The 56,277-nt window shown below is 65.1% G+C and carries 52 protein-coding genes and 4 pseudogenes; 26 read left to right on the plus strand and 30 right to left on the minus strand.

The features are described from left to right. The coding region (locus ABIB45_RS12130) for a LysR family transcriptional regulator (protein ID WP_354216238.1) at positions 1-176 on the minus strand (176 nt) is incomplete at its 3' end. Between the two features lie 86 nt (positions 177-262). Here ABIB45_RS12130 and ABIB45_RS12135 point away from each other — a divergent pair. Then, positions 263-901: a YeiH family protein gene (locus ABIB45_RS12135; RefSeq protein WP_354216110.1), complete on the plus strand. Its 639-nt coding sequence runs from the start codon at positions 263-265 to the stop codon at positions 899-901. A gap of 335 nt (positions 902-1,236) precedes the next feature. Here ABIB45_RS12135 and cynR read toward each other — a convergent pair whose 3' ends face one another. Beyond that, a complete protein-coding gene (gene cynR, locus ABIB45_RS12140) occupies positions 1,237-2,109 on the minus strand; it encodes a transcriptional regulator CynR (RefSeq protein WP_354216111.1) in 873 nt (290 codons plus the stop codon). Positions 2,110-2,224: 115 nt separating this feature from the next. Between cynR and ABIB45_RS12145 the strand changes: the two genes are divergently transcribed. Together ABIB45_RS12145 and cynS are read left to right on the plus strand one after the other, a co-directional pair. Next, positions 2,225-2,884 (plus strand): carbonic anhydrase, encoded by a 660-nt coding sequence (locus tag ABIB45_RS12145; RefSeq protein WP_354216112.1) that lies wholly within the window; start codon positions 2,225-2,227, stop codon positions 2,882-2,884. Positions 2,885-2,918: 34 nt separating this feature from the next. Further along, positions 2,919-3,389: a cyanase gene (gene cynS / locus ABIB45_RS12150; protein ID WP_354216113.1), complete on the plus strand. Its 471-nt coding sequence runs from the start codon at positions 2,919-2,921 to the stop codon at positions 3,387-3,389. Between the two features lie 1,488 nt (positions 3,390-4,877). Here cynS and ABIB45_RS12155 read toward each other — a convergent pair. Both ABIB45_RS12155 and ABIB45_RS12160 read right to left on the minus strand, forming a co-directional pair. Then, the gene (locus ABIB45_RS12155; protein ID WP_354216114.1) at positions 4,878-5,624 is read right to left on the minus strand and encodes a FadR/GntR family transcriptional regulator; all 747 of its coding nucleotides are present in this window, start codon (positions 5,622-5,624) and stop codon (positions 4,878-4,880) included. Positions 5,625-5,694: 70 nt separating this feature from the next. After that, positions 5,695-7,434 (minus strand): L-lactate permease, encoded by a 1,740-nt coding sequence (locus ABIB45_RS12160; protein WP_354216115.1) that lies wholly within the window; start codon positions 7,432-7,434, stop codon positions 5,695-5,697. 187 nt (positions 7,435-7,621) lie between these two features. Here ABIB45_RS12160 and ABIB45_RS12165 point away from each other — a divergent pair, with 187 nt between their 5' ends. Genes ABIB45_RS12165 through ABIB45_RS12175 form a run of 3 tightly spaced genes read left to right on the plus strand, consistent with a single transcriptional unit; the run spans position 7,622 to position 10,574 of the window. Beyond that, positions 7,622-8,425 (plus strand): (Fe-S)-binding protein, encoded by an 804-nt coding sequence (locus ABIB45_RS12165; protein ID WP_354216116.1) that lies wholly within the window; start codon positions 7,622-7,624, stop codon positions 8,423-8,425. After that, complete coding sequence (locus ABIB45_RS12170; protein ID WP_354216117.1) at positions 8,422-9,945, plus strand: LutB/LldF family L-lactate oxidation iron-sulfur protein; 1,524 nt, start codon at positions 8,422-8,424, stop codon at positions 9,943-9,945. Before ABIB45_RS12165 ends, ABIB45_RS12170 begins: the two co-directional genes overlap by 4 nt. Continuing rightward, positions 9,942-10,574 (plus strand): LutC/YkgG family protein, encoded by a 633-nt coding sequence (locus ABIB45_RS12175; protein ID WP_354216118.1) that lies wholly within the window; start codon positions 9,942-9,944, stop codon positions 10,572-10,574. Before ABIB45_RS12170 ends, ABIB45_RS12175 begins: the two co-directional genes overlap by 4 nt. Positions 10,575-10,816: 242 nt before the next feature. Here the strand turns inward: ABIB45_RS12175 and ABIB45_RS12180 are convergent. The 3 genes and pseudogenes from ABIB45_RS12180 to ABIB45_RS12190 form a co-directional block, all read right to left on the minus strand. Continuing rightward, positions 10,817-11,731 (minus strand): annotated as a pseudogene (locus ABIB45_RS12180) (FAD-dependent oxidoreductase); the annotation flags it as partial. 43 nt (positions 11,732-11,774) lie between these two features. Then, positions 11,775-12,197 carry an arsenate reductase ArsC gene (locus tag ABIB45_RS12185; RefSeq protein WP_354216119.1) on the minus strand — a complete coding sequence of 141 codons (423 nt, stop codon included), beginning with the start codon at positions 12,195-12,197 and terminating at the stop codon, positions 11,775-11,777. 48 nt (positions 12,198-12,245) lie between these two features. Further along, a complete protein-coding gene (locus ABIB45_RS12190) occupies positions 12,246-12,920 on the minus strand; it encodes an arsenate reductase/protein-tyrosine-phosphatase family protein (RefSeq protein ID WP_354216120.1) in 675 nt (224 codons plus the stop codon). A gap of 45 nt (positions 12,921-12,965) precedes the next feature. Between ABIB45_RS12190 and ABIB45_RS12195 the strand changes: the two genes are divergently transcribed. Continuing rightward, positions 12,966-13,706 (plus strand): aquaporin, encoded by a 741-nt coding sequence (locus ABIB45_RS12195; RefSeq protein ID WP_354216121.1) that lies wholly within the window; start codon positions 12,966-12,968, stop codon positions 13,704-13,706. A gap of 152 nt (positions 13,707-13,858) precedes the next feature. Next, a complete protein-coding gene (gene nhaA, locus ABIB45_RS12200; RefSeq protein WP_354216122.1) occupies positions 13,859-15,199 on the plus strand; it encodes a Na+/H+ antiporter NhaA in 1,341 nt (446 codons plus the stop codon). Positions 15,200-15,203: 4 nt separating this feature from the next. Here the strand turns inward: nhaA and ABIB45_RS12205 are convergent, their stop codons facing one another. Then, positions 15,204-15,542, minus strand: a complete 339-nt coding sequence (locus ABIB45_RS12205) for a cupin domain-containing protein (RefSeq protein WP_354216123.1) — start codon at positions 15,540-15,542, stop codon at positions 15,204-15,206. Positions 15,543-15,637: 95 nt separating this feature from the next. Here ABIB45_RS12205 and ABIB45_RS12210 point away from each other — a divergent pair, with 95 nt between their 5' ends. After that, complete coding sequence (locus tag ABIB45_RS12210; RefSeq protein WP_354216124.1) at positions 15,638-16,450, plus strand: alpha/beta fold hydrolase; 813 nt, start codon at positions 15,638-15,640, stop codon at positions 16,448-16,450. A 15-nt stretch (positions 16,451-16,465) separates the two neighbouring features. Here the strand turns inward: ABIB45_RS12210 and ABIB45_RS12215 are convergent, their stop codons facing one another. The 9 genes from ABIB45_RS12215 to ABIB45_RS12255 all read right to left on the minus strand — a co-directional run bounded on the left by ABIB45_RS12215 (position 16,466) and on the right by ABIB45_RS12255 (position 22,903). After that, the gene (locus tag ABIB45_RS12215; RefSeq protein ID WP_354216125.1) at positions 16,466-16,786 is read right to left on the minus strand and encodes a GYD domain-containing protein; all 321 of its coding nucleotides are present in this window, start codon (positions 16,784-16,786) and stop codon (positions 16,466-16,468) included. A gap of 200 nt (positions 16,787-16,986) precedes the next feature. Continuing rightward, positions 16,987-18,198 carry a formaldehyde dehydrogenase, glutathione-independent gene (gene fdhA / locus ABIB45_RS12220; RefSeq protein WP_354216126.1) on the minus strand — a complete coding sequence of 404 codons (1,212 nt, stop codon included), beginning with the start codon at positions 18,196-18,198 and terminating at the stop codon, positions 16,987-16,989. 232 nt (positions 18,199-18,430) lie between these two features. Further along, entirely contained in the window at positions 18,431-18,850 is a 420-nt protein-coding gene (locus ABIB45_RS12225) for a copper chaperone (RefSeq protein WP_354216127.1), read from the minus strand. Between the two features lie 59 nt (positions 18,851-18,909). Next, positions 18,910-19,422, minus strand: a complete 513-nt coding sequence (locus ABIB45_RS12230; RefSeq protein ID WP_354216239.1) for a DUF1326 domain-containing protein — start codon at positions 19,420-19,422, stop codon at positions 18,910-18,912. Further along, on the minus strand, positions 19,419-20,405 hold the full coding sequence (locus ABIB45_RS12235) for a 2-hydroxyacid dehydrogenase (protein ID WP_354216128.1): 987 nt from the start codon (positions 20,403-20,405) through the stop codon (positions 19,419-19,421). Before ABIB45_RS12235 ends, ABIB45_RS12230 begins: the two co-directional genes overlap by 4 nt. 399 nt (positions 20,406-20,804) lie before the next feature. Continuing rightward, on the minus strand, positions 20,805-21,467 hold the full coding sequence (locus ABIB45_RS12240; RefSeq protein WP_354216129.1) for a hypothetical protein: 663 nt from the start codon (positions 21,465-21,467) through the stop codon (positions 20,805-20,807). Positions 21,468-21,592: 125 nt separating this feature from the next. Continuing rightward, positions 21,593-22,093, minus strand: coding sequence for a mycothiol transferase (locus tag ABIB45_RS12245; RefSeq protein WP_354216130.1), 501 nt, complete (start codon positions 22,091-22,093; stop codon positions 21,593-21,595). A gap of 95 nt (positions 22,094-22,188) precedes the next feature. After that, positions 22,189-22,344: a hypothetical protein gene (locus ABIB45_RS12250; RefSeq protein ID WP_354216131.1), complete on the minus strand. Its 156-nt coding sequence runs from the start codon at positions 22,342-22,344 to the stop codon at positions 22,189-22,191. Between the two features lie 178 nt (positions 22,345-22,522). Next, the gene (locus ABIB45_RS12255; RefSeq protein WP_354216240.1) at positions 22,523-22,903 is read right to left on the minus strand and encodes a VOC family protein; all 381 of its coding nucleotides are present in this window, start codon (positions 22,901-22,903) and stop codon (positions 22,523-22,525) included. Between the two features lie 411 nt (positions 22,904-23,314). Between ABIB45_RS12255 and ABIB45_RS12260 the strand changes: the two are divergent. The 3 genes and pseudogenes from ABIB45_RS12260 to ABIB45_RS12270 form a co-directional block, all read left to right on the plus strand. Further along, positions 23,315-23,651, plus strand: a pseudogene (locus ABIB45_RS12260) (dioxygenase family protein); the annotation flags it as partial. Beyond that, positions 23,648-23,965 carry a hypothetical protein gene (locus ABIB45_RS12265; RefSeq protein WP_354216132.1) on the plus strand — a complete coding sequence of 106 codons (318 nt, stop codon included), beginning with the start codon at positions 23,648-23,650 and terminating at the stop codon, positions 23,963-23,965. The pseudogene ABIB45_RS12260 and the gene ABIB45_RS12265, both read left to right, overlap by 4 nt. Positions 23,966-24,046: 81 nt before the next feature. Then, positions 24,047-24,544 carry a DinB family protein gene (locus ABIB45_RS12270; RefSeq protein WP_354216133.1) on the plus strand — a complete coding sequence of 166 codons (498 nt, stop codon included), beginning with the start codon at positions 24,047-24,049 and terminating at the stop codon, positions 24,542-24,544. A 151-nt stretch (positions 24,545-24,695) separates the two neighbouring features. Here ABIB45_RS12270 and ABIB45_RS12275 read toward each other — a convergent pair whose 3' ends face one another. Both ABIB45_RS12275 and ABIB45_RS12280 read right to left on the minus strand, forming a co-directional pair. Continuing rightward, positions 24,696-26,075, minus strand: coding sequence for an MFS transporter (locus tag ABIB45_RS12275; RefSeq protein WP_354216134.1), 1,380 nt, complete (start codon positions 26,073-26,075; stop codon positions 24,696-24,698). A gap of 60 nt (positions 26,076-26,135) precedes the next feature. After that, on the minus strand, positions 26,136-26,432 hold the full coding sequence (locus tag ABIB45_RS12280; RefSeq protein ID WP_354216135.1) for a GNAT family N-acetyltransferase: 297 nt from the start codon (positions 26,430-26,432) through the stop codon (positions 26,136-26,138). Between the two features lie 224 nt (positions 26,433-26,656). On the opposite strand from ABIB45_RS12280, the gene ABIB45_RS12285 reads away from it, so the two are divergent. Beyond that, positions 26,657-27,631 carry an aldo/keto reductase gene (locus ABIB45_RS12285; RefSeq protein WP_354216136.1) on the plus strand — a complete coding sequence of 325 codons (975 nt, stop codon included), beginning with the start codon at positions 26,657-26,659 and terminating at the stop codon, positions 27,629-27,631. A gap of 55 nt (positions 27,632-27,686) precedes the next feature. Next, the gene (locus ABIB45_RS12290; protein WP_354216137.1) at positions 27,687-28,031 is read left to right on the plus strand and encodes a DUF6457 domain-containing protein; all 345 of its coding nucleotides are present in this window, start codon (positions 27,687-27,689) and stop codon (positions 28,029-28,031) included. A gap of 18 nt (positions 28,032-28,049) precedes the next feature. Here the strand turns inward: ABIB45_RS12290 and ABIB45_RS12295 are convergent, their stop codons facing one another. Next, the gene (locus ABIB45_RS12295) at positions 28,050-30,377 is read right to left on the minus strand and encodes an FdhF/YdeP family oxidoreductase (RefSeq protein ID WP_354216138.1); all 2,328 of its coding nucleotides are present in this window, start codon (positions 30,375-30,377) and stop codon (positions 28,050-28,052) included. A 232-nt stretch (positions 30,378-30,609) separates the two neighbouring features. Here ABIB45_RS12295 and ABIB45_RS12300 point away from each other — a divergent pair. From ABIB45_RS12300 to ABIB45_RS12315, 4 genes and pseudogenes are all read left to right on the plus strand, one after another. Beyond that, a pseudogene (locus ABIB45_RS12300) lies at positions 30,610-32,153 on the plus strand (RecQ family ATP-dependent DNA helicase). Positions 32,154-32,190: 37 nt separating this feature from the next. Continuing rightward, a complete protein-coding gene (locus ABIB45_RS12305) occupies positions 32,191-33,390 on the plus strand; it encodes a TerC family protein (RefSeq protein ID WP_354216139.1) in 1,200 nt (399 codons plus the stop codon). 161 nt (positions 33,391-33,551) lie between these two features. Next, positions 33,552-37,235: a TM0106 family RecB-like putative nuclease gene (locus ABIB45_RS12310; protein ID WP_354216241.1), complete on the plus strand. Its 3,684-nt coding sequence runs from the start codon at positions 33,552-33,554 to the stop codon at positions 37,233-37,235. 9 nt (positions 37,236-37,244) lie between these two features. Continuing rightward, a complete protein-coding gene (locus ABIB45_RS12315) occupies positions 37,245-38,480 on the plus strand; it encodes an MFS transporter (protein ID WP_354216140.1) in 1,236 nt (411 codons plus the stop codon). On the opposite strand, the gene ABIB45_RS12320 is transcribed toward ABIB45_RS12315, so the two are convergent. From ABIB45_RS12320 to ABIB45_RS12335, 4 genes are all read right to left on the minus strand, one after another. Continuing rightward, a complete protein-coding gene (locus tag ABIB45_RS12320; RefSeq protein WP_354216141.1) occupies positions 38,467-38,763 on the minus strand; it encodes an acylphosphatase in 297 nt (98 codons plus the stop codon). The two genes, ABIB45_RS12315 and ABIB45_RS12320, sit on opposite strands and share 14 nt — an antisense overlap. 5 nt (positions 38,764-38,768) lie before the next feature. After that, positions 38,769-39,314: a YceI family protein gene (locus ABIB45_RS12325; RefSeq protein ID WP_354216142.1), complete on the minus strand. Its 546-nt coding sequence runs from the start codon at positions 39,312-39,314 to the stop codon at positions 38,769-38,771. 144 nt (positions 39,315-39,458) lie between these two features. After that, positions 39,459-40,385, minus strand: a complete 927-nt coding sequence (locus tag ABIB45_RS12330; RefSeq protein WP_354216144.1) for a pullulanase X25 domain-containing protein — start codon at positions 40,383-40,385, stop codon at positions 39,459-39,461. Positions 40,386-40,624: 239 nt separating this feature from the next. Beyond that, positions 40,625-41,641: an adenosine deaminase gene (locus ABIB45_RS12335; RefSeq protein ID WP_354216242.1), complete on the minus strand. Its 1,017-nt coding sequence runs from the start codon at positions 41,639-41,641 to the stop codon at positions 40,625-40,627. Between the two features lie 81 nt (positions 41,642-41,722). On the opposite strand from ABIB45_RS12335, the gene ABIB45_RS12340 reads away from it, so the two are divergent. After that, positions 41,723-44,341 carry an excinuclease ABC subunit UvrA gene (locus ABIB45_RS12340; RefSeq protein ID WP_354216146.1) on the plus strand — a complete coding sequence of 873 codons (2,619 nt, stop codon included), beginning with the start codon at positions 41,723-41,725 and terminating at the stop codon, positions 44,339-44,341. 207 nt (positions 44,342-44,548) lie between these two features. On the opposite strand, the gene ABIB45_RS12345 is transcribed toward ABIB45_RS12340, so the two are convergent. Continuing rightward, on the minus strand, positions 44,549-44,776 hold the full coding sequence (locus ABIB45_RS12345; protein ID WP_354216250.1) for a hypothetical protein: 228 nt from the start codon (positions 44,774-44,776) through the stop codon (positions 44,549-44,551). Positions 44,777-45,086: 310 nt separating this feature from the next. Further along, the gene (locus tag ABIB45_RS12355; RefSeq protein ID WP_354216147.1) at positions 45,087-45,677 is read right to left on the minus strand and encodes a hypothetical protein; all 591 of its coding nucleotides are present in this window, start codon (positions 45,675-45,677) and stop codon (positions 45,087-45,089) included. 166 nt (positions 45,678-45,843) lie between these two features. Here ABIB45_RS12355 and ABIB45_RS12360 point away from each other — a divergent pair, with 166 nt between their 5' ends. From ABIB45_RS12360 to ABIB45_RS12385, 6 genes and pseudogenes are all read left to right on the plus strand, one after another. Beyond that, positions 45,844-46,755, plus strand: a complete 912-nt coding sequence (locus ABIB45_RS12360; RefSeq protein WP_354216148.1) for an MSMEG_6728 family protein — start codon at positions 45,844-45,846, stop codon at positions 46,753-46,755. 133 nt (positions 46,756-46,888) lie between these two features. After that, the gene (locus ABIB45_RS12365; protein ID WP_354216149.1) at positions 46,889-47,797 is read left to right on the plus strand and encodes a nuclease-related domain-containing protein; all 909 of its coding nucleotides are present in this window, start codon (positions 46,889-46,891) and stop codon (positions 47,795-47,797) included. Between the two features lie 50 nt (positions 47,798-47,847). Next, positions 47,848-48,708 (plus strand): SDR family oxidoreductase, encoded by an 861-nt coding sequence (locus ABIB45_RS12370; RefSeq protein ID WP_354216150.1) that lies wholly within the window; start codon positions 47,848-47,850, stop codon positions 48,706-48,708. 55 nt (positions 48,709-48,763) lie between these two features. Next, entirely contained in the window at positions 48,764-49,147 is a 384-nt protein-coding gene (locus tag ABIB45_RS12375) for a DUF1622 domain-containing protein (protein WP_354216151.1), read from the plus strand. A 23-nt stretch (positions 49,148-49,170) separates the two neighbouring features. Next, positions 49,171-49,406 (plus strand): annotated as a pseudogene (locus tag ABIB45_RS12380) (HNH endonuclease signature motif containing protein); the annotation flags it as partial. A gap of 240 nt (positions 49,407-49,646) precedes the next feature. Then, on the plus strand, positions 49,647-50,321 hold the full coding sequence (locus ABIB45_RS12385; RefSeq protein ID WP_354216152.1) for a YqjF family protein: 675 nt from the start codon (positions 49,647-49,649) through the stop codon (positions 50,319-50,321). Positions 50,322-50,364: 43 nt separating this feature from the next. Here the strand turns inward: ABIB45_RS12385 and ABIB45_RS12390 are convergent, their stop codons facing one another. Continuing rightward, positions 50,365-52,821, minus strand: coding sequence for a Tex family protein (locus ABIB45_RS12390; RefSeq protein ID WP_354216153.1), 2,457 nt, complete (start codon positions 52,819-52,821; stop codon positions 50,365-50,367). A 142-nt stretch (positions 52,822-52,963) separates the two neighbouring features. Here ABIB45_RS12390 and ABIB45_RS12395 point away from each other — a divergent pair, with 142 nt between their 5' ends. Next, the gene (locus tag ABIB45_RS12395; protein ID WP_354216244.1) at positions 52,964-53,260 is read left to right on the plus strand and encodes a hypothetical protein; all 297 of its coding nucleotides are present in this window, start codon (positions 52,964-52,966) and stop codon (positions 53,258-53,260) included. A 205-nt stretch (positions 53,261-53,465) separates the two neighbouring features. On the opposite strand, the gene ABIB45_RS12400 is transcribed toward ABIB45_RS12395, so the two are convergent. The 3 genes from ABIB45_RS12400 to ABIB45_RS12410 all read right to left on the minus strand — a co-directional run bounded on the left by ABIB45_RS12400 (position 53,466) and on the right by ABIB45_RS12410 (position 56,227). After that, the gene (locus ABIB45_RS12400) at positions 53,466-54,539 is read right to left on the minus strand and encodes an alkene reductase (protein ID WP_354216154.1); all 1,074 of its coding nucleotides are present in this window, start codon (positions 54,537-54,539) and stop codon (positions 53,466-53,468) included. Positions 54,540-54,644: 105 nt separating this feature from the next. Next, entirely contained in the window at positions 54,645-55,277 is a 633-nt protein-coding gene (locus tag ABIB45_RS12405; RefSeq protein WP_354216155.1) for a PKD domain-containing protein, read from the minus strand. A gap of 287 nt (positions 55,278-55,564) precedes the next feature. Then, a complete protein-coding gene (locus tag ABIB45_RS12410) occupies positions 55,565-56,227 on the minus strand; it encodes a DUF6318 family protein (RefSeq protein ID WP_354216156.1) in 663 nt (220 codons plus the stop codon). Positions 56,228-56,277: the final 50 nt, after the last annotated feature.

Genomic DNA, 56,277 nt, shown 5'->3' on the forward strand with positions numbered 1-56,277 from the left:
GGGGATCCGATCTGTGCCTCCAGTGCCCTCATCCGTGAGGACACCCCCTGCTGGGACAGTCCAAGCAGGGCAGCGGCGGCCGACAGGCTTCCCAGGTCCTGGACGGTGACGAGCATTTCCAATGCCGACAATTCCGGCATTCGCGGGCTCAGCACGGCCGGTCCTCCCTCATTCATGTCACCCGCAGACACAAGCGGGACTTGTAACCCCACAAGTGTATGCCCCCTACTGCCTGGACTGCGTGAACGCGAGGATGGGAGTCATGCACACCCCCACCGGCACAGAAACCGCACGCAGCCCTCATCCCGGAACGGGAAGACTTCACCGCCTGCGTTCGGGGACTGCAGCCAGGACCCCGGGACTGGCCCTGGCCGTGGCGATCGCTGTAGTTGCAACGGTGATCGGTCGTTTCGTTCCCCTGGTGGGCGGCCCGGTCAGCGCCATCGTCATCGGCGTGGCACTGGCCGCGCTGATCAAACCCCGAGACCGGCTACGACCAGGCATCAACACGGCAGGCAAGTTCATCCTGCAGTTCTCCGTCGTCGTCCTCGGTTCCCAACTGTCCCTGTCCCAGATCGCCCAGGTCGGCCTGGAATCCCTGCCCGTCATGCTCGGCACCCTGATGGCTTGCCTCTTTGCGGCCTACCTGCTGGGCCGCTGGCTCGGAATCGTCGGGGACCTGCGCACCCTCATCGGCGTCGGCACCGGCATCTGTGGCGCCTCCGCCATCGCCGCAGTCACCCCGGTGATCGGCGCCGTCAGCGTTGACGTTGCCTACGCGATCTCCACAATCTTCCTATTCAACATCGCCGCCGTCCTGGCCTTCCCCCTTATCGGTCATCTGCTGGCCCGCGCGATGGCGGTCAGTTTTCGACATGCAAGGGGTGGTCTCAACCATTGATCCTCTGCTGAGATGTTCCCCTAGACAAGCGTCCTTTGGACCGCATCTCGTGCGCCGGGGATTTGGCTGCGTGAAGCCTCAACGGCCATGGCGACAACGGCCAGGAATCCCATGCACATGTACATGAAGCGCAAGAACTTTATCGTCGGTAGCTCGTCAAAGGTGAAGCCTTCCGCCGCTACTTCCTCCTCTCTTTGTACACGCGGGAACAGCCTGTGCGGCGCCGTTGACCTCCCTGAAGACGCAGAGGCCGAACAGGAAGATCGAGAGTCCGAGGGCGCACCGGATGGCGGCGGCCTCGGATGTGCAGACCGAGTCAGAGATAGCCCAGGCGATTAGCTCCACGTCGATGCGAGCTCGGTGAAGGCCTGGCTGGCTGCGTTCACGTAAGCGCCTTTCCTCCTGAGCAGGGCTGCCGTGCGGGGTGGGATGGGCGGTGACAGGTCAATGAGGTGCAGTTTGGGCTGTTCGCGGGTGATGGCTTCGGGCAGCACGGTGGCGAGTTGGCCGCGGCGGATGATTTCGACGATCGCGCTGATGGAGTCGGCCTCGATCGCGATGCGGGGGTCAATGCCGTGGTCCCGGAAGTGCTGGTCGATGTGGCGCCGGGTTGCAAAGTCGCTACTGAGGAGTACAAGCCTCTCTTGTTCGAGCTCCAGCAGGCCCGTGGGTGTCTGCGTGCCGGCGCGGGGGTGGTTGTTGCCGACGACCAGGCCAAGGGTTTCGACGAACAATGCCTGGGTCTCGATCTCGGACGAACGTGCCTGGGCGAAAGCGATGCCGAGATCGAGGGTGTCCGCGGCCAGTGCGGCCTCGATGCGGTCCTGGGTCATCTCCCGCACGCTCAACGTGATGCCTGGATAGAGGGTGCTGAATCGTTCGACCAGCGGACCGATCAGGTAAGCGGTGAACGTGGGCGTCATCGCCAGCCGGAGCGATCCACGGCTTAGATCCTGCACGTCGTGGATGGCCCGGGTTCCGGCGTCAAGCTCCCGCAGGGCGCGGCGGGCATAGCGCAGGTAGGTCTCGCCGGCGTCGGTCAGCCGCACGGTCCGCCCGGACCTGTCCAGGAGTTGGACGTGCAGCGAGATCTCCAGTTGCTTGATCTGTTGGGACAGCGTGGGTTGGGACACATGCAGCGCCTCGGCAGCGCGGGTGAAGTTCTGGTGTTCCGCGACCGCGGTCAGGTAACGAAGGTGGCGTAGCATCACGACTCTCCAACTATAGGAAATACTTATTGACCTCATTGCAAACGAGTCTTGGACACTATAGATAGTTTCCGTCATCCTTGAGTTATCCCCCAAAACATCAAGGAGACGGCCCATGCAAGACATCATCGACGGCTTTCTGAAATTTCAACGGGAAGCCTTTCCGAAACGCTCTGGACTCTTCAAGGAGCTGGCTACCGCCCAGAACCCCGGGGCACTGTTCATTGCCTGCTCGGACAGCCGGGTCGTGCCGGAGTTGCTGACCCAGCGGGAACCGGGCGATTTGTTCGTGATCCGCAACGCCGGCAACATCGTGCCGGCCTACGGCCCGGAGCCCGGCGGTGTCTCCGCGACAGTCGAGTACGCTGTCGCCGTCCTGGGCGTCACGGACATCATCATCTGTGGCCATTCCGACTGCGGAGCGATGACAGCCATCTCCTCCAACACGAACCTGGACCACCTGCCTGCCGTGGCCAGCTGGCTTGCCTATGCTGACGCGGCGAAGGTCGTCAACGCCGCCCGCACCCACGGGTCCGCCCAGGAGCGGCTGGAGGCCATGGTCCGCGGGAACGTCATCGCCCAGCTGACCAACATCAGGACCCATCCCTCCGTCTCCCTGGCCCTGGACCAGAACCAGCTGAACCTCCACGGCTGGGTCTACGACATCGAAACGGGCACCATCGACACCCTCGACGGCGCCACAGGCCTCTTTGTCCCACTCGCGGACAACCCCCAGACCAGTGCCACGCCGGCCACAGCCGGCCTGGCCGCCTAACCACCCGATAACACCCAAGGAAAAGGAAAACACCATGATTCATTCCCAGAACGCCCAGGCTCCGCGCGAGGAACTGACCGCCGCCATCATCGATGCCAAGATGCGCAAGAACCTCTCCTGGCAGGAACTGACCGACGGCACTGGTCTGAGCCTGGCCTTCGTCACCGCCGCCCTGCTCGGCCAGCATCCCTTGCCGGAAACCGCTGCGGAAATCGTCGCCGAGCGGCTGGATCTGGGCGAGGACGCCTCCATGCTGCTGCAGACCATCCCGCTGCGCGGCAGCATCCCCGGCGGCATCCCAACCGACCCCACCATCTACCGTTTCTACGAAATGCTCCAGGTCTACGGATCCACCCTGAAAGCCCTGGTGCACGAACAGTTCGGTGACGGCATCATCAGTGCCATCAACTTCAAGCTGGACATCAAGAAAGTTGAAGACCCCGACGGCGGTTCACGTGCCGTGATCACCCTCGACGGCAAATACCTGCCCACCAAACCGTTCTGATCTCCACCGTGGCTGTGTTCTCGGAATGAGGACACAGCCACGGCTTCGCCCGAACTTACCTCCCAGCCCAGGAACATCATGGACTTCGTTCAACGCACCATCGATATCGCCCGTGCCAATGTCGAGAAAGTTGGGCGACCCTTCGCGACCGTCATTGCCCGCGACGAGGAAATTATCGCCGAGAGCCCCAATCGGGTGTCCCAGACGAACGACCCACCGCGCACGCCGAGATCCTCGCGATCCGCGAGGCCTGAACCCGGCTCGGTACCGAGCACCTGACCGGGTGCAAGATCTACGTGCTTGCCCATCCCTCCCCGATGTGCCTCGGCTCGCTGTACTACTGCAGCCCCGAGAAGGTCGTCTTCCTCACCCAGCGCGTCGACTACGAACCGCACTAGGTCGATGACCCAAGTACTTCGAACTGGCCACCTTCTGCCAGAACGGCAAGTTCTGAGGACAAGGATTTTTTCCCAAGCCTCTTGCCAGCTGCTGCCTGATGGCCGCCGTTGCCGGCTGGGGTTGGTGACGGCACCAGCTTCTGCCGCTGAGTTGATCTGTTCAGAACGTATGCGAAAAGCAGGGTGCTGGCGAGGACGCCCAGCGCGATTCCCAACGGGGCGCGGAAAGGCTCCGCTGCGTTGGCCAGGACAGCAATAATCACCCCCGCAATAACCGCACACAGGCCAGCTATTCGAAGTGATATCCGGCTGATGCTGAACGTGAACAAATACCCGCTGGCGTCCGACGAAACCGCATGTTCGTTGATTTGCCGAGAATAGCCCCGCGAGCGCTGATTGAACATCCCCTGGGTGGACAGTGGGGGCTGCGGCAGTCGCGGCCCTGGTGATGGGCGCCCAGACCAGCTCTGGGCGCCAGACATTTTTCCTGTCGTGGCGGTTCGGTTACCGACTGCAACCTTGTCCCCCCTCCCCTGCGCTGAATGCATCGGACATATCCGCAGTAATTTTGTTTTGGGCCGCGCCGGGCCGGCGGCCTGGGCCTTTCGTAGCATTGCAATGGGGCTTTGGCCGATGGGCCAGCCACGTCCGCAATCGTCACATGCCCACATTCCGGGGCAAGGATGGCGCGCTGTCCCGTGGCACAGCGGACACGTCTTCTTCAACTTGGTCACGGGAAGGAGCCTAAGCGCCGGGTCCGACATTATCTGCCCGGCTGAGACGGGAACCGACCTGCGTCGGCTCGGCCGGAGTGGGGTCCAGACATCACCCACCGGACCGGCGAGTAGGGGGGCCAAAGCTGTTCAGGAGTACCGCTGTGATGGTCGGGATAGTGGGAGGGCCCATGAGTCCTGCCAGAACCATAAAGGCCGGGATCCGGATCGGCGTCGAGGCCTTCGGAGAGCGTTGCGCTAACGGGAGTGGGGATAGCACCGGGACGCGGCGCCGCAGTCGTGTGCGTTCGGGTCGCCGGTTCAGTGGTAGTGAACGAAGGAACCTGCTCGTGCAGGTCCCTTCGTTGGGCTTCAGTTTAGTGCGCGGCTTCGGTGGAGGTCGCTTCCTGTGCCTTCTGATGGAACCACTCGATGTGCTCTTGCAGGAGTCGGGCCGCGAGTTCTCCGTCGTGTGACTGGACGGCGTCGAAGATGCCGTGGTGCTGGGTTCGAAGAGTGGACATGACGTCGGGCCACGCTTCCATGGCGTCCATAGCACCTTTGACGTAGCTGACGATGGCGCCGCTGAGGGATTCCATCATGGTGGCGACTACGGCGTTCCCGGCAAGCGAACTCAGTGCTACGTGGAATCTGGCGTCCAGTTCATGGAACGTCGCCCGGCTGATGGCGGGGTTGTCCATGGCGTGCAGCAGTTGGGCTGCCTGCTCCAGATCTTCGTCCCCTCCCGTACGGGCGGCACTGACCCGGGCAGTCCAGGTTTCGAGCAGGATGCGGGTCTGGACTATGTCTGCGACCGGCAGTCGGTTAGTGGCAACGTGGAGCCGCAGCGCCGACGACAGGCCCGCGGAGGGATCAGAAACAATGATGGCGCCGGAGGTGGGGCCGGACCCGACGGAACTGCGCAGTATTCCCATGGCATCCAGCACCCGGATGGCCTCCCGCACTGATGCCCGGGAGATGCCGTAGGTTTCGGCGAGTGTTCGTTCGCCCGGGAGGCGGTCCCCTACTTTGATTTTGCCCGAGCGCAGGTCCGCTTCAATATCCTTCAGGAGCGCGTCATGGGTACGACGGCGGGGTGTTGCTCCTGCTTCGGCAGATATCATGGGCGGTTCCTTACGGGCGGGGCGTGTGCGGGCCGTCTGCCCGCACACGCCGTACTAACCTGGCGGGACGCTAGGGTAGCATCCAGCCGAGGATGGATGTGGACTGGAGGTAGGAGAGGGTGCAAAGCACCAGCAACAGCGCCACGCTCCACCCGACTACTTTACGCAGGATCACCGATTCCTTGCCTTCAAGGTTGACCGCAGACGCGGCGATGGCCAGGTTCTGCGGGCTGATCAGCTTACCGACGACGCCCCCGGACGTGTTTCCGGCCACGAGAAGGTTTGGATCGATTCCTGCTTTCAGGCCGGCGGTCTGCTGCAGCTTGGCGAACAGCGCGTTAGCGGAGGTGTCGGAACCGGTGACGGCGGTGCCGATCCAGCCCAGGACGGGTGAGAGGAACGCGAAGAAGGTGCCCGTGCCGGCTAGCCAGGTGCCGATGGAGACCGTCTGCCCGGAAAAGTTCATCACGTAGGCCAGGGCGAGGACGGTAAGGATGGTCAGTCCTGCCCACCGCATCCGGTAGATGGTGCGGCCGATCTCCTTCACCGCGTTACCTACTGTGAGCGGGTAGCTGCCGCTGTCGTTGTACTTCGAATACACGCAGGCGACGATCAGGCCCGTGATCAGCAGCAGGGTGCCGGGGGTGGAGAGCCACTGGAAGGAGTAGACGGTGGAGGAGACAGGCTTGCCTTCGGCGTTGACCAGGGCGTCGTGCAGGATTGGCCAGGGGATCTTGACGTCAGTCGAGGCAAGGAACGCAGGGACATCCACGCCCAGTTTCCACAGCTTGGCAATACCGAACACGACGATCACCAGGAAGTACGGGAACAGGGCGAGCCAGGTGCGGGTCCGGGTCAGACGGTCCGATGCGGTATCGGTGATGGTGACCGTGGTTGCCCCGTGTGAGCCGCCGCCTGCGGTGGCGGCTGCCGCCTTCGCAGCCGACTCGGAGGCGACGCCGAGACGTTCCCGTGCAGCGACGCTGCCCTTGGGCGTCCAGACGTGGAAGAACAGCACTGCTGCGCCGAGGCCGACGAGGGAGGCGACGATGTCGGTGAGCTCGTAGGAGAAGTAGTTCGAGCAGAGGTGCTGTGCGATGGCGAAGGAGAAGCCGATAACGAGCGCGGCGGGCCAGCAGTCTTTCAGGCCTTTGCGGCCGTCGAGGATGAAGAGCAGGATCAGCGGCACGATGGTGGCCAGTAGCGGCGCCTGGCGGCCGACAACAGAAGCAATGTCAGTGGCGTGCAGTCCGGTGAGCCCTGCCGCGGTCGTGATCGGGATGGCCATGGCGCCGAAGGCGACCGGGGCGGTGTTGGCTACCAGCGCGGCCCCCGCGGCGCGCAGCGGCGGCAGGCCGAGTGCGAGCAGCATGGTGGCGGTGATCGCGACGGGTGCGCCGAACCCAGCCAAGGCCTCAAGCAGGCCACCGAAGCAGAAGGCGACGAGGACCGCCTGCAGGCGGATGTCGCCTTTGCCGATCACGTCAAAGACGCGGCGGAGATCTTCGAACCGGCCGCTGAGGACCGTGACCTGATACAGCCACACGGCCATGATGACAATCCACAGCACCGGGAAGGCACCGAAAACCCCGCCCTGGGTTGCGGACAGGAGTGCAAGGCCGGCAGGCATCTGGAAGGCGAGGATTCCGACCAAGAGGGCTACCAGGAGTGCGAAGGCGCCGGCGACATGCGCTCTGGTCTTGACCACGGCGAGGAGGATAAAGAAGGTCAGCAGCGGCAGCAGGGCGACGATGGCCGACCAGGCGACGCTGTTGAGCACCGGGTCGGTGCTGGGGGTGAAGTGTTCCACGGAGTTCCTCCACGGTGAGGGGTGACAGGGAAGTTGTGGTCGGACCTCTGTGGTCGGACCACCAGAGTGTAGCGCAATTTTTCCGGACGTGTGAGCCCCTTCACTTTCGTCCAATGGGTTGTCAGTGGCGGGCGTCACGTGATTTACTATGGTCAGACCACAAACCCCTGAGCCCCGAAAGGCTGCCATGCGAATCGCTTTGTTCGCTACGTGCATCGTGGATGCGATGTACCCCGCCACGGCGCGGGCTACCGTGAAGATCTTGGAGCGGTTGGGACACGAAGTCGCGTTCCCGTCCGGTCAGGCCTGCTGCGGGCAGATGCATGTCAACAGCGGCTACCTCAAGGAAGCCCTTCCCGTTATCGCCAACCACGTCGCCGCTTTTGATACGGAGGACTACGACGTCGCTGTCGCGCCGTCCGGGTCTTGCGTGGCATCGGTGAAGCACCAGCACCCGATGGTCGCCCGCGCCTGCGGGGACGCGGATCTGGAGGCCCGCGCGACCGCCGTCGGCGCCAAAATCTATGAACTTTCCGAACTGCTCGTGGACGTTCTCAGGGTTACCGACGCCGGCGCCCAGCTCGGCTCCTACTTCCCGCACCGGGTGACCTACCACCCCAGTTGCCACGGCATGCGCCTGCTCAGGCTCGGTGACCGGCAGTCCCGGCTGCTGCGCAGCGTCCAGGGAATTGACATGGCGGAACTGCCGGAAGCGGACCAGTGCTGCGGTTTCGGCGGGACATTCTCGATGAAGAACGCCGATGTCTCGTCCGCCATGCTTGAGGACAAGACAGCCAACATCACGGCAACCGGTGCGAGCCTGTGCGCTGGCGGAGACGCCTCCTGCCTCATGCACATCGGCGGCGGCCTCTCCCGCCAGGGCAGCGACGTCACCACCCTGCACCTGGCGGAAATCCTCGCAAGCACTATGGAAGAACCCGCGTCTGTCACCGGCGAAGTTCTCGTTTCCACCGGAAAGCCAACACGATGAGCACCTTCCTTGGCATGCCATCACTTCCCGTCTATGGCACGGGCAACCTGCACGCCTCCGAGCCATTCCCGAAGGCCGCGCACCGGGAGCTCGGCAACGCCCAACTCCGGGCCAACCTCGGCCATGCCACGCACACCATCCGCGACAAGCGGATCCAGGTGGTCTCGGAACTGCCGGACTGGGAGCAGCTGCGCGACGCCGGGTCCGCCATCAAAGAATCCGTGATGGCCCGGCTGCCCGAACTCCTCGAACAGTTCGAAGCGAATTTCACAGCCCGCGGCGGGGTTATCCACTGGGCCCGCGATGCGGACGAGGCAAACGCCATCGTCGCGGACCTGATCCGGGAAACCGGGGAAACCGAAGCGGTCAAGATCAAGTCCATGGCCACTCAGGAAATCGGGCTCAACGAATACCTCGAAGAGCAGGGCATCGCGGCGTTCGAGACCGACCTGGCCGAGCTGATCGTCCAGCTGGACCACGACAAGCCCAGCCACATCCTCGTCCCCGCCATCCACAAGAACCGCACCCAGGTCAGGGACATCTTCCTGCGCGAAATGGAAGGCGTGGACCCGGACCTGACCAACGAACCGGCACGCCTCGCCGGCGCCGCCCGGGCCCACCTGCGCCGGAAATTCCTCACCGCCAAGGTCGCCGTCTCCGGCGCCAACTTCGCCATCGCCGACTCCGGTACCCTCGCCGTCGTCGAATCCGAAGGTAACGGCCGCATGTGCCTGACCCTGCCCGAGACACTGATCACCGTAATGGGCGTCGAGAAGCTCCTGCCCACCTGGCAGGACCTCGAAGTGTTCATGCAGTTGCTGCCCCGATCCTCCACCGGGGAAAGGATGAACCCTTACACCTCGCTCTGGACCGGCGTCACCGAAGGCGACGGACCCCAGAACGTTCACCTGGTGCTGCTGGACAACGGGCGCAGTGCCGCCCTGGCCGATGAAATGGGACGCTCCGCCCTTCACTGCATCCGGTGCAGCGCCTGCATGAACGTCTGCCCCGTTTATGAGCGCACCGGCGGCCACGCCTACGGCTCCACCTATCCCGGGCCGATCGGGGCGATCCTGTCCCCGCTGATGACAGGCATCCAGGCTGCGGAGAACAACTCTTTGCCCTACGCCTCCTCACTGTGCGGGGCCTGCTACGACGCGTGCCCAGTCAAGATCAACATCCCGGACATCCTGGTGCACCTGCGCAGCGTCGACGTGGACAGCAAACGCGGAAAGAAAAAGCTCCCCAGCCAAATGGACGTCGGCATGAACGCCGCCTCCTGGGCGCTGTCCTCTGGCAAACGCCTCGGCCTGCTCGAAAAAGGACTGCCGCTGGGCCGCCTGGCCGCCGGCCCCGACAAGAAAATCACCAAACTGCCCGGCATCGCCGCCGGCTGGACCCAAAGCCGCGACATCCCGGCGCCGCCCACGCAGTCCTTCCGCGACTGGTGGAAAAAGGACCACCGGGCCCCGGACACCGACGCAGCACCCGCAGCCCACAACCAGGAAGACCAGCCATGAGCGCCCGCGAAGAGATCCTTGAGCGGATCCGCACCGCCCTGAAAGACAACCCCCAGGCCCCGGTGATTCCCCGCGAATACAGGGCCGCATCCCAGCTGGACGAAGCTGAACTGATCGAGCTGCTGGTGGACCGCCTGATCGACTACAAAGCACAGGTCTCCATCGTGGACGCTCAAAACGTGCCGGCACGGATCGCGGAACTCCTCGCAGGGGCCGGCAGTTACGTCGTACCCGCAGGGCTGGACGCCGGCTGGCTCATCGGATTTGAACTCGAACATGACAGCCGGCGCCGCCTGGATTCAGCCACTGGCCCGCTGAGCGTTGCCGAGCTCGACGGTATCGACGCCGTCGTGACAGGCAGCGCCGTCGCGGTCGCAGAGACGGGGACCATCATCTTGGACGCCAGCCCCAACCAGGGCCGCCGTGCGATTACCCTCGTCCCGGACCATCACATCTGCGTCGTGAAAGCCGCCGACATCGCCGGAATCCTGCCCGAGGCGCTGCGCCGGATCGACGGCACCAGCCCGCTGACCATGATCAGCGGTCCCAGTGCCACCAGCGACATAGAACTCGAACGCGTTGAGGGAGTCCACGGCCCCCGCAAACTCGACGTCATCATCGCCCGCTGATCCGTGGTGGATTCCACGGACTCCGGGTCCAGGCCGGTCCAGGGTTTTGTGCCGGAATAGTAGACGGTGACGGACTCCCCGGCAAGTTCCCGCATGAGACCGGCGGCCAGTTGGAACTTGCCGCCGTTCTTGCTGCAGACGAACAGGACACCAGGGATCTTGCTGTTTCCGTTCATGCGCAGGTGCCCTCTTTCTGTTCAGATACCGGCAGTGAGTCAACCCGTTTCGTGATGCGTTCGTGGATCTGGGCGGAACCCGATACAGGGGACCACGACGTCGGCGTCCAGAGTTCGTCCGTCGGCGGCTTTAGCGCTCACTTGACTGTCCAGCGTCTTGAGCGAGGAGATGCCGAAGCCGGTGTGCAATTCGACGGTCCCGGCCTCCACGAGGCGGCGGAGCCGGGATCCGAGCTGGCCGCGGGCAGGCAGGCCGTCGAGGTCGCCGCCCCCAAAGACCTTGTCGGCGGAAGGCCCGCGCACGGCCCAGCGAATGGTGGTTCCGGGCGGTTGATCAGGGTGTTCGCTGCCGAATGCCCGGCTCCGACCACCAGGACGCGGCGGCCCGCGAAGGACGCCCGGTCACGTCCTCTGACGTCCGGCAGGGGCGATGAGATCCGGCCGGCGGCGGCGTCCTCACCGATGGCGGGCAGGCCTGACGTGCCCAGCGGGTTTGCGCGTGGACCAGGTGCCGGACGCGTCCACGACGGCGGCAGCTGTGTGGTCGCGGACCTCACCGCCGTTGTGCTCAACGCGGACGGTGAACGGCGTGTTCTCGCGGTTGCGCGTATGGGTCTTGTCCATGCCGGCGCGGGTCACCGCCAGGACCCGGGCACCGGAATGCAGCCGGGTCCTGATCGCCGGAAGTGCGGCCAGGGGTGCCAGGTAGTTGTCAATGAGTTCCCCGCCGTAGGGCAGTGCCGTCAGGCGCGGCGTCTCCCAGCCGGCAGCCTCCAGCAAACGCGCGGCGGCGGCGTCGTGGTTTAACCGCCACGGTGAGAACAGCCTGATGTGGCGCCACTGCTCAATGGCGGATCCTGCCGTCGGGCCTGCCTCAAAGATCAGCGGCTCGAGGCCGCGTTCGAGCAGGTGCGCCGCGGCGGCCAGTCCGACGGGCCCGGCGCCGACGACTGCGACGGGAAGGTTCCTCGCTGAATCCATGCTGTCCTCTGTTTCATCCATTGGTGCGGCGGTTCGCGTTGGCTTACCTGGCGGCATGAATCAGGGAATCGATCAGACCCTCGATACGGGTCCTGATCTCGTTGCGGATGGGGCGCACTGCGTCCACGCCATGGCCGGCCGGGTCCTCCAGGACCCAGTCCTCGTAGCGTTTGCCGGGGAAATACGGGCACTCGTCGCCGCAGCCCATGGTGATGACGACGTCGGACTCTTTGACTGCCTCGGTGGTGAGGACTTTGGGGATCGCGGCGGACATGTCGATTCCGAGCTCTGCCATGGCCTCGACGGCGGCTGGGTTGACCTTGTCGGCGGGCTGGGAACCGGCGGAGCGGACCTCGATTTCGCCCTGCCCCAGCGTGGTGAGGAAGGCGGCGGCCATCTGGGAGCGTCCAGCGTTGTGGACGCAGACGAACAGGACGGAAGGCTTCTTGGCGGTATCGGTGCTCACGGGTTTTTCCTGGAATCAGTCGGGTGCAGGATCGGTCTTAGCGCGGAATCACGCTGCGCGCATACGGGGGGCAAGGTCACCGATGCGGGCGGCAATGTCGGTAAAGGCGCCCTCAAAGGCTTCCTCCGTATTCAGCCGCAGCGGATCCGGGACGGACCAGTGGATGCCTTTGAGTCCGGGAAGTTCCTCGTGGGCGTTATCGCAGACGGTGACCACAAAGTCCTCAGCGTGCGCCGCCGGGTCCAGCAGGAGCGGGCGGAGTTCAGCGAGGTTGACGCCGTGGCGGCGGGCGACGTCGATCGCCCCCTGGGCGATGCGCTCCGCAGGATGGGTCCCCGCCGATGTCGAGGGGATGCCGCTGGCCTGCATCCAGAGGGCGGCCGCCAGTTGCGACCGCGCACTGTTGCGGGTGCAGACGAACAGCACGCGGCGCGCCGCGTGCTCACGCCCGGGGGCCAGCCCTTCCAGCGCACCGCCGGCGAGCCGGACATAGCTGCGCCGCTTATCGGCCTCGGACCGGTGGCGGATCGCCAACCCCGCCCCTTCCAGCGTCCGCAGATGGTGGGACAGCAGATTCGAGGACATCCCCAGCTCCGCCTGGAGCTCCGTGGGGGAAAGGTCTCCCACGGTCAGCAGGTCCACAATGCGGAGGCGCGCTGGATCCGCCAGGGCTGCATGTTTTGCGACCCGCGCCTGAAAGCGGTCAACTGGCTCAGTTTTCATTGGTTCAATTTTGACTGAGTTAATTTCTTGGGTCAAGCTGGTGCCATGACTTCCCACCACCCGCCGTTGTGGCGCCGCGCCCTCGCCGAACTGCTCGGCACCGGCTTGCTCGTGTCCATCGTCGTCGGCTCCGGAATCGCGGCGGAGCGGCTCTCCCCCGGCGACTTCGGCCTGCAGCTGCTGCAGAACAGCACCGCAACGGTCCTGGGCCTGACCGTGCTGATCCTCGTATTCGGCCCCGTCAGCGGCGCGCACCTCAACCCCGCGGTCTCCCTTGTGGACTGGGTCCTGGGCCGGCACAGCGGGACCGGGCTGACCCTTCCGCAACTGGGCACCTACGTGGTGGCGCAGACCGTGGGTGCGATCAGCGGCAGCCTGCTCGCGAACGCCATGTTTGACGTGGGAACCTCCATCTCGACCAAAGACCGGGCATCCTCGGGGCACCTGCTGGGCGAGGTGGTGGCTACCGCAGGGCTCGTCCTGCTGATATTCGCCCTGGCCGCCACCAAACGGGGCGCCCTCGCCGCACCGGCAGCCGGTGCCTACATCGGAGCCGCATATTGGTTCACTTCGTCGTCGTCGTTCGCAAACCCGGCCGTGACCGTGGGCCGCGCCTTCAGCGACACGGCGGCGGGCATCGCACCCGCTTCGGTTCCCGGGTTCGTCGCAGCGCAGCTGATCGGTGCGGCTGTGGCCCTGGGCCTGCTCCTGGTGCTGTTCCCCTCCGCAGCGCGCACTGCGGACGACGCCGTTCTTCCGCATTCCCTGGAAAGGACCGGCGCCTAAGCTCGTCCCCGGCGTCCGGGACGGCGGCGCCGGAATCCTCACCACTCTGTAACCTCTCATGGCGTCCGGGTGAGGCGGGTAGACTCGTCGGAGGTGAGCCGGGAAGTCTGGTCGGCACGTTATTTGTCGACTCATTGTTTAGGACACCTTTTATGAACAAGAACCCATCCGTTCCGCCGCGCAAATCAGTCCTGGGACGGGGAAGCTATGGCGAAACGCTCCGCATCGGCGAGATCCTGCGGAAGGAAACCGTTGGCGGCATATTGCTGGTGGCCGCGGCCGTCATGGCCCTGATCTGGGCAAATTCCCCGCTTTCCCCCAGCTACTTCGCGTTGCGCGACCTTCGCATCGGCTACGAACCGTGGCACCTGGAACTCAGCCTGGGAGCCTGGGCTGCCGACGGACTGCTGGCGATCTTCTTCTTCCTCGTGGGGCTGGAACTTAAACGTGAGTTCGTAGCCGGAGATCTTCGGCAATTCAGCAAATCCGTGGTGCCCATCGCCGCGGCAGCCGGGGGCGTGGCAGTCCCGGCAGCCATTTATGCGCTCATCAATCTTGCCAGCCCAGAGACCCTGCGGGGCTGGGCCATCCCGACGGCAACCGATATCGCTTTTGCCGTGGCCGTGCTGGCGATCATCGGCTCGCACCTGCCCAGCGCGCTCCGGATCTTCCTGCTGACATTGGCTGTGGTGGATGACCTCCTGGCCATCGGCATCATCGCAGTGTTCTATTCCGGCGACCTGCACGCCGAATTCCTGCTCCTGGCCCTGATTCCGCTCGCTGCGTACACTTTCCTGGCCCAGAAGTACCGCCGCTTCTTCGGCACGAAGGTGGCGGCTGCCTGGGTGATCCTCCTTCCCCTGGGGGTGATCACCTGGGCCCTGGTGCACGCCTCCGGTATCCATGCCACGGTGGCCGGAGTGCTGCTGGGGTTCGCCATCCCGGTGATCAGGTCCAAGGCAAGCGGCGGACCCTCGGCTGGTCCCGGGCTCTCAGAGATTTTCGAACACCGGTTCCGGCCCATTTCCGCCGGCATTGCAGTCCCGGTGTTTGCTTTCTTCTCCGCCGGCGTGGCGGTAGGCGGCTGGGACGGTCTCATCTCGGCCGTGACGGACCCTGTGGCCATCGGTGTGGTTGTGGCGCTGGTGCTCGGTAAACCGGCCGGAATCCTCGGCACCACCTGGCTCCTCACCAAGGCCACCAGAGCATCCCTGGACCGGACATTGAAGTGGCTTGATGTGTTCGGGGTGTCGCTGTTGGCCGGCATCGGCTTCACCGTTTCGCTCCTCGTGGCGGAGCTGAGCTTCGGCCAGGGCAGCGCCCACGAAGACCATGCCAAGGTGGGGATCCTCACCGCGTCGATGCTCGCCGCACTCCTAGCCGCAGCGGTGCTGGGCACCCGCAACCGCCAGTACCGGGCCTTGGAAGCGGAAGAGGCTATCGACACTGACCGGGACGGCATCCCTGACGTTTACCAGCAGACTGGGCGCTAACCCGTCAGAGCCGATCGGTCTTCACCACCGTGAACAGCACCGCCGAGTCCTCCTCCGCCTCGAGGCTGTGCAGCCCGTCGGGAACGATCAGGAGGTCCCCCGTTCTCCCCTGCCACGATTCGCCGCCAGCTTTGAGCCAGACCGAGCCCTTGAGGACATAGAGAGTGGCCTCGCCGGGGTTCTGGTGTTCGCTGAGCTGCGTTCCGGCGCGGAAGGCCATCACGGTCTGCCGCAGTTTCTTTTCGTGTCCGCCGAAGGCTGTGTCCGCGGCCCGCCCGCTGGGCGCCGCCACCGCGGCCGCGATCTGTTGACGGGCCAAGGCATCGATCGATATCTTCTGCATGAGCCAACCGTACCCACGAATCGTCTGCTTAAGCAGAGCCCCGCAGGTCCCGTTTCCAGTAATGGCCGCGAGCGCCGGCGTCGTACGCTGAACCTATGGACTCCGTGGTCCGGGACCTCACGCTCCGCACCGGCATCACCGTGCCGTGCCTCGTCCAGGGCGGCGCCGGATCTCCGCCGGTATTACTGCTGCATGCGTGGGGCGAATCCCGCGGGAGTTTTGACCGCCTTATACCGCAACTGAACGGCTTCACCGTCTACGTCCCCGACCTCCGCGGGCAGGGCGACGCCGCGAAACCCGTGGACGGTTACTCCCTAGCAGAGCAGGCCGACGACGCCGTTGCGATCCTCGACGCTCTCAGCCTGCCGCGCGCTTTGGTGCTTGGCTCCTCCAGCGGCGGTTACGTCGCCCAACAGGTGGCCATCACCTGCCCCGAGCGTGTGGCAGCCCTCGCGCTGGTGGGCAGTCCCTTGAGCCTTCACGGGCGGACCCCCGTTGCCGACGACGTGGACCGCCTGACGGACCCAATCGACGAAGACTGGGTGCGGGATTCCTTGTCCTGGTTCCCCCATCTGCGCTCGGTTCCGGACTGGTTCATCGAGGACAGGGTGCGCGACGGACTGAGGATGCCTGCCCACGCGTGGAAGGGCATCCTCAATGGCCTGAGCGCCGCCACGCCGCCCACGGAAGCCGGGACCATCCAGGCGCCGACGCTCATCTTGTGGGGCGCCGCGGACAACATGCTGCCCCGCGCGGACCAGGAAACTCTGGCAGCCCGGATACCGGGGGCGGTGTTGAAGGTTTACCCCGATGTGGGGCACATGATTCTGTGGGAATACCCGGACCGGGTGGCGGCGGACGCGGCGGCTTTCTTTGGCAGGCCCGCACCCGCCCCGGCAAGGGCTTAGCGCAGCCCCTGGCCCCTACTGCCCGGGAGCCCGGTACGAAGGCGTCATCTTGGCAGCTTCGTCAATATCTTCCACCGTCATGAGCGGCTTCAGACGCACATCCACGTTGCCCGTCGAATTGATCATCAGTGACAGAGCCGCGGCACCTGGCACGTCCGGCACGTCGAAAACGCCAATGACGTCGGTGTCCCCGAAGGCGTAGTAGAAACACTCGAGCGAACCTCCCACGGATTTGAGGGCATCCACCAGCGCGTCACGCCGCTTGGTGCCGCCTTCGCGCATGAGTCCCGTGATTCCTTCGCCCACGTAATTGGCTTCAAAAAGATACTTGGTCATGGTCTTTTTCCTGTCCCGTGATGCCCAGGACGCGGGCATCCCAGCGTGTGCCTGGTACCCCGTGAGGGAGGGTCCTGGAACCGGTCCCCGAATGGGCCCGTGGGCACAGCGTAGGCCCCATCACCGGCGCTGACAACAGCCGCCCGAAAGTCCCGGCACCTGCCGGGCCGGGTGCCTGGCGCACCCCGCCCGGCAGCGGCTTAGCTGAGGTATCCGTTCGGGTTGAGGACGTACTTGGTGGCCGCCCCGGCGTCGAACTCGGCGTAACCCTTGGGCGCATCCTCCAGTGTGATCGCCTTCGCATTCACGTTCTTGGCGATGCTTACCCTGTCATGCAGGATGGCCATCATCAGTTGCCGGTTGTACTTCATCACCGGACACTGACCGGTGGTGAAACTCAGCGACTTGGCCCACCCGGTGCCCAGGCTCAGGCTCAGCGAACCCTTCTGGGCAGCCTCGTCCACGCCGCCCGGATCGCCCGTAACGTACAACCCGGGAATGCCCAGGGCACCGCCCGCCGCGGTGATTTCCATCAGCGAGTTCAGCACCGTAGCCGGGGCCTCCTTGGCGTCGTGGCCGTGGCCGCGCGCTTCAAATCCCACCGCGTCCACGCCGCAGTCCACCTCCGGCACGCCCAGGATCTGCTCGATCTGTTCCGCGGGTCCACCCTTGCTCAGGTCAATCGTTTCGCAGCCGAAACTACGCGCCTGCTTCAGCCGGTCCTCGTTCATGTCCCCCACAATCACGACGGCGGCACCCAGCAAATGGGCGCTGGTGGCCGCTGCGAGGCCAACAGGTCCGGCACCGGCCACGTACACGGTGGAGCCGACGCCCACCCCGGCCGTCACCGCCCCGTGGAAGCCGGTGGGGAAAATGTCCGAGAGCATGGTCAGGTCCATGATCTTCTCCAGAGCCTGGTCCTTGTCCGGGAACTTCAGCAGGTTCCAGTCCGCGTACGGTACCAGCACGTAGTTTGCCTGGCCGCCCACCCAGCCGCCCATGTCCACGTAGCCGTAGGCGCTGCCGGGCCGGTCCGGATTCACGTTCAGGCAAATGCCGGTCTTGCGTTCCTTGCAGTTCCGGCAGCGGCCGCAGGCGATGTTGAAGGGGACCGAACAAATATCGCCCACTTTGATGAACTCGACGCCGGGTCCCACCTCCACCACCTCGCCGGTGATCTCGTGCCCCAGCACCAGGTTCGGGGGCGCCGTGGTGCGGCCGCGGACCATGTGCTGGTCCGAACCGCAGATGTTGGTGGCCACGGTTTTCAGGATGACCCCGTGCGGCACAGAGCGCCCCACATTGGCGGGGTTCACCCCCGGACCGTCCTTCAGTTCGAAGCTTGGATAGTCGATGTCGATCAGTTCGACCTTGCCCGGTTCCTTGTAGGCAACGGCTTTGTTCCCTGTCATCAGTGCTCTCCTCTTCTCAGCACGGCACAACCCGGTAGGGCCGCCGCGAATCGTGAAGTATTGCGATGGACCCCAAGGTCAGGGACTTGTGCCACGGGCTGAACCATTGCGTGGCTTCCTGGCGTCTGGGGTCTGGCCAGTCTAGGCATGCCAATCGCGAGAGGTCCATAGCCCGCACTCCCTTTCCGCCGCAATTATCAAGACGATGGTTTTCCGCGGCAGGGTCCGGCTGCTACATTCCCATCCCGTTTATCGCCGCCGGTGTGACTGCCATGCCGAGCGCGATAACGGCCAGTGCTACCGAGACGGAGCGGTTGGCCAGCCGTTTCCACGGCAGCATCTTTTCCGCTGCTATGAAGGCCCAGTGAGCCATCGAGCCGAGGCTCATGACGCCCAGCGCAAACAGCGCCGCCATGAGGGCCCCGCAGCATGCCACGCACCAGGCACCGTGCTCAGCGATCATGCGAAGCGCACCGCCGTACCCGGGCCGCATGCGGTGCAGGATGAAGTCCGTGATGGTGAAGAGTCCGAGCGCCCCCGGATCCGTCCAGGCGCCCATGTCCATCCCGTTGAGCTGCGTGGACGTGAAGATCCAGCAGGCCGCTGCGAGAGCGAGCAGGACCGCTATCAGACCGGCCTCCCGCGGGTCCACCCGGGAGGCCTGAACCCCGGTCTGCGCGGTCCCTCTCCCGAACAGCTTCCGATGTTCCATTAGGCCCGCCGAGCTGGCCACGGCCTTCGGGGCGCCCTCGGCCATTTCACTGGCGAATGTGAAGTCCGACGTTTCGCCGTTGACGCCGTCGAACTCGATGCCGAACTGTCCAGCCCCGGGCCCTCACCGATCCGGAACTCGGGGGCAAAACCATACATCGCGTTCTTCACCGTGGTCACGCCGCCGTCTGGCCCTGGCAGGAGCTCAAACGTGAACTGCGCATGGCCGGCCACCGAGCCGGAAGGCCTGTCGCCGTCAGTAAACGTGACACTCGCGCGCTCCAGTCCCAGCCATTCGCCGTACAGCCCGGCAAGGTCGCCGAACGGGCCACCGGCCTGCCCGCGAAGGATCGTTGCCGCGTCGTCGACGACGGCCCCCACCTTCCAGCCGACCGCGGTCAGATGCGTAGGGAACCAGTTAAGGAACGCGAAATCGACGCCGGACAGGTCCGTGTCATCGAGGCTTGCCTTCGCGACGTGGAAGACATTCAGGCCGCGGCACTCGCCGTCTATTCCTGTGCCGTCGGGGTGTCAATATGCCCGGATTCCCGAGGGCTGGCCGCCCCGCCCAGCACCACGTTCACCGGTTCCTCCCCGGCCTGGAGCAGCCCGATCTGCTTCCGGACCAGCCGCGCCATCCGCGGCAGCATGGCCGTGCTCGCGCCGCCCACGTGGGGAGTGATCAGGACGCCCGGCACGGTCCACAGGGGATGGTCCTGCGGCAGCGGCTCCGGGTCGGTCACGTCAAGGGCCGCCCGGAGCCTGCCGGTTGACGTCTCACGCAGCAAGGCATCCGTGTCGGCCACAGGCCCGCGCGCCACGTTCACCAGCAGCGCGCCGTCGGGCATTGCCGCCAGAAACCTGCCGTCCACAAGGTGCCGGGTCTGCTCGCCGAGGGGCACACTGACTACCACGACGTCGTGCAGCGGCAACTGCTCGTAAAGGGAGTCAATCCCGTAAATCCTGCCGCGCTCATCCTCTCGCCCGCGGCTGGCCAGCCGGGTCACCTCGGTCTCAAACGGCAGCAGCCGGGCCTCAATCGCCTTTCCCACTCCCCCGTACCCCACCAGAAGAACCCTCCGGTCGGCCAAACTGGGCCGCATCCCGTTGTCCCAGGTGCCCGTCGCCGCATTCCGGGCAAAGTCCGCGATACCCCGCTGGCTGGCGATCATCATGCCCAACGCGAGTTCCGCCGTGGACGTTTCATGGACTCCCGCCGCGTTGGCAAAACGGCACCCCGCGGGCAGAACTGCCGCGACGCCGTCGTACCCGATCGACTGGCTCTGCACCAACCCCACGTCAACGCCGGCGAGCGCCGTAAGCCCGTCCGGCTTGCCCATGTAGGGCGGCACCAGAAGATCGAACCGGTCCGCCGGAGCCGCGCCCGTCAGGTCCCAGAGGAAGAGTTCGACGCCGGCGGGCGGCTCCACCGCGTCCGCCAGTGCCTGGCTGGGCAGGCTTACCCGTAGTTTCCGTGCTGCGGCCATATCAGACATGCAGGTTCCCTCTCTCGACTCTCCTGACAGTTAATCAGGCGCGCCGGACCGTGCGTAATTGCGGCACCCACCCTGCCGTTTCTCACAGAGGGTAGCCCCGTTCGCTGACTTCCCACGGCGCCAGGGATGTACTTAAATTGGCGCCCGTGCGAGCAGAAACCCAACCGCCAAAGGGCCCCTGCTTCGGTGCGGCGCCCCGACTATGTGGACGTCGAAATGGGACAGGCACGCGAAGTGATGGACCGGGTAACAACGGCCATGAACGGGAAGGGCAGAGAGATGATGGCGGGGTGCTACGCCTATGGGTCCGCGGAAAGTATGAGACCGGCAACGTGGCCATCGATGAAGTGGCTGGCGGGCAACGGCTAGCACTGCCCGCCAGCCGCCGGCCTGGCAGTGCTAGCCGTGCGTAACCGCAGCGCCCAGAAGTCCGAAAAGGGTTCCAGCCGCCACCGCAACGGCCGCGCGCTTCCCCGTGGGATACAGCCAGCGCACGCCGAACAACGCCACCGCAAGGATGAAGCCGTTGACCACGCTCAAGGTGATTGCCAGCCATTCGGATCCGGTGGCCACCCCGAAGCCGCCGCCGCTGCAACCACTGATCCCGCACCAGGCAAAACTCGCCACGAGCCACTGCGGGAGGCCCAGCACTATCGCCAAGGGTACCGTCCAGAGGAGGTTCCGCACGTCCGGGGTAACCCCGCGCAGTTGTACTCCGGTGTGACGCTTCCGTGCGCCGAGCACTACCGACCGAAAGGCCGCGGCGTTCACCACCGACAGGAGGAGGAACCCCAGAAAGTAGAGGGCCACCGTCGGGCTCAACCCGCCAAGGCTGAACTCACCCGGCGACGGTGGCCTCGCTGAACTAAACGTGCCCAGGACGAAATACGCAGCCGAAACGGGCAGAGTCAGCACCACCAGGGCCAGCCTCAGCCCGTCCCTGAAGCCCGCGTCCGGACCCACCTCCAGCGCCCCGGTCAGGAGCACCGCCAGGACTACGGCAGCGGTGACAGACAGATAAACAACGACGGCGGTCCTCGCCCACCGCGGCAAGGACCTCATGGCGCGCCGCTCCTCTCGAAGCTGACCGGTAGCAGGATGGCAGGGCCCTCACCTTGGACGGCACCGGCGATGGTTGAGCCGTCGTGGAGAACGGCCTGCGCAGGCTCAGCCATGGGCATTGCCTCCTAAGACTTCAGTCCTGTGGCATAGGCGGCCTGCCCCACGTGCTGGAGGCAGTCGGCGATGGTGCTGACCAGCCGCACGCCGAGGGTAACGGGCGGGTCCCACCGCTTGTCAACCACCCGGTCCAAATCCTCGTCGCTGAGGGTGCTGATGAACCCCACGGTCTGCCGGTGGACGGCCTCGTAATACGCAAGCAACAGCTCCGCCGGCACCCGCACCGAGCCGACTTGTTCGGTCGAATGGCCATAGCCGGTATCGCGGCCGCGCAGCGGCAGGTCAAAACGGGCCACAAAGTCCTGCGAAATCCAGACCTGCTCCAGGCCAGCGGCAGAAGATACCTGGGCGTCCTCCACCCTGCCCAGATGCCAGATCAGCCACGCAACCGAATTTCCGGTGCCAGCCGGCCGGCGGACGAGGGCCCCGTCGTCGAGCCCTTCAAGCGTGGCCTCCACTCTGTCCCGGATCCGGCCGAAGGCGTCCAGCAGCAGTCCGTTGGAATTCATGGGGTCCCCCTTTTGTGCCAAGTTCCATTGAGCCCATGCTTGCACGCGCGCCCGCCCTGCGGATAGCGGCTGTTCGCCCTGGCCGCGGAACTGGGCTATGACGATTCGGCCGGACGCCTGATGACGGCGATCTCGGCCGTGGCCAGCGAACGGTCGGGCAAGATCCTGCCCGTCAACGTCACCGGCGCCATCGGTGCCTTGTCCGGGACGGTGGGTATTCCCTGGAAGGTGGCGCGCGGCCTGGGCGTCATGGCCCGCGCTGCTGGTTTGGTGGGCCACCTGCTGGAAAAGTCCGATCGCAGGCACCATCTGGAGCGAAACCGAGGCAGAGGCCGTCAAACCCTAGAAACCACGCGGAAGCGCCCAGGTCCGGGTAGGGGCCTGGGCACCTCCGCTCCTGTTTTGGTGCTGCGTGAACCGGGCAAACCGCTAGGCGCGCTGGGAGAGGTTGAGGATGTTCCCTTCGCTGTCCAGGAACCAGGCGGACTTGCCCCAATCATTGGTGGAAACGCCGTTCTCCGTCTTCAACCCGGGCATGTCGTAGTCTTCGAAGGTCACGCCGCGGCCCCGCAGATCCTCCATCTCGGCTTCGAGGTTGTCCGTTTCCCAGCCCATCTGGGTGTTCTTAGCCGAGCCGGCATTATCTGTCTGGTAGAGCAGGAAGCTGGTTCCGTTGCCGCACCGGTACATCAGGCTACCTTCTTCCATGGCATCGGATGATTCGAGTCCCAGCTTGTCGCGGTAGAAATCCTTCGCCCTGTTGATGTCCTTCGCGGGCAGGACAGCCATGATCGTTGAATCCTTGAGCATGATGATTTCCTTTGTGCCTTGTTTCTTTTTGAAGGCGGTGCTCTCCCCCGGGTTCAGTCCCGGAACGTCCATGTCCGAGGCCGCGTGGCCGTCCGTTGCGCCAAGTGCCGGGGCGGCCACCTGGGACTCTGCAACGCCCCGCCAGCCATCTTCGGCGCGAGGGTCCCCGAAGCTTATGTGGCCATTATGGAGCTGAACAGGGGCCTACGGATATAGGGGATTTCAACGGCAGTGCCCCCGGTGCAGGACACGTTGGAGGCCAGCGGCCGCAGCGGACGATTCGACGACCCTGTGGGGCGTGGCTGGACCGTCAGCAGCGACGCACCGGCAACCGAATGTGACGTCGTGGACATAGCCGGGACGTTCACAAGTGGTTCGATGTTCCAAGCGCTCCACTGGGCACATGTGAAATTCTGGGGACTCACGCCTGCCCCGTACCCCATCCCGCACGACGGGCCCGTCGGCAAAATGGTCGAAGCCGCCGGCCGCTCCTCCGTCCGCGCCTCCCACCTGCACTTCATGGTCACTGCACCCGGCCTCCGGACCCTCGTGACGCACCCCGACCCACGACGGCCGCGACCTCGGCCACACCGCTCGGGCCCGTACCCGCTTCGACATCGTCCTTGCCCCCGCCGAGATCGGAACAGGCACACTAATCCGAGGTTGCCCGTCACTTTTGGTCCCCAAACCCGTGGCGAAACCTGATAGGGCAAATGTGGGGTGGCATGGCGGGATAATGGAGTCATGACCAATCCGGATGCGGACCCCTGGGAGGAGTTCGACAGTCTCACGCCCGCAGCCCCCGACCGGGTGCAGGGCTACCCTGGCGGCGAACCCGTTGGCTTTGGCTTCCGCACGGGCGTGCGCAGCGCGAAAGTGGCTCTTGGGTTCGCTTTGTACGCGCTGGGCCTCGGAACCACACTGGTTGTCACCGGCGCGGTGGTCTTCATCGCCCAGGGCCAATGGCTGTTACTGGGCCTGATGCTCCTGATTGAAGCCGCCTTTGTTTACGCCTTCGTCCGGCTGGCACGGCTGGCACGGAATCGGCGTTCTGCGGGTTAGGCGCGTGGCCTGCCGGTCACCACGGGTTGGCGCCCGACGTCGGCCGTTGCCTTGGGGCACGAGCCTTGCCATACTTCGTGGATGTCTGTTCCCCTCGCCGCGTTCGCCGAGAACGCCATCCGTCAGCCTCACCGCGCCCAGTTCGAGGCGTTCCTCGATGACCATCGAAACATGCTCAATGGCTGCCTGCACGGGCTGACTGAGGAGCAGGCGCGCCGGTCCCTGGTGGCATCGCGGACCACGCTGCTCGGCCTGGTGAAACACGCGATCCTGGTTGAGAAGGTCTGGTTCGACGAAGCCATCACCTGCCGGTCCCGTGCCGAGATCGGCATAGCGGCCACGCCCGACGAGTCGTTCATCCTCACAGACGCGGACACGATCGCCAGTGTCCAGCGGGCCCACCAGGAAGCCTGCGAGGCAGCGCGCCGGGCAACGTCGTCGTTGGCCCTCGACGACGAGCTTCTTGGGAACCGCCGCGGCCCGCTGACCCTGCACTGGGTTTACCTGCATGTGCTGCGCGAGCTCGCCCAGCACTGCGGGCATGCGGACATTCTGCGCGAGCAGATCCTCGACAACTAGACCGGAAAATCGGTCTCCCCGAGGCGCAGGGCTATTTCGCCGTCGCGGCAGCAGACAGGGCGGCCAGGCCGCGCTCGAAGTCGGTTCCGCTGCCGGCCGTGGGTTGCCGCTCCACGAGTAGCGCGCGCCTACGCCGTCATCGTTGCGCACGCTATCTGGGCTGTTCGCGCCACAGCAGCGTCACCGCGAAGGCCACGGCGCTGAGCGCCAGCATCGTGACGGTCATCAGCCCCCAGCTCGCCTGGTCCACGCCGCCGGCGGCGAACACGCCGATCAGGACGGTGGCCGTGATGGCGCCCAGATAACGGCACGTCTGGAAGATTCCGGCAGCAACGCCGCGTTCCTGCGGCCGGGTGGAGACGAACATGCCCTGGTTCGAGGCGATGCTCACCGCCCCGAACGGAACACCCATGAGGGCAGTCAGAACCAGGACCAGCGGTATGGCCAGTGAGTGGGTGAGGAGCCACATGAGGGCGGCCACCGCAGCAAGAAGTACGACGCCGGCAATCAGCACCCGCCGGACGCCGAATCTTCCCATCGCCCGGACTGCCCCCGGGGTAGCCAGGACAGATGTGGCGGCCAGCGGCAGCATCAGCAGCCCTACCAGGCCGGGCTCGTAGCCGCCCGACTCCTGCAGCAGTTGGGGCAGGCCGAAGAACGCAAAATAGTAGACGCTGTTGAACACCGCGAAGCCCACGTACACCAGCATCAGTGGCCGGTTCCTGCCGAGGAGCCTCAGGTCCAGGAACGGCGGGCTGAAATGAAGTTCACGCCAGGCAAACATAGCCGCCGTCACGGTTCCGGCGCCCAGCAGCAGCCACCGGTACCCCGGCGCCACGTCGAGCAGCGCCATCATCACCAGCAGCAGGCAGCCGACGAAGCCCAGGATTCCCGGGATATCCGAATCCCGCACCAGCGCAGCGAAGCTTCCACGTTCCCTCGCCTCGTCCGCGGGGGCCGCCCGCTGTACGATCAGCAGCGCCGCCAACGCCAACGGAACGTTGATGAGGAACAGCGCCTGCCAGCCGACGAAGCCCACCAGCAGGCCACCAATGACCGGCCCGACGGCGGCCGCGGACGTGTTGGCCATCTGGATGTGCCCCAAGGGACGGGACGATCCGAGGCCGGCCGGTTGGGCGTTGCCGGGTTGATGGACCATGACGCCGACCATCACCACCGCACTGGGGTAAGCCGCGGCGGTGCCCAACGCCATCACGGCCCGGGCCACACACAGCAAAGCGAAGTTCGGCGAAAAGGGCGCCAGGGCACAGGTTACGGCCACGAGTGCCATGCCGAGCATAAACATCCGGCGCGGTCCGAACCTGTCCGCTAGCTTGCCCATCAGCGGCTGGCCGGCAGCAGAGCTGAGGTAGAAAGAAGTAATCACCCACGTGACCGTTGCGACGTCGAGCCCGAAATCCGCGCGCAGCACCACCAGTGCCACGGCGATCATGGACGAATTCAACGGGTTCAGCGCCGTGCCCAGGCTAAGGCCTGCGACAGCCAGCCGCATCCGGGGTTGGTTGCTCACGGAAACAGTCTGCTCTATCGGCCGCTGGAAGCGCGATTTGATGACCGGCCCCGGCCGGTCTCAGCCGGGAAGAAGGTCAGGCCCGGACTGCCAGCGCTTCGTCCAGGATCCGCAGATGCGCGGGCGTGCTGGCCACGGCACTTCCCTCATATTCCGGGTTCCTGGTGACGTAGCTCTTGTGAACGGGCAGACCGGTACGATCCGCAGGCCCGCAGCAAGCGTCTCATCCAGCGCCACTTTGGCCAGCCTGCCTGCCAACCCCTGCCCCGCGTATTCCACGTTGATCACCGTGTGATAGAAGATCCGCTCCACCGAGCCATGGCCGCCGTACGCCTTGTACCAGGCCTTCCCTATCACTTTTCCGGCATCCAGAACCTCGAACCGGTGGCGGTCCGGATTGTGGCTGAAAGTGATGGTCGCTCAAGGGGATTCACCTTCGTTGCAGGCTTTCCCAACCCTGGCGCTCCTGCGCAAACCTGTTGTGACACCCGACACAACGTGCCTATAGTGGCCTACGGTGCACCATGCGGCTTGCGGAACCGGCAGGCCTTCGAGCCAGTTCCGCTGCAAAGGAGATCCGCATGGAAGACCGGACGCTTGGACCATTAACCGTTTCCGCCCTGGGCCTGGGCTGCATGGGCATGAGCGAGTTCTACGGGACGGGCGACGAGCAGGAATCGATCGCCACCATCCACGCATTCCTCGACGCCGGCGGAAGTCTTCTGGACACCGCGGACATGTACGGGCCCTTCACGAATGAAAAGCTGGTGGGCGGTGCCATCTTAGGGCGGCGCGCCGACGTCGTACTGGCCACGAAGTTCGGCAACGAACGCCGTGAGGACGGCTCCTGGGTGGGCATCAACGGCCATCCGAATTACGTCCGCGCCGCCTGCGATGCCAGCCTCCAGCGCCTGGGCTTGGACCACATCGACCTCTACTACCAGCACCGCGTGGATAAAACCATCCCCATCGAGGACACCGTGGGGGCCATGGCCGGGCTGGTCGAGGCAGGGAAGGTCCGCCACCTCGGCCTGTCCGAGGCGTCGGCGGAGACCATCCGACGTGCCCACGCCGTGCATCCGATTACCGCGCTGCAGACCGAGTACTCGCTGTGGGAACGCGAACCCGAGACCAAAGTCTTTCCGGTGCTCGAGGAACTGGGGATCGGTTTTGTGCCCTACAGCCCGCTGGGCCGCGGCTTCCTGACCGGCCAGATCCGCTCTGCTGATGACTTCGCAGCCGACGACTTCCGCCGGCACTCGCCCCGGTTCCAAGGCGAAAACCTCGCCCGCAACCTGAAGCTCGTGGACCGGGTGAAGGAACTGGCCGGCCAGAAACAATGCACCCCCGCCCAGCTCGCCCTCGGCTGGCTACTGGCCCAGGGCCCGCACATCGTCCCGATTCCCGGCACCAAAAAGCGCGAACGGCTCGCCGAGAACCTGGGTGCGGTGGGCGTCGAACTCACCGCGGAGGACCTCCGGCAGCTGGATGAACTGGCGCCTGCCGGGGCTACCGCAGGGGCCCGCTACCCCAACATGTCCACCATTGATACCTGAGAACCGCCTGCTTCCACAAGCCCGTTCCGCGAACCCGCCCCACAAAGGAGACATCATGGCCCCGAACGACGACGAAGCCCAGATTTTGGACCAGTGGACCCATAAGCTGACCCAGGCCCTGCAGATCCTGGACCTAAAGCTGGACCAGGAGCTGATCCTTGAGCTGGCCCGGAAATCCGCAGATTCTGTGACGCACGCAGCTGCCCCGATCACCGCCTTCTTGGTGGGCTACGCCGCCGCGCTCGAGGCCGGCACGGGAAGCGCGGGTTCCAAGGCAGCCTCGACGGCCTCCATCACCAAAGCCGCCGACGTCGCGTTCAGGCTCTGTGCGGACGCCCGCCAGCAGGCGAGCCCCCACCCGGAGCCGGGCGCGGAAGGCTGGACGCACAGCGCCCAATAGCCAGCCGGCGGCCAGCAGTCAGCCGGCGGCCACCTCCGCCGGCGCGTGTGCCTTGGCCGGCTCGAGCCGGACGATCACTGCCTTGGACACGGGTGTCTGGCTGCCTTCAGCCACGCTGTCCAACGGAACAAGAACGTTAGCCTCGGGATAATACGCGGCCGCACAGCCCGCCGCGGTGGGGTAAGAAACCACCCGGTAGTTGTGCAGCACACGTTCCACGTTGTCCTGGTACACACCGTGAATGTCCACGTGCTGCCCGTCGCTGAGGCCAAGGCCGGCCAGGTCCTCGGGGCTTACAAACACCACTTCGCGGCCCTTCTTGATACCGCGGTAGCGGTCGTCATTGCCGTAGATGGTGGTGTTGAACTGGTCGTGGGAACGCATGCTTTGCAGGATCAGCGTGCCCGCCGGCCGGTCGACGTGTTCAAGCTGGTTGACCGTGAGCATCGCTTTACCCATGGGGGTGTCGAACGTGCGCGAGTCCCGGGGGCCGTTCGGCAGCACGAAGCCGCCCTCCTGCCGAATTTTCCCGTTGTAGTCCTCACAGCCGGGGACCACCCGGGAGATGTGGTCGCGGATGAGGTCGTAGTTTTTCTCAAACCCGGCCCAGTCAGCATTGACCCGGTCACCCACCACCTTCTGGGCAAGCCTGCTGAGGATGGCCACCTCGGATAGCAGCCCGGGTGCCACCGGGGGGACGGCGCCGTGTGAGCCGTGGACTGCGCACACGGTGTCCTCCACCGAAACAAACTGCGGCCCGGACTCCTGCAGGTCAATCTCGGTGCGGCCCATGGTGGGCAGAATCAGTGCTTCAGCACCTGTCACGGTGTGCGAGCGGTTGAGCTTGGTGGAAATCTGGACTGACATTTCCGTGTTTTCCATCGCCGAGATGGCGGCCTGGGTATCCGAAATGGCTCCCACGAAGTTGCCGCCCATCCCGACGAAAACCTTGATCCCGCCGTCGCGCATTTGCCTGATGGTTTCCACGGAGTCCACACCGTGTTCCCGGGGCGGATCGAAGCTGAACTCCTTGCCCAGTGCGTCCAGGAACGACGGCGGCATCTGCTCCCAGATGCCCATGGTCCGGTCACCCTGGACGTTGCTGTGCCCGCGGATGGGTGAGGCTCCGGCGCCCGGCTTGCCAATGTTGCCGCGGAGCAGCAGGAGGTTGATGATCTCCTTGATGGTGGCCACGCCCTTCTTGTGCTGGGTGATGCCCATGGCCCAGGTGATGATCACCTTCTCGGCCTTCAGGTAGCGGTCCGCCAGTTCATCGATTTCCTCAGTCCGCAGCCCGGTAGCCTCAAGGACGGCTGCCTCGTCCAGTTCGGCGAGGTGGGCCTTCAACTCCTCCAGCCCGTGGCAGTGCTCCGCCAGGAAGGCATGGTCCAGCACCGTGCCGGGATTTTTGGCTTCGGCGTCGAGCACGCGCTTGCAGACGGCTTGGAGGAGTGCCATGTCGCCGCCAAGCCGGATCTGCAGGAACTGGTCCGCAATCTGGGTTCCGTGGCCGATGATGCCCTTGACCTTCTGCGGATTCTTGTAGCGGCGCAGGCCGGCCTCCGGCAGCGGGTTAACGGCCACAATCTGCCCCCCGGCCTCCTTGGTCTCTTCCAGGGCAGTCAGCATCCGCGGGTGGTTCGTGCCCGGGTTCTGACCCATAATGATGATCAGGTCCGCCTTGGCATAGTCATCGGCGGAGACTGTGGCCTTGCCGATACCGATGGTCTGGCCCATAGCCCAGCCCGACGATTCGTGGCACATGTTGGAGCAGTCCGGCAGGTTATTGGTGCCGTACGCCCGGACGAACAGTTGGTACAGGAAAGCGGCCTCGTTGGAGGTCCGGCCGCTGGTGTAGAAGGTGGCCTGGTCCGGGCTGGGCAGAGATATCAGTTTGTCCCCGAGGATGGTGAACGCACGGTCCCAGCTGACCGGCCGGTAGTGGTCCTCACCCGCTGCCTTGTAAACCGGTGTGGTGAGGCGCCCCTGCATCCCCAGCCAGTACTCGGAGCGTTCCCGGAGTTCGCTGACAGGGTGTTCGGCCCAGAATTCGGGGCCGACCAGCACGGGCGTGGCCTCCCAGGTGACCGCCTTGGCACCGTTTTCGCAGAATTCAAAGGTCTTGCGATGGCCGGGATCCGGCCAGGCGCAGCTCATGCAGTCAAAGCCGTCCTTCTGGTTCAGCGCCAGCAGCGTCTTCGCGGCCCGGCCCACCCCCATGTGTGTCAGGGCGGGCTCCATCGAGTGGAAGACGCCGGGGACGCCGGCGGCCCACGTCTTCGGGTGGCCACTGACTTCGATGTCAGCCTCGTTGACCTCTTCGACCTTCGGATTTTTGCGCGCCACGCTGCACTCTCCTTCTTCAGACTCAAACCGCAAACACGAAAATATTCAGAATGGTACGGGTCTCTTCCACACTTGTTCAGGGCGTCCCGGAAGTCAAGGAAAAGCGGCCCGTCAGCGAGCACGGAGGGGTGTGCTCTCTCGGACCGCGGACGACGGCGGATGCCACCTCGCGTAGGCTGGTCACCACGGCTGAAGCAAGCGGCCGCAGGACCCACCATCCGGAGCCGCCTTCATGCCCGAGCACCCTGCGCTGAGCGCACTTGCCTCCTCTTTGTTCTCCCTCCCGCAACTCCGCGACGGCCAACTCGCCGGCATGGCCGCCCTGGTCGACAGCCGTGACGTCCTGGCCGTGATGCCCACCGGCCACGGTAAGTCCGCCATCTACCAGGTAGCCGCCACGCATCTCTACCGCGAGGCGGGACACCCCGCCGTCGTGGTTTCACCCTTGATCGCCCTCCAGGAGGACCAAATCGGCGGGCTCATCGAGGCACTCGGTGCGGACGCCGCCGTCGCCATCAATTCCTCCCACACCGACGCGGAACTGGACGAAGCCTGGCGGAAGGTGGAGTCAGGCCGGGCCACGTTCGTTTTCCTGGCGCCCGAGCAGCTGGCCAAAAAGGAAACTGTGGAGCGGATCGCCGCTATACGCCCGGCACTGTTTGTGGTGGATGAGGCACACTGTGTGTCGTCCTGGGGACACGATTTCCGCCCCGATTACCTAAACTTGGGCACAGTCAGGAAGCACCTGGGCAACCCGCCCGTGGCCGCGCTGACGGCCACGGCCTCCCCTCCGGTCAGAGAGGAGATTGCGGAACGGCTGGGGATGAAGGATCCGCTGATCCTGGTTCGCGGCTTCGACCGGCCCAACATCATGCTGGACGTGGTCAGGCACCACATGGAGAAGGATAAACGCCGTGCGGTAGTGGAACAGATCGCCGCATTGGTCCACGGAAACGGTTCTAATGCCGGCACGCGGCAGCAGGGCCTGCTTTACGCGGCCACGCGCAAGGACACCGAGAAATACGCCGCCAAGCTGGCCGGAGAGGGACTTCGCGCCGAGGCCTACCACGCAGGCCGCTCCACACCGGACCGCGAGCGGATCCTCGAACTGTTCATGGCGGACCAACTGGACGTGGTGGTGGCCACCACGGCCTTCGGGATGGGGATCGACAAGCCCAACGTCCGGACCCCGAGGCCCTGCTGGCCGTGCTTAAGGCCCTCCGCTCGGCGGACGAGCCCGTCTTCGCGTCGTCACTTGCCGAGCTCACCGGCTTCAAGTCCCGTCGCATGATGGGTCTCCTGAACCAGCTGCAGGAGGCCGGTGCCGTGGCCTCCGGCAAGCGGGGCGTCCGGCTCACCTCCAAACCCAGGCCGGCCGCACTGGTGCAACGCGCCGTCGAACTGGCAGAAGCGCGGCAGCGCGTGGACGAATCCCGGCTCCACATGATGCGCGGCTTCGCCGAAACGGACGGCTGCCGGCGCCAGTTCCTGCTTGGTTACTTCGGCGAGGACCTCCCGGAGCCGTGCGGCAACTGCGATTCCTGCATCGAGCGCACGCAGCATGGCGCTGCCCAGCCGCAGGCCCGGAATCACGACGGCGGCGCTGCCGGCGACGTTCCGTTCCCGCTCCAGTCGCCGGTGACCCACAAGAAGTGGGGTGCCGGGTTGGTGATGCATTACGAGGATGACGTGATCACCGTCCTGTTTGAGCGGGAAGGCTACAAAACGCTCTCGCGGGAGGCTGTCATGAAGCGAAAACTGTTGAAGCCCGCTTAGGTAGGCTGGAGGAAGACTCCGACGAAAGTGCGCCGACGTGCAAGTTTCTTCCCTTGCCTGGATCCTGACCATCGCGGGAATTGCTGGCCTTCTGGCCTTCGATTTCTTTTTCCATGTGCGGAAGGCGCACACGCCCTCGCTGAAGGAATCGGCCATCTGGTCCTCCATCTACGTAGGCATCGCCCTACTCTTCGGCCTCGGTGTGCTGATATTTGGCGGCACCACCATGGGCACCGAATACTTCGCGGGCTATGTCACGGAGAAGGCCCTGTCCGTGGACAACCTCTTCGTGTTCCTTATCATCATGGCCAGCTTCAAGGTGCCCCGGGCTGACCAGCAAAAGGTGCTCCTGTTCGGCATCGTCTTCTCGCTGATCGCCCGCACCGCCTTCATCTTCCTCGGCGCAGCCCTGATCAACAGCTTCGCGTGGGTGTTCTACATCTTCGGGCTCATCCTGCTGATCACGGCCGGAAACCTGCTCAAACCCGATGGCCACGACGACGACGACGCCGAAGGCTTGGTGGTCCGGCTCGCCAAGAAATTCCTCCCGGCGTCGGAACACTATGACGGCGACAAAATGTTCACCATGGAAAACGGCAAGCGCGTCCTCACGCCGATGCTCCTGGTGATGGTGGCCATCGGCGGCACCGATATCCTCTTTGCCCTCGACTCCATCCCGGCCATCTTCGGCCTGACCCAGAACGTGTTCATCGTCTTCACCGCCACGGCGTTCTCGCTCATGGGCCTGCGCCAACTGTTCTTCCTGATCGACGGCCTACTGGACCGCCTGATCTTCCTGTCCTACGGGCTCGCGGCCATCCTGGGTTTCATCGGCGTGAAACTCATCCTGCACGCCCTGCACGAAAACACCCTGCCGTTCATCAACGACGGCGAACACGTCAATGTGGTGGAAGTCAGTACGGGTGTTTCCCTGACCGTGATCCTGGGCGTCCTGGTAGTCACCATCCTGGCGTCCCTCTTCAGCCCCAAAGGCAAAGCCAAGAACGCGGTGTCCGGCGCCAAGCGGCACGCCACCGAGTACCTGGACCTCACCTACGAAACAGACATGGCGGAGCGGGACAAAATCTTCGCCAAGATGGTCCGCGAGGAGAACCAGATCCGGAGCCTGCCGGAGAAGTACAAGCGGCTGGTCCGCAACGAAACCGAGTTCATGGATCTGCTCCGCAACGCCCACGCCGAGCACGACAAAGCCCAGGTGCGGGCCGCGGAAAGCTAAAGCAACGCGGGGTTCACTTCAGGCGCTCCCGGAGGCCCCGGATGGGCCTAGGGTGACCCCCGATGGGCCTAGGGTGACCCCGCGTTGTCAGTCCCTGTTGATAGATTCAACGCATGGCCAGGGGAACCTCCTCCGGCCAGGGAAATCAATGGGGAGGCCCCGTGTTTCTGCTCGATCCTGCCATTGCCAGTCCAGCAGGCGGGCCCAAGGACCTGGTGTTTTCCGCCAGCGATCTTGTGGCCGCCAGCGAGTGCGAATACCGCACGCTCCGTGTCCTGGACGAGAAACTGGGCCGCTCCCCCAAAGCCCAATTTCCCGACGACGAGATGCAGCGCCGCGCGGGCACGCTCGGCGACAAGCATGAGGAAAAGGTCCTGGCCGGCCTGATCACCAAATACGGCATCTGGGATGCGGGCCGGGGCACCGGGGTGTACTCGATCGAGCGCGGCAACACCGTCCGTGCGGATCTTGAGTCCAAACAGGCCGAAACGGAGCTTGCGCTCCGCGCCGGGGCCGACGTCGTCTTCCAGGCCACCTTCTTCGACGGCGAGTTCCTGGGCTACGCAGACTTCATCGTCAAGGAGGGCGCCGGCACCGGCGCCGGCTTAGGCGCCCCGGGCCGCTACGAAGTATGGGACACCAAACTGGCCCGACACGCCAAAGCAGGCGCCCTTCTTCAGCTCGCTGCCTACGGCGACCAGCTCATCGGCATGGGACTGGACCCCTCACCACGGGTCACCCTCGTTCTGGGCGCCGTGGAGGACGGCGATTACGTGCGCAGCCACCACTCCCTGCCCGACCTGCTGCCGGTCTTCCGCGAGCGCCGTGACCGCTTTCGTGCCCTGACCGCCGGCTACCGGGAACGCGGCTCGGCGGTCCAGTGGCAGGAGGCCGGGGTCACCTACTGCGGCCGGTGCAACTACTGTGCCGAGCAGGTTCAGGCCCACCGCGACCTCCTCATGGTGGGTGGCATGACCACCCCCCGGCGGAAAAAGCTCATCGCCGACGGCGTCACCACCATCGACGCGCTGGCCGATCTCCCCGCGGGCAGGGCCTCGGGCTCTGTGGTCAGGCTGCGCGACCAGGCCCGGATGCAGCTGGGCCGGGACGTGCCGGACGGTTCCCGCACGTTCACCACGGACGGCCAAGACCACACTGTCACGTTCAAGGTGCTGCCGGAGAATGCCTTGGGCAGCATTCCGGCGCCCAGCCCGGGCGACATCTTCTTCGACTTCGAAGGGGACCCGCTCTGGCAGGACCCGGCCACCAGCCAGTGGGGCCTGGAGTATCTGTTCGGCGTGATCGAGGCGCCGGTCGACTCAGCTGCCGGGGCAGTGGACCACGCCGGCAAACCCGTATTCCGACCCTTCTGGGCACACTCCCGCTCCGGGGAACGGCAGGCTTTCCTGGACTTCCTGGCCTACGTGGAAGAACGCCGCGCACGGTACCCGGACCTGCACGTCTACCACTACGCCGCCTACGAGAAATCGGCGCTCCGGAACCTGTCCGCGCGGCACCTGGCGGGCGAGGACATCGTGGACAACTGGCTCCGCGAAGGAGTGCTCGTGGATCTCTACGCCACGGCCCGGCATTCGCTGCGGATCTCCGAGCCGTCGTACTCCATCAAGAAACTCGAGCCGCTGTACATGGGCGACAACCTGCGCTCCGGCGACGTGAAGGACGCCGGCGCCTCGGTGGTGGCCTACGCGGCCTATTGCGCAGCCCGGGACGACGGCCACTCCGCCGAAGCCGCCAGGATCCTCGCCTCGATCTCCGACTACAACGAGTACGACTGCCTCTCGACCGTCCGCCTCCGCGACTGGCTGCTGGGACTGCGGGGCTCCAGGTCCGCTCCCACCGAAGGCGCGGCCTCGGGTCCCGGGTCCGGCGGAACGCACGACGACGGCGGGCGGCCGGCGATGCGGCCCGCGATTCCCGAAGCCGAACCCACGCCGGAGGGGCTTCGGCTCCAGGAGTACCTGGCGAGCCTCCCGGATACGCGGCCGTGGACCAACGACGAGCGGGCCATTGCGATGGTGGCAGCGGCAACGGGATACCACCGGCGTGAACGGAAGCAGTTCTGGTGGGAACACTTCGACCGCACCGAGTCCGAGATCGACCTCTGGTCCGAGCGCCGCAACGTGTTTGTGGTGGACACCGCCGAAGTGGTCTCGGACTGGGCGCTGGCCAGGCCCACCGTCCGGATGCGCACCCGCACGCTCCGGCTGACCGGAACCATGAGCGAGGGATCGGACTTCAAACCCGGCAGCACGTGGTGCCGGGTTTATGACTCGCCGGTCCCGGACGGCCTCGAGGATTCCGGCAACCCCACGGGCCGCGGCTTCACGTTTGGCACGCTGGTGACGGCGGTGGAGGACCACGCACGGCTCCCGGGGCAGAGCATCATCACCATCGAGGAGAAGGAAACCGGCAAGGTCCCCGCCTACCCGCACATTCCGGTGGCCCTCACCGAGGACCAGCCTGTCCGCACCGCGAGCATCGAAGCCGCCCTGACCGAGCTGGCCCAAAGCGTGGGTGCCGCTGTCCCGGAACTTCCGGAACATCCCGGCGTTGACATCCTCCGCAAACTGCCGCCGCGCTTCCGCACCCTGGCGGCACCCGCCGCCGTCGGGACGGACGGCACGGGGGCTGCCGATTATGTCACGGCCATCACCGCCTCACTGCTGGACCTCGACCGTTCCTACCTTGCCGTGCAGGGCCCACCCGGGACGGGCAAAACATACGTCGGCTCCCATGTCATTGCGCGGCTGGTGGCTCAGGGCTGGAAGATCGGCGTGGTGGGGCAATCCCATGCGGTGGTGGAAAACATGCTGTGCACCGCCATCGAATCGGCGAGGGTAGATCCTTCCCGGGTGGCCAAAAAGATCGTCGGAGACCACGTGGTGCCGTGGCACCAAAAGAAGGACGACGACGTCGCCACCCTCCTCGCTGCTCCCGGCGGGGCGCTGGTGGGCGGCACCGCCTGGACCATGACCGGCAAGTCCGTGCCCGCAGGATCTCTGGACCTGCTGGTCATTGACGAGGCCGGGCAGTTCTCGCTGGCCAACACCCTGGCCGTGGCCCGTGCCGCCAAGCGCGTCCTGCTCCTGGGCGACCCGCAGCAGTTGCCGCAGGTCACCCAGGGCTCGCATCCGGAACCTGTGGACGAATCGGCCCTCGGCTGGCTCGCCGCCGGCCATGCCACGCTGCCCGAAAACCTCGGCTACTTCCTGGCCGACAGCTGGCGCATGCATCCCGAGTTGTGCCGTGCCGTGTCCGTCCTCAGCTACGACGGCAAGCTCGAACCGGCGCCGGCCGCGTCCTTGCGCAGCCTGGCCGAGGTGCCCGCCGGCGTCGAAACAGTGTTCGTGACGCACAGCGGGAACACCACGTCCTCCCCTGAAGAAGCAGCCGAAGTGGTCAGGCAGGCGCAGCGCCACATGGGGTTGAAGTGGATCCCCGGCGGCGACATGCCCGTCCGGCCCCTGACCTCGGAGGACATCCTGGTGGTGGCCGCCTATAATGCCCAGGTCCAATTGATCCGGCACGCCCTGCAACTGGCTGGCCTGTCTGGGGTCCGGGTGGGAACCGTGGACAAGTTCCAGGGCCAGGAAGCGCCGGTTGTTGTGGTGTCCATGGCCTGCTCGGCGGTGGCCGAAGCTCCCCGCGGCGCGGAGTTCCTGTTAAACCGCAACCGGATCAACGTGGCCGTTTCCCGCGGTCAATGGCGTGCCGTCATAGTCCGCTCGCCGGAGCTCACCCACTACATGCCGTCCAAACCGGCGGCGCTGGAGGAGCTTGGCGCCTTCATCGGCCTCAGCCGCGCCAGGAAGCAAGCAAGGTAAGTTCAGGGGGTGACATCCCAAAGCAACAAGCTGCCCGTGGGCGCGCTGATCGTCCTCGCTGCCATCGGCTTCACCGCCATCACCACCGAACTCCTGCCCTCCGGCCTGCTGCCCCAGATCAGCGCGGACTTCAAAGTGTCGGAAGCCACGGCCGGCTACCTGACGGCAGGCTACGCGGCCATCATCGTTGTTACTGTCATCCCCTTATCCATGGCGTTGGCCCGGATCCCACGGCACTTCCTGCTCGTCGCACTGATCCTGACTTTCGCGGCGAGCAACGCGCTGGTGGCTGTGGTCGCCGACTTCGGTGCCGCCATGGGAGCACGCGTGGTGGGCGGCATAGCCCACGGCCTGCTGTGGTCCGCGATGGCCCCCTTTGTGGCCCGAATTGTCCCCGCCCATAAGGTAGGAAAGGCCCTGGCGATCGTCTTCAGCGGCAACAGCCTCGGCCTGGCCATTGGCGCCCCTGTGGGCACCGCGCTTGGCAACCTCCTCGGCTGGCGCTCGGCCTTCCTGGTGCTGGCCGCCTCCGGCGTGCTGCTGGCCCTCCTTGCCGTCTGGCAGCTTCCCCCTGTGCGCCGCATCCCCGACGCTCCACACCCGTCGCTCCGGAAAGCGATCGCCCAGCCGGGCGTCAAGGTCGTGGCTGTTGGCTGGCCACTGATGCTGATGGCGCATTTCGCCCTGTTCACCTACATTGCCCCGTTCCTGCGCGAGATCCGGCTCCCCGACTTCAGCATCCCGCTCTCAATCAGCGTCCTGGGCGTCGCCGGCCTGGTGGGCATCTGGATCGCCGGCATCACCGTGGATTCAAAGCCGCGGCGCTGGCACCTCATCACTGTCGCCGGCGTGGTGGTTTCCCTGCTGCTGCTTCCCCTGGTGGGTACCGCCCTGCCCGGGCTCGCACTCGGAAGCATGGCCGGCGCCGACCTTGCACTGCCGGCCGCCATGATCCTGATGTTCGTGTGGGGCACCGGCATCGGCGCCATGGGAATCTACAACCAGTCCGCCATCCTTCGGGCGGGCGGTGAGTACCGTGACGCCGCGAACGGCCTGACCGTCCTGACCATCCAGGTGGGCATCACCATCGGAGCGATGTTCGGCGCCGCCGCCCTCACGGTGGCCGGGCCTGTCATGATCCCCGTCGCCGCCGCAATTCCTGCCGCCGTCGCGCTGGTGCTGATCCTCGCAGGGCGCCGCCACGGCTACCCGCCGGGCGCCAAGGAGCGTGTCAGCGGGCCCTGAAGTCGTGGAACAACCCCTCGGCCACGGAGATGGCTTCTTCAACGCGTTCTACCCGGCCGGGCGTCTTGTCCGACCGCAGCCAGGCCAGGAGCTGATGCACCTGTTCGTCCGGTCCTTCGGCAACCACGGACACTGAGCCGTCGTCGAGGTTCTTGACTACGCCTTTGAGCGCCAGCTCGTCCGCCTTGCCCATCGTCCAGAAACGGAATCCGACCCCCTGCACCACGCCGAAGACGCGGGCAGAGAGCCGGATATGGCCCGGTTGGGGGCTGCCAGTGGTCATGGCACTCAGGCCTGCTTGACCAGCGCAGCTTCGACGTTGATCTTGACCTTGTCGCTGACCAGCAGTCCGCCGGCTTCCAGCGCCGCATTCCAGGTGAGGCCGAATTCCTTGCGGCTGATTTCGGTCTCTGCGGAGAAGCCGGCGCGGGTGGCCCCGAACGGGTCCACGGCAACACCGGTGAATTCAACCTCCAGCTCCACCGGCTTGGTGACGCCGCGGATAGTGAGATCGCCTGTGAGCGTGTAATCCTCGCCGTCGCCCTCCACTGACGTGGCCCGGAACGTCATCTCCGGGAACTCCTCCACGTCGAAGAAGTCCGGGCCCCTGACGTGCCCGTCACGGTTGGCGTCGCCCGACTCGAAGCTGGCAGTCTTGACGGTCGCGTGCAGCGACGCATCTGCGAGAGACTCGCCCACCCGGGCCTCGGCCAATGCGTCCGTGAAGCGGCCACGAACCTTGCTGATGCCTGCGTGCCGGACCGTAAATCCGATCTCGCTATGGGACATGTCGAGGTTCCAGACACCTGATGTAAGGCCTGAGGGAAGGGTCACTTTTGTATCTCCTTTGCAGTGGAAAACAATGTGGGAACCGGCCAGTGCAGCCGGTTCCCACATTGGTTCACTCAGGAGACTTTGTCCAGAGAATACGCACGACTACCGACGGCGCATTTAACCCCGGGTGAATTAACACGCAGGTCAGTTGATGGTGATGTCCCGCGTGCGGTGGTCGTAGCGGATGGTGACGGTGCCGCCCTCATGGTGCAGTTCATGGTTGGGGCCATCGAACGTGCCGTACGCCCCGTAGTTCTCAGACCACGAGCGGTTAAGCGCAATTTTGAAGGTGTAGAAGCCGGCAGGCAGTTCGGTGCTCTTAGTCCACACCTGGGAGCTGAAGTCGAAGTCCATCTGCGACTCGTCGTACTGCGGCGCCCAGTTCTCCGGTGCACCCAGGAAGGTGTTGAAGTCGCCGGCCACAGCCACCGCTTCGGGCTGCGGGAAGGTTTCCTCGTCCGGCCCCTCCAGCGGCTCCGCCACAACCGGCTCAGCCTTAGTCTTAGCCTTCGGGGTGGCCTTGCGCGAACGGACGGCCTTCACCACCGGCCCCACGGCCTCCTCGATCAGCTTGGCGGCCTTGCCCACTGCTTCGGCAGCCTTCTTGGCGGGCGCCTCCTTCTCGGGGGACCCAGCGGCCACCGTCTTGGTGCCCGGGGTCTTACTGGCGGCAGCTACCTTGGCAGGAGCCTTTTTCACTGCGGGAGCAGCAGGAAGCGGGGTTTCGGCCGGGACAGGAGTGCCGGCGTCGAGCGCTGCCGCGAAAGAATCCGCATCCGGAAAGGCGACCGTGGCACGCATGCCGTCATCGGTGATCGTCCAGCCGGAACGGCCCTTGACCAGCCAGCCAGCCTTGACCAGCTTGGCCGTGGCGGAGGTGAGGGTCTTGTGGCCGCGGGGAATGCCGCCGCTGAGCAGCGTCGCCTCGTGATCGCTGAACGGCACGCGGGCGGTGGCTTCCGCCAGGACCTCGCCGGCGTTGCGGGCCTCCTCCGTCCACGCGCCCTCTGTCAGGACATCCAATACGGTCTTGAGTCGAAGGTAGGTGTTTTCTGCGATGGACGTGGCCATGATTCCCCTTAGTGAAGCGATCTGTCTCTAGGCATCTTGCCAAGACGGTATTAAATCGCACGACTTGAAATGGTTAACTCTGCGTGTCGTGACCGACTATGACGTCGATTACAGCGGAACCGAGGCAAGAGTCTCGGCTAGTGGGCTGTTTTCTCAACCCGGAAACGCTTTTCGGGGAACCGCCGCTCACTTCCCACGACACGCACGCGTCCCAGTTTAGCGACCCCTTCGGGCCGGAGCTACACCCGGTTCAGCTCGTCCAGCAGCTCGGCTTTCCGCTCTTCAGAGGCGAACGATGAGTGAATGGAGTTGGCCGCGAGCCGGGACCGGTCAAACTCGGACAGCTCAAAAGCTGCCTGCAGCTGTGCGAAGTTGTCATCCACGTAGCCGCCGAAGTAGGCAGGATCGTCCGAATTGACGGAAACGTTGAGCCCGGCGGCAAGCATCGCAGGCAACGGGTGGTCAGCCAAGGTGTCCACGGCCCGGAGCCGGACGTTTGAAAGCGGACAAACCGTCAACGGAATCCGCTCGTCCACCAGGCGTTCCACCAGGTCGGGGTCATCCATGCAGCGGATGCCATGGTCAATCCGCTCCACGCCCAGGACGTCCAGCGCTTCGATGATGTACGACGCCGGTCCCTCCTCGCCCGCGTGCGCGGTGAGCCGCAGGCCCGCTTCGCGGGCTTTCGCGAACAGCCGCTCAAATTTGGCTGGCGGGTTACCCACTTCGGCCGAGTCCAGGCCGATGGCTGCGATGGGCGCGTTCATGACCAACAGGCCGTCCAGGACCTCCAGCGCCGATTCCTCGGAAAGGTCGCGGAGGAACGCGGCGATCAGCAGGGTGGAAATTCCGTAGTCCCCCACCGACGTCGCCAAGGCCGAGGCCACACCGTTAACGCAGGTTTCCAGGCTGACGCCGCGGGAGATGTGGGCCTGCGGGTCCATCATGATCTCGGCATGCCGGACGCCTGCAACGGCCGCGCGGGCCAGGTAGGCGCGGGTCATGTCGGCGAAGTCCTGCTCAGTCCGCAGCACCGCCATGTTGGCGTAGTACAGGTTCAGGAACGACTGCAGGTCGCTGAATTCGTACAGCGCCCGTAACTCTTCAAGGCCCGAATAGGGAAGTGCCATGCCGTTTCGCTCCGCCAGCTCAAAGATCAGCTCGGGCTGCAACGTGCCCTCAATGTGTAGGTGCAGTTCCGCGAGAGGCAGAAATTGCGGTGCTTCTTCGGTCTCGGGCAGCTCCGATTCCGGCATCTGGTCGACGGCAGCATCCGGGTAATTATCCATCGGCTCAGGATATCGCCCACCGGCCGCTTCACGGCTAGAGTCGAACCAATGCGGAACCCTCAGCAGGCTGACGAACCTATCCTCCATACTTCCGGCCACCTCTCCGACGGCTTCGTCCGGGTCCGGGGAGCCCGCGAGAATAACCTGAGGAACGTGGATGTGGATGTGCCCCGCGACTCCATCGTGGCTTTCACAGGTGTCTCCGGCTCAGGAAAGTCGTCCCTGGCATTCGGCACCATCTACGCCGAAGCCCAGCGCCGGTACTTCGAATCCGTGGCCCCCTACGCACGCCGCCTCATCCAGCAAGGCCATAATCCCAAGGTGGAGACGATCTCCGGACTGCCTCCCGCCGTCGCGCTTCAACAGCGCCGCGGCGCACCGAGCAGCCGTTCCACCGTAGGCACAGTGACTACGCTGTCCAATTCGCTCCGCATGCTGTTTTCAAGGGCGGGAACGTATCCGCACGGTGCGGCCCCACTGGATTCCGACGCTTTTTCTCCAAATACTGCGGCGGGCGCCTGCCCGGAATGCCACGGGCTCGGAGTGGCACACACGGTCAGCGAGACGTCCCTGGTGCCGGACCCCGGCCTGACCATCCGGGAGGGTGCCATCGCCGCGTGGCCGGGTGCCTGGCAGGGCAAGAACCTCCGCGACATCCTCAGCCACCTCGGCTACGACGTGGACGTCCCGTGGCGGAAGCTGCCCAAGAAGCAGCGCGACTGGATCCTGTTCACAGAGGAGCAGCCCGTCGTCGAAGTCACGCCCGAACGGGACCGGGTGGCCAAGCCGTACAAGGGCCGCTTCTGGAGCGCCAAAAGCTACGTCCTGCACACCCTGGCCGACTCCCAGAGCGCCGCCATGCGTGAGCGCGTCCTGGCGTTCATGGAATCCGGCCCGTGCGCCCGCTGCACAGGAACCGGGCTCCGGCCTGAGGCCCTCGCAGTGAGCTTCGCCGGCAAAAGCATCGCCGAACTCAACGCCGCGCCCATGGTGGAACTGGCCGAGATCATCCGTCCCACTGCCGGTCTCAAGGATGCCGGAACCGCGTCCCGGCGGCAGTCCTCCGGGGAGGACAACGAGGTTGCCGTCGCCATCAGCGCCGACCTCCTGCAGCGCATCACGGTGCTCCTGGACCTCGGCCTCGGATACCTCGCCCTGGGCCGATCCACCCCCACCCTCTCCCCCGGCGAAATGCAGCGGCTGAGGATCGCCACCCAACTCCGGTCCGGACTGTTCGGAGTTATCTACGTGCTTGACGAGCCGTCCGCTGGCCTTCACCCGGCCGACGCCGAGCCGCTCCTGGCTGTCCTTGACCAGCTCAAGGCCTCCGGCAACTCCGTCTTCGTGGTGGAGCACAACATGGACGTGGTCCGCCGGGCCGACTGGCTGGTGGACGTGGGCCCCCGCGCCGGCGAAGGCGGCGGCGAGGTTCTCTACAGCGGGCCCGTCGCCGGGCTTGCCGCCATTGAGGAGTCGGTCACCCGCCCGTTCCTGTTCGACGGCGGCGCGTCTGCGGGCTGCGCGTCCGCGGGCGACGCGTTCGACGGGACGCCCGGTGGGGCGTCCGGTGGGGCGTCCAACGGCGGGTTGCCGGCCCCGCGCGGGCGCGGCCGTGAACCCGATGGCTGGCTGGAACTGACTGGAATCAGCCTGCACAACCTTAAGGACCTTGATGCCCGGTTCCCCTTGGGCGTCCTGACGGCAGTCACGGGCGTTTCCGGCTCCGGCAAGTCAACCCTAGTGAGCCATGTCCTCGGCGACGTGGCGGGCTCCAGCCTGAGGAACCATCCCGCGCCGGAACCGGCCCAAACGGACCGGGCAGACTCCTCACCAGCGCTGACGGTGGGGCCGGTCAACGGCATGGACCGGATCGACAGGCTGGTCACTGTGGATCAGAAGCCCATCGGCCGGACACCACGCTCTAACCTGGCCACCTACACCGGCCTCTTTGACGCTGTACGCAAGGAGTTCGCCGGCACCGACCAGGCCCGGGAACGTGGATTCGGCGCGGGGAGATTCTCCTTCAACGTGGCCGGTGGCCGCTGCGAGACCTGCCAGGGCGAGGGCTTCGTCGCCGTTGAACTGCTCTTCCTTCCCGGCAGCTACGGTCCCTGTCCTGAGTGCGACGGTTCACGCTACAACCCAGAGACCCTTGAGGTGACTTACCGCGGCAAAAACGTGGCCGATGTACTGCGCCTGACCGTTGACGCCGCCGCCGGGTTCCTGGCTGACATTCCCGCCGCTGCCCGCAGCCTGAAGAGCCTCCGCGATGTGGGCCTGGGCTACCTCCGCCTCGGCCAGCCTGCCACCGAACTGTCCGGCGGCGAGGCCCAGCGCATCAAGCTCGCCACCGAACTCCAACGCGCCCGCCGAGGCCACACGCTCTATCTTCTGGACGAACCAACCACCGGGCTGCATCCCGCCGACGTCCAACTGCTGATGGCACAGCTCCACGGCCTGGTGGACAGCGGCAACACCGTGGTGGTGGTCGAACACGAGATGGACGTTGTGGCGGGCGCGGACTGGGTCATCGACCTTGGCCCCTCGGGTGGGGATGCGGGCGGACGGATTGTTGCTGCCGGAACCGCCGCCGCCGTCGCAGGTTCTTCCCACGGCCGCACCGCGCCTTACTTGGCGGCGGTACTCCGCCAGCGAGCCACCAGCTGATCTCCAGAATTCATCTCAGTTTGATAACGGCCCCGTGATGTCCTAGCGTGAAATGCAAGCCCGCCAAGCGGGCGAATGAATGCCCGGTGCTGCCTCCACCAGAACTGCCCGGCCGGCAGACACCGAAAATGACCTCGATTCGTCAGGGGCGGGCAGCGGCGCGATAACCTCCTGGGACGGACCGAGCGCAGGCGGCCTTCAGGAGCATCACATGAAAAACACCACAATCCGTCGTGCGCTGCCCAGCTGGGTTTGAGCGGCGGGGGTGGTGCGACGGCGGTTGCCCCGCAGAGCGTCCCGGTCCAGAATGTCCCAGCACAGAGCGTCCCAGTCCAGAACGTGCCGGTCCACCAGCCGCCGGCCACCCAGGGCGATATGCAGGGACCAGCCGATGATGTCGCAGCGCCGCCAGCTGCTGCGGAAATCCCCCAGCATGCTGCACCACCGGCGCTGAGCGGCGAAACCTACACCCTGGATCCGGGCGATACCCTCAGCATCGTGGCGGATAAGCTCGGCGTCGAAGGCGGCTGGGAGAAACCGGCCGACGCCAACCTGGACTCCATTGCCGATCCGGACCTTGTGTTCGCCGGGCAGGTCATCCAGCTCCCCGCCTAAGCCTGCCGTCGTCCCCGGGGCCTTCCGTTTCCCTTCCCCGGGACAACAGACGAAAGAAAAAACGACGCCGGAGCTCCCCACCCAAGGGAGTTCCGGCGTCGTACGTTCTGAGGTTGTTCTCAGCTGCTTCTTAAGCGGCCGCCGGAATTTCCCGGACGATGCGCACCTTCCAGGCAGCGGCGTCGCTGGTGTCCAGCAGCGCCACCGTACCGTGGGCGACGTTCAGCGCCACGCGCTTGGCCGCGAGCAGTTCCAGGTAGAGGTGTTCGTTCATGCGGCTGGGTGTGTCGATCATGTATTTCACGGCGTCGCGGACCTTGCGGTAATTGCTGCTGCGTTCGCGGTGCAGGTGAAGCTGCAGCATCTGGCGATGGCGCACCTTGGGTTCGTGCTTGTTGAGCCAGGAAACCGCCAGGTGGACAGAGACTACCAGTGCCAGCGAAACCGCATAGATCCACCAGCCGCTACTCAGCAGGAACAGGGGCAGGTTGCCGATGGCAACCAGCGCAATCACCACACGGAGCGCAACGATCCGGCGAAGGGTCAGCGCGACGGATGCCATGGCGGCAAGAAAGCCGTGCTGCTCCTTCCGCGCTTCGGCCGGGTCAAGGGTAAATTCGTCAAGGACCAGGATGCCCTTGGCCTCCGGGCTGAGCAGCTGCCCGAACTTGGGTGTGAAAGGCTGCGCGCTGCCGGGGGTCGTAACAGAAGAATTGGTCATGAGGGGGCTCCAGGCTAGCGGGGTGTTTCGGTGATCATAGTGGGTAGCGGCACCCTTTGTATGTATCGGTCCACTATGTGAACACCGCGCGCGTTCGCAGGAGCCTGCCCATGTGGCGGCGGGCACAGCAATTGGCACATCCGCCGCGTGCCGTCAGACTGAAGGGATGCAAACCTTCCTTCCGTATCCCGATTTCCGGCAGAGCGCCGCAGCACTGGACACTGCCAGGCTTGGCAAGCAGCGTGTCGAGGCGCTGCAGACCCTCCGGGCTCTGGTGATTCCCGAGTACGGCTGGCAGACCCACCCTGCCGTCCGCATGTGGATGGGCCACGTGCCGGCGCTGACCCTGTATGGCCTGGCGATGGTGGACGAGTGGACCTCCCGCGGCCACGCAGACAACACCCGCGCCAACATCACCGAGTTCGCGCCCCAGGCAGCGCACCCGGACTACGCTGCCAGGATTCCCATGCCGGAGTGGCTGGGGAACCCTGACTTCCACCTGAGCCACCGCGCGAAGCTGGTCCACAAAGAACCGAAATTCTACAAGGCGGTGTTCCCGGACGCCGACCTGGACCTGGACTATATCTGGCCAGAGCCCAAGCATGAGTTCCATCCGGCAGAACCGGAGGACGACTTCCTGTGGATCCTCCGCGACCCGCACCCCGGGATCGATCCGCAGACACTGGACACTGTGGCGCTGCCGCCGGTCCGCCGTGCCAATCCTGCTGCTGACGCGCCCGACGCCGATGGCTACTCCCCCGTGTACATCGACGACGGGTCACGCCGCCCCTCCAAGCAGCCGCGCAAACTGCCTCCCAAGCTTGTGAAGAAGCCCACGCGAAAGCGCCAGGCCCAGGAGGAAGCGTTCGCCACGCTGCCCGGCAAGACCACCGTTGCCGTTTCGTTCGAGGATGGCCGCAAGTTCGCCGTGGGGCAGGTCCTCGGCCGGCCCATCACGCTCGACGATGGCCGCTTTGGCCGCAACTTCAGTGTCACCGAGGTGATCGACCGGTCCGCGTTCGATTACCCGGCGCTCCTGCAGGATCCCCGCGTGTTCTTCCCGGTGCCGGCTCCCTGATAAGCCACATTTGGCGGCGATCCCCTGAAGCCGCTGGAAACTCGACGGCTGGGAACTGCACGGCGACGCAAAATTATCGCTTACAGTAATCCTCAAGTGCGGGCAGCCCGCACCATCAGCATGGGGGCTAATTATGGGGGCAGGCGACCGAGCCGCGGAACAGGCGCGGATGGCGGCTGAACGGGCGGCCAAACTCCGCCGGCAGCTCGATTACGCAGAAAAGGCTGAACGGGCGTGGGCGGCGGGTGCCGCTGGCGAAGCCCGTGTTGCCGGAATGCTGGAGTCGCTTCAGTCCGAGGGCTGGATGGCCCTCCACGACGTGCATTGGCCCGGACGGCCCAAAGCCAACCTTGACCACGTCCTGATAGGCCCGGGTGGCGTCATCGTGATCGATGCCAAGAACTGGTCAGGCGACGTTCATCTCCGTAACGGCGTCCTGCGGCAGAACGGTTACTCGCGCGAGCGGGAGGTGGCGGGAGTGCTGGAGCAAGGCGCAGCGGTAGCGGCCCTTCTGGAACCGCAGCACCGCCGCCACGTACGCGCGTGGCTATGCATGGTTGGTCAACCTGGCCTCCAAGGGTCCACTTCCAGCGGTGCGAGGCTCCAAGGCATAGACACCGTCCGCGAAGCCATCAGTGCTGTCCCCGCTGTGCTGGATGCGGACACAGTCGGAGCCATCCACCATCACCTGACAAATTTGCTCGCAGGAACCTCGAGTCCGCCGCTGCTAACCACCGGGAACGTACCGGCCGGGCCATCGGATTTTACTCATGCTCCAGGCCCAGCCACATCCTTGGCACGCTGGCGCACCGTCCGTGACCCTGCCCATGACCCGCACACGGTTCTGCGGTCAGCAGCCCGGCCAAGGGCAGCACGCAGGACACCGAAGAAGGGTCAAAGCTGTCTGGGGGCGCTCTTCCGGCTGGCACTCATCGTTTTGGCCCTTGTTGTGCTCACGAACGTGCTTTCGCAACTTTCGGCCCAGCCGCAGCCGGTTCCCCTTCCCACTCCCGCGGTGGTTTCCAAGCTTCCTGTGCCCTGACCTCTGCCGCGAATTCGGGTGGTGACGGCGGGGATGGCAGACTGTGTGCCATGACCATTCTCCTGGCCGGCTGCGGCGATCTCGGAACGGAAGCCGGCCTGCGGTTCGCCGCGGCGGGGCATCGAGTGGTCGGGTGGCGCCGCTCGCCGGATAAGCTGCCAGCGGAGATCGAAGGTGTCGCGGCCGACCTAAGTTCTCTGGATCTGCCGCCCATGCCCGGGGACATCACCGCCGTCGTCGTAGCCGTTGCTGCCGACTCACTTACAGAAGCGGCCTACCGGTCCGCCTACGTGGACGGACTCTCGCACGTTTTGGATGCGCTGGAGCGGGACGGCGTAACGCCCCAGCGCGTGCTTTTCGTTTCGTCCACTGCGGTCTACGGGGATGCCGGCGGCGGCTGGGTTGATGAAAGCACGACGGCGGCACCTGGGGGATTCTCTGGGCGAATACTGTGTGCGGCGGAGGAACTGCTGGACTCGCGGTTGCGCGACTCAGGCACCGCGCCGGTTGTGCTGCGGCTCGGCGGGATCTACGGGCCCGGACGCACGCGGCTCATTGACCAGGTCCGCAGCGGCAATGCCCTCGTCCCCGATCCGCCGCGCTTCACCAACCGTATCCACCGCGACGACGCTGCCGCAGCGATCGTCCACCTGGCCACGATGGAAGACATTCCTGCGCCCGTATATATAGGCGTAGACAACGAACCTGTCGAACTCGGTGAGGTGCTCGGGTTCCTCGCGTCCGAAATGGGATGTGCCAAACCTCCCGTTGGTCCGACAGGCGAAGCCCGCGGCGGGAACAAGCGGTGCAGTAATGCCTTGCTCCGCAGCACAGGCTTCGACTTCGCATACCCGTCTTTCCGCGAAGGTTACCGAGAGGTCCTGGCTGGAACCGGAGTGCGTCACGCCTAAACTGCTACACGCAAGCTAAACTGCCTGACGCATACTGCTGTAACCGAGGAGCACGATGGATTTTCAGCACATCATTGAAGCCGTGGGAAGGTACATGGACTTCGCCGGGGTGGCCGTGATGGTCATCGGTGCAGCTGTATCGATTCCCATGGCTTTCCGTGGTTACCAGCCCCGAAAGCTGCCCGCCGGGGCTGAAAAACTGACGGTCTACCGCGCCTACCGGCAACTGTTGGGACGATCCATACTGCTGGGCCTTGAGCTCCTAGTGGCTGCTGACATCATTCGTACCGTGGCCGTAACCCCAACCTTCGAGAGCGTCGGAGTGCTGGCGATCATCGTTCTCATCCGTACGTTCCTGAGCTTCTCGCTGGAGCTTGAAATCACTGGCCGCTGGCCGTGGCAGAAGGAAAGCGCCCAGCCCCCGCGTGTAGAGGCCTAAGCTGCCCTTCTTTTGTCAGCCTCGCCCTGATGGGCATGACGGACGAGCCCGCCGTGCTGGACCGGAAGGGCCGCTCCCGCCGTCCATGGCCCGGCAGCTGATCGCCGACTCCTTCCCCCGCGTCCTGACCGATCCGCGCGACGGGGCACCGTTGGAGATCGGCCGGACCAGCTACTCGCCTGGGAACCGCGGAAACACTGGCGTGGCCCATCCCGGCCAGCCCTGCTGCAAACATCACCGGATTCGGTACACCACCGGATGATCGCCCACTTCCGCCAGCAAAGACGACCACAGGTCAGGATCTTGGTCTGCCACTTCCCCGGGGTCCTCTTCCGGACTGGTAGCAAAGTCTGCTTGAGTAAACAGCAGGCTCCGGTTCGGGACCATCGGGAACCGGAGTTCCGTATCAAGCAGGAGCAGAAGGGAATGTGGGATGAATACCCCGTTGAGCGCGCCCGATCTCTGGCCACAACCGCCAGAATTGCCCGGTCCCATTATCATGGACCAACGTTGGACTGATGCCTTGTTCCTGCACTGGCGTCTGCCCGTTTCGACGGCGGCAGCATTCATGCCACCCGGTGTTATGCCCGATGAATACGACGGTTCGGCCTGGGTGGGCCTGATAGGTTTCCGCATGAGGAAGGCAGGACCCGGCAGTGGTTCCCCAGTACCCTACTTTGGGGATTTCAACGAGATCAATGTCCGTCTCTACTCCCGCGAACCGGATGGCACTCGGGGTGTGGTCTTCCTGAGCCTGGATGCGAACCGCCTGGCCGTGGTTCTGGCAGCGAGGGTAGGCGGAATCCCCTACGTCTGGTCGCGTGCGGGTTTCAGCCAATCGCGAGCGGACGGGTCCACGGGCTACTCCGTCCGGCGGTTCGGGCAGGGGGCGCGTAGCGACTTCGCAGCAGTGCCGGAGCCGCACCAGGCGGCCAGCGATCCACTGTCAGTTCACCTGACCGCGAGGTTCGGCCTCCACACCAGATTCCGCGGCCGCACACTGTACATTCCGAACACTCACGCGCCCTGGCCCCTGCACCCGGGAAAGGTGACCCTGCTCGACGACGGACTCATCAGCAGCGCGGGAATCCATGTGGCCGGACCGCCCGAATCCGTCCTGTTTTCTCCCGGAGTCCGGACCCAGTTCGGCCGGCCCCGGGTGATAGGAACGTAGCGCCCGGACCTGTTCCGAGAGAGCAGTACCACCGCCGCCCGAACTATTTGCCCAGACCAGCCTTCCGCAGCGCCTCGGCCATAGCCGTACTTACCGGCCCCGGCTCCGGCGTCGACTTTGAAATTGGTGTATCCGGGTTCCCACCCGACTGCCTCGCCGCACCCTTGCCACGTTCGTGGCGTGTGCGTTCCCGACCGCCACGTTCCAGAGAGTTGCCTACCGGCCGCCCACCGGCCGGCGCACCCCTGTCCGGCCCCACAGCCGCTGCACGTGTCCGGGGAGGTGACAGTTCGTCGTCGAGCCGCAACGTCAGTGAAATCCGTTTGCGTTCCGGGTCGGCTTCCAGCACCTTCACCCGCACCACCTGCCCTGACTTCACTACTTCGCGCGGGTCGGAGACGAACCGGTTCGCCAAGGCAGACACGTGAACGAGGCCATCCTGATGCACCCCCACGTCCACAAAGGCGCCGAACGCGGCCACGTTGGTCACCGTCCCTTCGAGCACCATGCCGGGCTCCAGGTCGGAGATCTTCTCGATGCCCTCGGAAAAGGTCGCCGCGGCAAATGCGGGGCGCGGGTCCCGGCCGGGCTTGTCCAGCTCCGCCAGGATGTCCTGCACCGTGGGCAGGCCAAACGTCCCATCCACAAAGGCGCGTGGGTCCAGCGACGACGCCGGCGCAGCCCCGGCCGCCCCCAGGATCTTGCGGGCAACGGCGTACGACTCAGGGTGCACGCTCGAAGCGTCCAATGGCTCCGCTCCCCCGGTGATCCGCAGGAAGCCCGCGCACTGCTCAAAGGCCTTGGCTCCGAGCCGGGGCACTTTCTTCAGTTCACTGCGTTTGGCGAACGGTCCGTGCTCGTTCCGGTAGGCCACAATGTTTTCGCTCAGCGAAGGCCCGACACCGGCCACGCGGCTCAGCAGCGCGGGGGACGCCGTGTTCACGTCCACGCCCACCGCGTTGACACAGTCCTCCACCACCGCGTCCAGGCTGCGATCCAGCTTCGATGCGGTGACGTCGTGCTGGTACTGCCCCACCCCGATGGATTTGGGGTCGATTTTCACCAATTCGGCGAGCGGATCCTGCAAGCGCCGGGCGATGGACACCGCACCGCGCAGGGAAACGTCCATGCCGGGCAGCTCGGCCGCGGCCAGCGCCGACGCCGAATACACCGACGCCCCGGCCTCGGAGACCACAAGTTTCTGCGGTTTCTTCTCAGCAGCCGGCAGCATCTTAATCAGTTCCGCGGCGAGCTTGTCCGTCTCGCGGGACGCCGTGCCGTTGCCGATGGCCACCAGCTCAACGTTGTGCTTCCGGGCGAGACCGACCAGAGTTGCCAGTGCCTCATCCCATTTCCGGGCCGGCGCGTGCGGGTACACGGTGTCCGTGGCCACTACCTTGCCCGTGCCGTCCACAACGGCCACCTTCACGCCGGTCCGCAGCCCCGGGTCCAAGCCAAGAGTCGCGCGGTTGCCGGCGGGTGCGGCCAGCAGAACGTCCCGCAGGTTGGCTGCGAAAACCCGCACAGCCTCATCCTCGGCGGCGGTGAACATCCGGCTGCGAAGGTCGGCGGTCAGCCGGGCAAGCACCCGCGAGCGCCAGGCAAGCTGCGCGGTCTGCATCAGCCAGGCATCTGCGGGACGGCCGCGGTCGGCCACCCCGAGGCATCTGGCCACCGCAGCCTCGAAACGCGATTGCGCAGCGGCGAGGGCGTCGTCGTTAGTAGGATCGCCCTCCGCGAGATCCAGTTCCAGAACGCCGTCCTTCTCACCACGCAGCAGTGCGAGCACGCGGTGAGACGGCATTCCCGACGGCACCTGCGCGAACTCAAAGTAATCGGCGAACTTCTGCCCGTCAGCCTGCTTGCCCTTCTTTACGCGCGACACCATTCGCCCCTGGGTCCAGAGCCGCTCCCGCAGGTTGGCGGCAAGGTCCGGATCCTGGGCCACCCGCTCCACGAGGATGGACCTCGCGCCGGCGAGCGCGGCCGCGGCGTCGTCAATGGAATGCTCGGCGTTCAGGAACTTGGCTGCCTCGCGCTCTGGATCCAGATCGGGCCGCTTCAGCAGCGACGCAGCGAGCGGCTCCAAGCCAGCTTCGCGTGCGATCTGTGCCTTGGTGCGCCGCTTGGACTTGAACGGAAGGTAGATGTCCTCGAGCCGGGACTTCGTGTCCGCGGCCAGGATCGATGTCTGCAACTCGGCGGACAGCTGGCCTAGCGCGGCGATCGCCTCCAGGACAGTACGACGGCGGTCCTCGAGTTCGCGGAGGTAGCGCAGACGCTCGTCGAGTTCCCGGAGCTGGGTGTCATCCAACGTCCCGGTGGCTTCCTTGCGATACCGGGCGACGAACGGGACGGTGGACCCGCCGTCGAGCAATTCCACGGCGGCTTTGACCTGCCAGGTCTTCACGCCGAGCTCAGCGGCGATCTGGGCGTGGATGGCGCTGTCCGGAGTTTCCGCGGACGTGGGTTTGGACGGGGCGTGCGGGAGTTGGGTCACCAGAACATTTTGCCTTACCGGCCTGACCGTCTCCAGCGGTGCCGCTCAGACAGACTCGACTGACCGGCTATTCCGCTCCGGCCTGTGAAGTGCTGTAGTTGATATGCCGTCACCGTTAATCACTCTCGAGGAAGAGGACACCATGCGGGAACTGCTCATCGTCTTTCAGGACGGATTCGACGAGGCCAACATCACCGTCATGGTCAACGGCAAAGAAGTCCGCCGCGACGAGGGCGTCACTACCAACCCTCTCCTGGGGGAAGCGTTCGAAACGTCCATCGAGTTGCCCGCAAAAGGGGCGCAGGTGGGGGTGGAAGTGACTAACCGTGGCCTCAAAGCCATCACTAAAGTCAGCGGAAAGCCCAAGAGCCTGCTTGTTTCCATCCAGGACGACCAGCTCGTCATGCGCGAAGGAACGGGCCGCGAAGCGTTTCTGTAGACCCCTAGCAATAGTCCATTCGCTGGAGTATCCTAGCGTTACCGCTCGGCTTTCACGAGCCCGAGCGGGCCAACTTTTGCAAAAAGAGCCAAACAGCCGTCGGATGGCTTTGGTTCAAGCTGCCGGGACAGCACACCGAGCAGCCAACGACGGCGGCACCCAAAGCCGGGTGCCGCCGTCGTCGTTTTATTCGGGTTTGGGACCGCTACTGGCCGCTGTGCACCGGATAATCCGTGTAGCCAGCAGAGCTGTCTGCGTAGAACGTGGAGGGGTCCGGTTCATTGAGGGGAAGGTTTTCCTTCCAGCGTCGCGCGAGGTCCGGGTTGGCAATGGCGGGCCGTCCCACCACCACGGCGTCGGCGTGGCCGTTGGCCACCAGACTCGCCGCTTCCTCCCGGGTGGTCACGGTGCCGAAGCCCGAGTTCACCAGGAAGGCGCCGTTGAAGCGCGCCCTGAGGTCCTGGACCAATTCACTGGTCGGCTCGTGGTGGAGGACGCTGAGGTACGCGAGGTTTAGCGGGGCAATGCTATCCACCAGCACCTCATAGGTGGCGCGGACATCGGCCGCGTCTACTTCGGCGATGCCCTGCACGTTGTGCTGGGGCGAGATGCGGATGCCGACGCGGCTGGCGCCCAGCGCGGAAACCACGGCGTTGACCGTTTCGATCACAAAACGGGCCCGGTTCTCCGGCGAACCGCCGTAGCTGTCGTCACGCAGGTTGGAGTTGGGCGCCAGGAATTCGTGCAGCAGGTACCCGTTCGCCGAGTGCAATTCCACGCCGTCGAAGCCTGCTTCGATCGCGTTGAGCGCACCGGTGACGATCTCCTGCATCACGACGGGCAGTTCGTCACTGGTCAGTGCGTGAGGCACGGGGTACGGCTTCTTACCGGACGGGGTTCGGACTTCGCCGTCAATGGCGACGGCGCTCGGAGCAACAAGGGTATGGCCGCCGGTGATGTCCTCATGGGACACCCGTCCGCCGTGCATGACCTGTGCAAACATCCGGCCGCCCTCGGCGTGGACGGCATCGGTGACCTTCTTCCAGCCCGCGATCTGCTGTTCCGTGACCAGTCCGGGCTGGCCAGGGTAGGAGCGTCCGGCGGGGCTCGGGTAAGTGCCTTCGCTGACGATCAGGCCCAGGGTAGCGCGCTGGCGGTAGTGCTCCTCGAGTAGCGGTCCAGGCACACCCTCCTCGCCCGCACGCAGGCGGGTCAGCGGCGCCATGACCAGGCGGTTGGACAGTTCAAGCTCGCCGAGAGCCAAGGGGGAAAACAGCATGGGCAGTTCCTTTCGCAGGGGAATTGGTACTGCTGGGCCCAACTTGTGCGCGTCCGCATCTATTCCGGGCGAGAGCGCCGTCACTTCAGCGTTGGACCTGTGGGGCTACTTGTCCGATGCCACACCTGGACAACCCTGGCCCTGCGGGTTCTGGTTGCAGTCGTCGGCGTAATTCCGGGTGATGGAGCGCCAGACGCTGATGGTCTGCGGCGGCGTGCTGAACTGTCCTTGGCCGGGGATAGGCAACGGGGGTCCGTCGTTCACGGAGTAGGTGCCCTGGAATGAAGTCGTGAGAACTACTTGGAAGTCGCCCGTTTCCGCATAGACGTGGCTGGTCCGAGTTTTCACACCCCAGCGGTCCTGCGGCAAGGGCCCACCCATGGAAGGCTGCGGGCCGAACACGGTGCCGTCACCGTAGTTCCAGGTGTACTGGACCGGGGTGGCCACGACGTGCACCTTCTGCCCGAACATCGTTACGTCAAATTGCTGCTCCGCGGCGTCTGCATAGAAGTTCGTTTCGGCGCCGCGGAGTGTATGCGGGCTGGGCTGGGCGACGACTGTTCCGGCGTCGATCGGGAGGCTCTCGAACTGCTTTTGGATCTGGCCGGCAATTTGCTCCAGAACGTCAACGGGTTTTTCGTCATAAATGCAGGTTGGCCCCGCAAATAAGCTCCAAATGCGCGGATCAAAGTCTTCAAATGACCTATACCAGTTGACACTTCTCCCATTCCCACCCACAGTGCACTCGACATCTGGTCCCGAGCAATTTGACCCATCCAGAGTTGGGTCGGCCCGGCATACGTGTTTGTACCTATACACGTACGGATCACTTGGCTGCCCCATGGGCGTTTGGCTCCACGCTCCTGAACCGGGGTGTAGATACCACCCGCCTACAGTGGCTCCTGTCTCCTGCCAGTCACCTTTGACTGGCGAGTCCGCTGTTGCTCCTGGAGCATCAATAAGAGCGGAGGGAATTGTCAGCGCCAGGACGAACAGCAACATCCCGCGGTGGAAAATTGTTCTCATTAATCATTGACCAAGTGCTCGACAGTTTTGGCAGTCCAGGCATCGTTCTCATATCCAGCTATCATGATGTCGCCGATCGCGGGTCTGCTTTCTGTTGTCTCATCCAAGGACTTGTCGGCACGGAAATATGAAAGGGGCTCTTGCCTCACTTGGATCAGTACTTGATATTCATTAGGCGCCACCTCTAGGAACTTCGTTTGCGCCCCCTCAACGACCATCCGCCCGCCTGCGAGCCATCGTCCGTCTGAGTGCCAGCCTTCGACAACGTCCCTAACTCGGGCGCAACTAGGGCAAGCTGGGCCGGAAACCCCTTCCAAAGGTTTCATATCGCCGGTCTCATAGGCGTAAGTCAGCGTGTCATACCAATACCGGGCGAACGCCTCCAGCCCTTCCTTCGTCTCCGTCTTCGCGACGTCCGGAAGTACCGGCACAGGCACGTTCTGGGCGCGGCCGCTGGCCGAGGCGGGCACGTAAGCCGGAGCTTCGGTCGGAGTCGGCGTAGGACCGGCAGTTGCCGTCTGGGTTGCGGACGGCGACTCGGTTACCGTTCCGCCGGGCTCGCCCCCGGTATTGCAGCCGGAAAGCGCCAGGGCAGCCGCCGCAACAGTGGCGGCCAGTACCAAGCGCAACCGCCGGGCCATAAGAGAGTTGTGCGATGTCATGGGCAGCTAATCCCCCGATAGTTTCAAGACGCTTCGCTCCGAACAATTAC

The organism is Arthrobacter sp. UYCo732 (assembly GCF_040547265.1).
Classification (GTDB): domain Bacteria; phylum Actinomycetota; class Actinomycetes; order Actinomycetales; family Micrococcaceae; genus Arthrobacter.

Excerpts from the sequence above, each read along its gene's own strand:
- ABIB45_RS12135 (WP_354216110.1), top strand. The coding sequence starts at position 263 with ATGCACACCCCCACCGGCACAGAAACCGCACGCAGCCCTCATCCCGGA.
- cynR (WP_354216111.1), bottom strand. The coding sequence starts at position 2,109 with ATGCTACGCCACCTTCGTTACCTGACCGCGGTCGCGGAACACCAGAAC.
- ABIB45_RS12145 (WP_354216112.1), top strand. The coding sequence starts at position 2,225 with ATGCAAGACATCATCGACGGCTTTCTGAAATTTCAACGGGAAGCCTTT.
- cynS (WP_354216113.1), top strand. The coding sequence starts at position 2,919 with ATGATTCATTCCCAGAACGCCCAGGCTCCGCGCGAGGAACTGACCGCC.
- ABIB45_RS12155 (WP_354216114.1), bottom strand. The coding sequence starts at position 5,624 with ATGATATCTGCCGAAGCAGGAGCAACACCCCGCCGTCGTACCCATGAC.
- ABIB45_RS12165 (WP_354216116.1), top strand. The coding sequence starts at position 7,622 with ATGCGAATCGCTTTGTTCGCTACGTGCATCGTGGATGCGATGTACCCC.
- ABIB45_RS12170 (WP_354216117.1), top strand. The coding sequence starts at position 8,422 with ATGAGCACCTTCCTTGGCATGCCATCACTTCCCGTCTATGGCACGGGC.
- ABIB45_RS12175 (WP_354216118.1), top strand. The coding sequence starts at position 9,942 with ATGAGCGCCCGCGAAGAGATCCTTGAGCGGATCCGCACCGCCCTGAAA.
- ABIB45_RS12190 (WP_354216120.1), bottom strand. The coding sequence starts at position 12,920 with ATGAAAACTGAGCCAGTTGACCGCTTTCAGGCGCGGGTCGCAAAACAT.
- ABIB45_RS12195 (WP_354216121.1), top strand. The coding sequence starts at position 12,966 with ATGACTTCCCACCACCCGCCGTTGTGGCGCCGCGCCCTCGCCGAACTG.
- nhaA (WP_354216122.1), top strand. The coding sequence starts at position 13,859 with ATGAACAAGAACCCATCCGTTCCGCCGCGCAAATCAGTCCTGGGACGG.
- ABIB45_RS12205 (WP_354216123.1), bottom strand. The coding sequence starts at position 15,542 with ATGCAGAAGATATCGATCGATGCCTTGGCCCGTCAACAGATCGCGGCC.
- ABIB45_RS12210 (WP_354216124.1), top strand. The coding sequence starts at position 15,638 with ATGGACTCCGTGGTCCGGGACCTCACGCTCCGCACCGGCATCACCGTG.
- ABIB45_RS12215 (WP_354216125.1), bottom strand. The coding sequence starts at position 16,786 with ATGACCAAGTATCTTTTTGAAGCCAATTACGTGGGCGAAGGAATCACG.
- fdhA (WP_354216126.1), bottom strand. The coding sequence starts at position 18,198 with ATGACAGGGAACAAAGCCGTTGCCTACAAGGAACCGGGCAAGGTCGAA.
- ABIB45_RS12235 (WP_354216128.1), bottom strand. The coding sequence starts at position 20,405 with ATGTCTGATATGGCCGCAGCACGGAAACTACGGGTAAGCCTGCCCAGC.
- ABIB45_RS12240 (WP_354216129.1), bottom strand. The coding sequence starts at position 21,467 with ATGAGGTCCTTGCCGCGGTGGGCGAGGACCGCCGTCGTTGTTTATCTG.
- ABIB45_RS12245 (WP_354216130.1), bottom strand. The coding sequence starts at position 22,093 with ATGAATTCCAACGGACTGCTGCTGGACGCCTTCGGCCGGATCCGGGAC.
- ABIB45_RS12250 (WP_354216131.1), bottom strand. The coding sequence starts at position 22,344 with ATGACGCCCAGGCCGCGCGCCACCTTCCAGGGAATACCCACCGTCCCG.
- ABIB45_RS12255 (WP_354216240.1), bottom strand. The coding sequence starts at position 22,903 with ATGCTCAAGGATTCAACGATCATGGCTGTCCTGCCCGCGAAGGACATC.
- ABIB45_RS12265 (WP_354216132.1), top strand. The coding sequence starts at position 23,648 with ATGACCAATCCGGATGCGGACCCCTGGGAGGAGTTCGACAGTCTCACG.
- ABIB45_RS12270 (WP_354216133.1), top strand. The coding sequence starts at position 24,047 with ATGTCTGTTCCCCTCGCCGCGTTCGCCGAGAACGCCATCCGTCAGCCT.
- ABIB45_RS12285 (WP_354216136.1), top strand. The coding sequence starts at position 26,657 with ATGGAAGACCGGACGCTTGGACCATTAACCGTTTCCGCCCTGGGCCTG.
- ABIB45_RS12290 (WP_354216137.1), top strand. The coding sequence starts at position 27,687 with ATGGCCCCGAACGACGACGAAGCCCAGATTTTGGACCAGTGGACCCAT.
- ABIB45_RS12320 (WP_354216141.1), bottom strand. The coding sequence starts at position 38,763 with ATGACCACTGGCAGCCCCCAACCGGGCCATATCCGGCTCTCTGCCCGC.
- ABIB45_RS12330 (WP_354216144.1), bottom strand. The coding sequence starts at position 40,385 with ATGGCCACGTCCATCGCAGAAAACACCTACCTTCGACTCAAGACCGTA.
- ABIB45_RS12335 (WP_354216242.1), bottom strand. The coding sequence starts at position 41,641 with ATGCCGGAATCGGAGCTGCCCGAGACCGAAGAAGCACCGCAATTTCTG.
- ABIB45_RS12340 (WP_354216146.1), top strand. The coding sequence starts at position 41,723 with ATGCGGAACCCTCAGCAGGCTGACGAACCTATCCTCCATACTTCCGGC.
- ABIB45_RS12345 (WP_354216250.1), bottom strand. The coding sequence starts at position 44,776 with ATGCTGGGGGATTTCCGCAGCAGCTGGCGGCGCTGCGACATCATCGGC.
- ABIB45_RS12355 (WP_354216147.1), bottom strand. The coding sequence starts at position 45,677 with ATGACCAATTCTTCTGTTACGACCCCCGGCAGCGCGCAGCCTTTCACA.
- ABIB45_RS12360 (WP_354216148.1), top strand. The coding sequence starts at position 45,844 with ATGCAAACCTTCCTTCCGTATCCCGATTTCCGGCAGAGCGCCGCAGCA.
- ABIB45_RS12365 (WP_354216149.1), top strand. The coding sequence starts at position 46,889 with ATGGGGGCAGGCGACCGAGCCGCGGAACAGGCGCGGATGGCGGCTGAA.
- ABIB45_RS12370 (WP_354216150.1), top strand. The coding sequence starts at position 47,848 with ATGACCATTCTCCTGGCCGGCTGCGGCGATCTCGGAACGGAAGCCGGC.
- ABIB45_RS12375 (WP_354216151.1), top strand. The coding sequence starts at position 48,764 with ATGGATTTTCAGCACATCATTGAAGCCGTGGGAAGGTACATGGACTTC.
- ABIB45_RS12385 (WP_354216152.1), top strand. The coding sequence starts at position 49,647 with ATGGACCAACGTTGGACTGATGCCTTGTTCCTGCACTGGCGTCTGCCC.
- ABIB45_RS12395 (WP_354216244.1), top strand. The coding sequence starts at position 52,964 with ATGCGGGAACTGCTCATCGTCTTTCAGGACGGATTCGACGAGGCCAAC.
- ABIB45_RS12400 (WP_354216154.1), bottom strand. The coding sequence starts at position 54,539 with ATGCTGTTTTCCCCCTTGGCTCTCGGCGAGCTTGAACTGTCCAACCGC.
- ABIB45_RS12410 (WP_354216156.1), bottom strand. The coding sequence starts at position 56,227 with ATGACATCGCACAACTCTCTTATGGCCCGGCGGTTGCGCTTGGTACTG.